Source organism: Streptomyces sp. NPDC050161, assembly GCF_044460025.1.
Classification (GTDB): domain Bacteria; phylum Actinomycetota; class Actinomycetes; order Streptomycetales; family Streptomycetaceae; genus Streptomyces.
Map to the genome: position 1 here is coordinate 1 of NZ_JBITJM010000032.1, position 54,021 is coordinate 54,021.

The window sequence follows — 54,021 nt, forward strand, 5'->3', positions numbered from 1 at the left end:
AGTGCTTTGTTGATGTCGTGGGGGGTGTTGATGATTCCGGCGGAGAAGCGTGTGTGGGGGGTGTGGTAGGGGGTGGTGCTGGCGATGACGTGGTGGTTGCGGAGGGTTTGGACGACGGTTTTGGGGGTGTGGCCGTGGACGTCGAAGCAGACGAAGCCGGCGGAGTGGTGGGGGTTGAGGGGGGTGTGGAGGGTGATGTGTTTCATGCGGGCGAGGCCTTCTTTGAGTTGGCCGTTGAGTTCGAGGATGCGGTTGTGGATGCGTGTGCGTCCGATTTGTTGGTGGAAGTGGAATGCTTCGATGGTGGCCCATTGGTGTTCGTAGGCGAAGAAGCCGCCGGGGCTGATCCATGAGGCTTGGGTGGGGCCGGTGGGGGGTCGTTCTTCTCGCCAGGCGTCTTCGGGTTCTTTGGCCATGATGCTGGGGATGGTGGGTTGGAGGAGTGCCCAGTTTTCGGGTTTTGCCCAGATGATTCCGGTGCCGTGGGGGCCGAGGATCCATTTGTGGGTGCCGGCGGAGAAGAAGTCGCAGCCCATGGTGGCGACGTCTTCGTCGATGACGCCGAAGCCGTGGACTCCGTCGACGACGAGGAGGATGCGGTTTTTTTCGGTGCGGTGGCGGTTGAGGTCGGCGATGGTGTCGGCGATGCGGGCTATGGGGAGGCGTACGCCGGTGTTGGAGTGGACCCAGGTGACGCCGACGACGCGGGTGTGGGGGCGTATGGCGGCGCGTATCCGGGCGATGGCTGTGTCGGGGGAGAAGTTCAGTGAGGATTCGTAGAGGGGTATTTTGCGTACGCTGGCGCCCCATTTGTCGGCGGCCAGGCGCATGGATTCGTGGTGCGGGTAGAATTCGTGGGTGGTGGTGAGGATTTCCTGGCCTGCTGTGAGGCGCAGGCCGTTGTAGATGAGGGCGAGTCCCATCGTGGTGCTGCTGGTGAGGGCGATTTCGTCGGGCTGTCCGCCGACGTATTCGGCGGCGGCGGCGCAGACGTCGCGCCACTTCATGTCCTCGTCGCGTTCGAACATGTTGTCGTCGAGGAAGTTGTACGGGTTTTCGTCGAAGCCCTTGCGGTATTTGGCGATGGCCTCGCGGACGGGGGCCGGGTTCGAGGCGAAGAAGAAGTTCGACAGGTGTGCGAGGTCGGGGTCGAGCAGGAACTGGGCGCGGACGGACTTCCAGTCGTGCGGTATGAAGGGCTGGGGTGCGGCCTTCTGTGCGGCGGTGGCGATGTTTCCTACGGACCCTAAGGCCAGTGAGGAAGCCGCGATGCCGGAGCCGGCCAGGATTTTGCGACGTGAAAGAGGCACGATTACTCCTCTATGAAGGGTTACGCAGTGACTGCGTATCGCCGGATGAAGACAGGTGTGGTGTGTCGAAGCCGCTTTTTCCGGGGTTCACTATCGAAGGATCCCATTCCGCCTGTCAAGGGCGTTATCCGAAACCCCGGACGTGAAATGTTGCGTGTTCGTGAAGATTCGGCGGCGTGTCCGCGGGCTGAACCGGCAGCGTCTTGTGCGGGAACTGTCCGGGAAGTCAGGAGTGTGTGCGGGGTGCGGATCGCCGTGGCGGGCGGCTGGATCCGGACGGTTGCCGGGATCGTGTGAACCGGGTCCGGATGCTCAATGGCGGGGCGGGCGGCGGGGAAACCGCCGGCTGGTGCTCCGGGGTGGTGGTGAAGGGGCCCGGGTGGGCTTGACGGATCACGATCATTGATCGTTAACTTCGATCGTTAACTATTTCCTATCTATCTGTCATATGACAAGAGGGGGAGTGGTGGGGGCGTTGGCATACTTATTAGAGACAACCGCTCTGGACATCGGGGCGTCGGTGGGGGGCGGGTGCGCCGAGGTCCATCTGGTGCCGGTCGCTTCCCTGGTGGCTGCGGATTCGCCGCGTCTGGGCGGGCTGAGCCGGGAGCATGTCGAGGTGCTCGCCCAGCGGGATATCGCGCCGATCCTGGTGCACCGGGACACCCAGCGTGTGGTCGACGGGATGCACCGCCTCCAGGCCGCCCGCCTGAGGGGGGAGCGGGTGATTCCGGTCCGGTATCTGGACGGGCCGGTCAGTGAGGTTTTCCTTCACTCGGTGGCGGCCAATGTCACCCATGGCCTGCCGCTGACGCTCAAGGACAGGAAGGCCGCGGCCGGGCGGATCCTGGCCTCGCACCCGGACCTGTCGGACCGCGCCGTCGCGCGGATCACGGAGCTGTCCCCCAAGACCGTCAGTGCGGTGCGCCGTTCTTCGACTGAGGAAGTTCCTCAGTCGAAGGTCCGGGTCGGGGCGGACGGCCGCTCCCGCCCGCTCGATGCGGCGCGGCGCCGGGAGGCGGCACGCGCTTTCCTGGCCGAGCATCCCGGCGCCACGCTCCACGAGATCGCCGCCAGCGCGGGGGTGTCGGTCAGCACCGCGTGCGAGATCCGGCAGCGGATGCGGCGCGACACGCAGGCCCCCGCGCCGCCGCGCCTGCGGGTCGCCCGCGAGGGCCGGGACTGGAGCCGGCCGGAGGGCACCGCGGCGCCCGCGGACAGCCAGGGCCGGGAGTGCAGCCGGGCGCAGCGCATCGAGACCCTGGCCAAGGACCCCTCGCTCCGGTTCACCGAGTCCGGGCGCGCACTGCTGCGCTGGCTCAACGAGCGCGCGCCGGATCTGGAGGCGGGCCGGCAGCTGATGGCCGCGGTGCCGCTGCACTGCGCGGTCGCCGTCGCGGATGTGGCCAACTCCTACGCCCGGGAGTGGCAGCGCTTCGCCAGCGCCCTGGACCAGGCCGTCGGCGACGCGGTCGAGGGATAGACGCGCCGGAGCGGGACGACGTCCAGCGCACCGCCGGGGCCGGGATACACCGCCGGCGACCGCCAGCCCCCGGTAACGGCAAGGACCCGCCGACGACGACAAGGGCGCTCCGGCGAGGCAAGGATCCTCCGGCGACGGGCGAGGACCCGTCAGCAATGGCAAGGCACCTCCGCCGGCGAGGACCCGTCGGCGACGGGCAAGGACCTTCCGGTAACGACAAGGATCTGTCAGCGACGGTGAGGACCCGTCGGCACCGGCAAGGGCGCTTCGGTAACGACAAGAACCCCTCAGCGGTGGCAAGGGACCTCCGGCGACGGCAAGGGCGCTCCGGCGAGGGAAGGATCCTCCGGCGATGACGAGGATCCGCCGGCAACGGCAAGGGCGCTCCGGCGACGGGCAAGGACCCGTCAGCAATGGCAAGGGACTTCCCCCGACGGCGAGGGCCTGTCGGCGATGGCAAGGGCGCTTCGGCAACGACAAGAACCCGTCAGCGACGAGGATCTGTCGGCGACGGCAAGGACCCACCTGCGCCGACGAGACCCGTCGGCGATGGCAAGACCCTTCCGGTAACGGCAAGGATCCGTCAGCGACGGTGAGGACCTGTCGGCGATGGCAAGGACCTTCTGGTAACGGCAAGGCCCCACCTGCGCTGACGAGACCCGTCGGCGAGGGAAGGATCCTCCGGCTATGACGAGAATCCGTCGGCGACGACGAGGACCCGTCGGCGACGACGAGGACCCGTCGGCGACGACGAGGACCCGTCGGCGACGACGAGGACCCGTCGGCGACGGCAAGGCCCCTCCGGTAACGACAAGGACCGGTCAGCGACGGCAAGGCACCTCCGCCGGCGAGGACCTGTCGGCGGTGGCAAGGATCTTCCGGTAACGGCAAGGATCTGTCAGCGACTGTGAGGACCCGTCGGCAACGGCAAGGGCGCTCCGGCGAGGGAAGGATCCTCCGGCTATGACGAGAATCCGTCAGCGACGGTGAGGACCCTCCGGCGACGGCGAGGACCTGTCGGCGGCGGCAAGGGCGCTCCGGCGACGGGCAAGGATCGTCAGCAATGGCAAGGGACTTCCGCCGACGGCGAGGGCCTGTCGGCGCGGCAAGGACCTTCCGGTAACGGCAAGGCCCCACCTGTGCTGACGAGACCCGTCGGCGATGGCAGGGCCCCTCCGGTAACGGTGAGGATCCGTCAGCGGCGGCGAGGACCTGTCGGCAACGGCAAGGACCTTCCGGCAACGGTAAGGATCCGTCAGCGCCGACGAGACCCGTCGGCGACGGCAAGGCCCCGTCGGCGACGGCAAGGCCCCGTCAGCGCCGGCAATGGCCCGCCTGTGCCGACAAGAATCCGCCTGTGCCGGCATTGGCCTGCCTGCGATGGCAAGGACCTGCCGGCGCCGGTAAGGCCCCGTCCTGGTCCGCCTCGTTCCGGAATGGGGCTCGTAATTCCGTCCATGTATATGGACGGGCGGAGTTCCGGATCCTTTTCTTGACGGCATGATCAGAACGCTGAATGATGAAATCGCACTCGGCGGTATATTTCCTCCGGCCGGGCATGGACCCCGAAAAGACTCCTCGTGATAACCGGCCGGACGGCTGCGGGAGCGAGGCAGTGAACTGTTCGACCGGACATGGAATTCGACCGAACGTCAAAGGGCCTGGAGTTCAGAATGAATCAAGGGGGGCTCAAGTGGAGACGACCGTAGTCGGCGCGGAGACGAGCGTGGACGTGGCCGTCGTCGGTGCGGGGCCGGCCGGCCTGTACGCCGCTTACTGTGCGGGATTCCGGGGGCTTTCCAGCGCAATAGTCGACGCACTTCCCCAGCCGGGCGGCCAGATAGCGGCCCTCTATCCGGAAAAGAAAATCTATGACGTCGCCGGCCATGCGGGCGTGCGGGGCCGGGAGCTGATCGACCAGCAGGTCGCCCAGGCCGCGCCGTTCCATCCGCGCTACCTGCTCGGCAGGACGGCGGCCTCCCTGACCCCCGACCAGGACCAGGGCCAGGGCCAGGGCCGGGGCCGGGGCCGGGGCCGGGGGGCGGGCTGGACGGTCGCCCTGGAGGACGGCGGGCGGGTGCGTGCCCGGGCCGTTGTGATCGCTGCCGGGCTGGGCCGCTCCGTCCCGCGTACCCTGCCCGGCCTGCGGCCCTACGAGGGGCGGGGCGTGGCCTACCACGTGCCGCGCCTGGAGGAGCACCAGGGCCGTGACGTGGTGATCGTCGGCGGCGGCGACAGCGCCGTCGACTGGGCCCTGGCCCTTGCCCCGCTGGCCCGGTCGGTGACCGTCGTCCACCGGCGCGCGGCCTTCCGCGCCCACGAGCACAGCGTCAAGCAGATGTACGCGGCCGGTATCCGCGTGCTGACCGAGGCGCAGGTGACGGCCTGCACGGGCGCCGGCCGCCTGGAGGCGGTCCGCGTGTCCAGCGGCGGGGAGGAGCTGGTGCTGCCCGCGCAGGCGCTGGTCGCGGCGCTGGGTTTCATCACCAGCCTCGGCCCGCTCGCCGACTGGGGCCTTGGGGTGGAAAACCGCCAGATCACGGTCGACCGGGCGATGCGCACGAACCTGCCGCGGGTCTACGCCGTCGGCGACATCTGTACCTACCCCGGCCGCGTCCCGCTCATCTCGGTGGGCTTCGGCGAGGCGGCGACCGCCGCCAACCACGCCGCCCTCGAACTGCGTCCCGGCTCCCGCCTCGCGCCGGCGCACTCCACCGACCCCGACACCGCCCCGCTGTCATGACCTTCAAGAAGCTGGTCATCCTCCCGGCGGGAGCCGAGATCCTGCTGCCCGCGGATTCCCCCCTCACCGAAGTCGAGTACGAGAGCACGCAGCGGCTCATCCCGTTCGGATGCCGTTCCGGCTCGTGCGGCGCGTGCGTCGTCGAGGTGCTGGAGGGCTTCGAGGCCCTCGGCGAGCCCGACGACGACGAACTCGACTTCCTCGAAGACCTCGGCCGGACCGGCGGAGGCCACCGCCTGGCCTGCCAGTGCCGGCTGCGGGGCGACGCGACCGTCCGCGTCGCCGACGACATCTGACCCGCTCGCCCGGACGTCCGAGCCACGCTCGCACCGAACGCCGAGCACCCATGAAAAACCCGCACAAATCACACCACACGAGAAACACGAGAAAGGTGACACCATGCCGAACCGCGTGACCAACGCCGGCTACGGGGACCGCACTCCGTTCCTCAACGCCTCTGCCTCGGCCAAGCTGCGCGCCGAGATCGACGAGGTCCTCGACCAGCAGGTCCTGGAGTGGTACGCCAACGTCCCCGAGGCCGCACACCTCGAGGGCAAGGACGTCGACTCCGAGTACTACAAGCGCAACCTGATCGAGACCGCCTGGCGCATCCGGCTGCTGCGGGTCTCCGAGGCCAAGGCGCTGGTGGAGATCGCCAAGCGCAGCCCGGAGGCGGCGCAGGTCTGGGCCAACTACGAGCAGGAGGAAATGCTCCACGACGAGCTGTTCATCACCGACCTGGCGAAGGTGGGGGTGACGCGTGAGCAGTTCCTGGCCACCGAGCCCTACCTGTCGACGAAGCTGCTGACCGGGTACTTCTCCTACCTCCTGGACCACGAGGGCCCGCTCGGCGTCGTCGCGTACTCCTACCTGGTGGAGTACGTGAACGTGAAGCTGGAGCCCAAGAAGCTGGAGGCGCTCAAGGGCTCGGTCGGCGAGAGCAACATCGGCGGCCAGATCAACCACTCGCACACCGACATCAACGACGACCACCCCGGCGAGGTCTGGGCGGCCGTGCGCCACCTGCTCCAGAGCGACGACGACGTCGCCGCGTTCAAGCGCTACCTCCGCGAGCACCAGTCGATCCTGGCGCAGTACTTCGAGGAGCTCTACCTGGACACCATCGCCAAGGCCGAGAAGCAGCCGGCCTGAGTCCTGTCCTGACAGCGGGGGCGCGGCGCGAACCGCCGCGCCCCCGCCCGCCGGTGAGGAGGCCGGATGAGCATGGAAAACGCCAGGGGAGTGCTGCTGCTCAGCCATGTCGGGTTCTCGTTCATGGAGGACCTCGCCGCCGTGGTCAGGGCGCGGGGGCTGAACGTCTACGTGCTCAGCTCGCTGCCCGAGCCGCAGCACCAGCAGTCCAGGCCCGGCGCGCTGGCGGACCTCGCCGACGACGTCCGGGTCAGTGCCGGGCACGTGCTGGGCCCGCACGACGTCGAGGACTACCTCGGCCATCTCAAGACCGCCGGCACGCAGGTGCTGGGCTGCCTGACCGTCTGGGAGGGCTACCGGCACCTGATGGCGCTGGCCAACGCCCGCCTGGGAGTGCCGGACCTGGAGGAGAAGCAGGTCCTTGAACTGCGCGACAAGCTGACCCTGCGCAACCGTCTGGCCGACGCCGGCCTCAGCCGGGGCCGGGCCTCAGCCCTCACCCCCGCAACGCTCGCCGCCTGCCGGCGCGAGGGCGGGCGGTACTTCATCAAGCCGGTCAGCGGCATCGCCTCGTTCGGCGCGTTCCCGCTCACCCCCCACACGACCTGGGCCGACCTGGAACGCATCGCCGCCGAGGCCCGCTCCGACACGGTCTACGCCAGCGCCTTCACCACCGACCCGGACCCCACCGGCCCCGCCGGCCCCGCGGGCCCGCACTCCGGCACGGCCGCGGACACGGCCGCAGCCGCGGGCAACGCCGCACGGCCGGACACGGGCGCAGCCCGGAACACAGCCCGGAACGCAGACCACGGCGCAGCCCGGAACACAGCCCAGCCCACAGCCCAGAACGCGGGTTTCGGGATGGAGTTCCTCATCGAGGACTACGTCCCCGGGCAGGAGTTCAGCTTCGAGGTCATCGTCGCCGACGGCACGCCGCACGTGGTCGCCGTGCACGAGAAGTGCGAGGTGACCGAGACGGCGGGCACCGTCCTGGAGAACGCCTGCGTCAGCCCGCCCACCAGCCTGTCCCGGCAAGAGACTGCCGCCGGCCTGCGCTGGGTGGCGAACGCACTGGAAACCCTCGGCCTGCACTGGGGCTGCTTCCACATCGAGGCACGCCACACCCCCGACGGCTGGGACCTGATCGAGATCAACCCGCGCGTCGGCGGCAGCCTGATCTCGCCCAGCGTGGCCGCCCTGACCGGCGGCACCGGCCTGCTCGACCTGTGGCTGGACTCCCAGCTCACCGCCGGCCGGCCCGGCGCATTCCGCCAGAGACTGAAGGACCTGTCGTTCGCGGCGGACGGCACCACCCCCAGCCCCGAGGCGACGTTCTTCCGCGTCTTCTTCGCCGACCCCGGCACCATCCGCCGGACGGCACTCAACGACGACCTCCCGCTCAAGCCGGCCCTCTCCCACGTCATCCTGGGGCCCGGCGACGTGGTGGAGTCCTCCTCACGCGAGGTGTTCTTGGGCCAGGTCCTGTGGCACATGGACCTCGCCGGCCGCGAGAGGGTCCTCGCCGGCCTGCTGCCCGCATCCGAGCACGCGATCGAGATCGAGTACGAGACGGAGCACGGATGACCAGGCCGATACTCCTCATCGTCGACTACAACCTCAGCCGGATCGACGAGGTCCGCCACCTGCGCGACCACGCCCGCGCACGCCACGGCGCGACGGTGATCCTCATCCGCGCCGACCCCACCGACGCCGACCACGCCATGGCCGACGAGGTCATCGACCTCGACCCGCTGCGCGACGACTTCGCCGAGATGGGCGAGAAACTGCTCGGCGACCGGCGCGGGCAGATCCGGGCGGGCATCGTCTTCTCCGACAACGCCGTACGCAGCGGCGCCGCCCTGCTGGAGCGCCTGGGCGTCCCGGTCGACTCACCGCAGCTGGCCGAGGGCGCGTTCTCCAAGTACCGCCACCGCCTGGGCGAGGCACGCGTCGCCGACCTGCTGGCCGCACAGCGGATCATGGTGCCGGCCTTCGCCGAGATCGCCTCGCTCGACCAGCTGCGGGACTTCGCCCGCGACCACCGCGAGGGCTTCGTCGTCAAACCCGCGGCGGAGGGCAACAACCGGGGCGTCGTCGTCGTCCGCCACGGCGACGACCTCACCGCGGCGTTCGCCGAGGTCCTGCCCTACCTGGAGGGCGGCGTCATCTGCGAGGAACTCATCCCCTACCGGCGCGAGTACTCCTTCGACGGGCTGGGCCCGCTGGCGTTCCTCACCGAGAAGATCAGCGCACGCGGCCGGTACCCCGTCGAGATCGCACAGGTGCTGCCCGCCGGCGTCGACGAGCACGAACGCGCCACGCTGGAGCGCGCGGGGCGGCAGGCGAACTGGCTGGTCGGCCAGTGCGACGGGCCGTTCCACAACGAGATCAAGCTCAGCGACGACGGACTGCGCGCCGGGGTCGTGGAGCCCAACCGGCGGCCGGGCGGGATGAAGATCTGGTCACTGGCCCGCTGGGTCTACGGCATCGACCTGCACCACCGCTGGGTGGACGCGGCCTTCGGCACGGCCGCCGACGCGGGACGGCTGGTGCCCGGCTGCTCGGCGGCGACGGTGATGCTCGGCGTCGGCAGCGACCGCTCCTTCTGCCCCCGCGACGTCGCACCCGGCACGGACCCGTTCGCCGACGCCGTGCACGCCACCGCCGAACGCTTCGGCCTGGCCGAGGGCGAGCTGACCGTCACGGAGTTCTCCTGGCTCTCGCCCGAGCGCCGCGACCTGCACGCCGTCGCCCGCGACAACGCGGACTTCGCCGCCCAGGGCTGCATCGTCCTGCGCGGCGACCGCGCCGACATCCGCACCGTCGTCCACGCGCTGCGCGACGCCTGGTCACACGCCCTGGACCGGGCCCTCGCCCTCCCCGCACCCCTCAGGAAGGCCCGATGAAGATCCTCGTCCTGCACCGTGTGCCCTACTTCAAGATCGAATACCATCGCGGGATGTCCCACGACCGGCACGAGGTCACGTACTTCGGAACCGACCGGGCGTTAGCCACCCTGCCGCCCGACCTGCGCTGCGAGAGGGTCAGCCGGCCCGGCACCCGCCCGGCCTTCGACGAGGCCCTGGACTGGCTGGCACAGCAGCCCCGCCACTTCGACCGGGTCATCTCGGTCTCGGAGTACGAACTGCTCGACGCCGCCCGGCTGCGCAAGCACCTGGGCGTGGCGGGCGCACCGGTGGACCAGGTCGCGCTCGCCCGCGACAAGGTCCTGATGAAGCAGGCGGTCCAGGACGCCGGCCTGCGGGTGCCGCGCTTCCTGCCGCTGCCCCGCTTCCTCGCACAGGGCGGCCAGGTCCCCTGGCACGGCCCGACCGTCCTCAAGCCGCACCGCGGCGCCTCCAGCGAGGACGTGCTCGTCTTCGGCACCCCGCAGCAGGCCGCCGCCGCGCTCACCACACGCCGCACCGGCGTCGCCGGCCTCGACGCCGGCCGCGGCCTGGACGACTTCGAGGCCGAGGAGTTCGTCTCCGGCCCGATCCGGCACTACGACGGCCTGGTGCAAAGGGGCGAGGTCCTTCTCCTGAGCGCGAGCGAGTACGTGGGCACCTGCCTGCAGTACGCGCAGGGCTCGCCGATGGGCTCCTTCCAGATCGCCCTGGACGACCGGACACGCGCCTGGGTCTCACGCGCCCTGGCCGCCGTCCGCATCGAGGACGGCAGCTTCCACCTCGAAGCGATCGTCCACGAAGGGGAGTTGGTCTTCCTGGAGGTCGGCAACCGGGTCGGGGGAGCCGACGTGGTGGCCACCGTGGAGCTGGCCACCGGCGTCCACCTGCCCTCCTACGAACTGCGCATCCTGCTGGGCGAGCCCGTCGCCGGGACACTGCCCGCCCCGCCCGCCGACCGGCGCCGCTACGGCTGGTTCGTCCACCCCGGCCACCACCTGGCCGGGCAGGAGTTCCAGGCCCTGGAGGGCGCCGCGGCATTCCGCGCCGGCCCCCGCGTGGTCACCTGGAACGAACTGCCCCCCGGCGCACCGCTGCCCGACCACATCACCTACCAGGCCGGGGAGACGGTCCTCGCCGGGATCGTCGCCTGCGACACCCCCGAGGACACCCGGGACTGGATCACCGGCCTGTTCGGCTCCCTCTCGGTCCGCACCCGCCCGGCCGCCTCCATATCTCCATCTCCGGAACAGGTCTCTGCATGAAGAAACAGCACATCCTGCTCGCGGTGCTCGTCACCGCGATCTGGGGCCTCAACTTCTCGGTCATCAAGATCGGGCTCGAAAGCGTCGACCCGCTCATCCTGGCCGGGATCAGGTTCGCGCTCAGCGCACTGCCCGCGGTGTTCTTCCTCAAGCGGCCCCAGGTGCCGTGGCGGTACACCATCGGCTACGGGCTGGTCTTCGGCGTCGGCCTGTGGGGCGTGGTGAACCTGGGCATCAAGGCCGGGGTGTCGTCGGGGATCGCGTCGCTGGTGCTGCAGTTCAGCGCGTTCTTGACGATCGTGCTCGGGGCCGTGGTCTTCCGCGAGTCGCTGTCGCGCTTCCAGTACCTGGGCATCGCGGTCGCCCTGGCCGGCCTGGTCTCGATCACCTTCGTCACCGACGGCACCGTCACGATCGCCGGCGTCGCCCTGGTGCTGTTCGGCGCCATCGCGTGGAGCGTCGCCAACGTCATCCTCAAGAAGGCCGCACCCAAGGAAATGCTGGCGTTCCTGGTGTGGTCGAGCCTGTTCTCCCCCCTCCCGCTGTTCCTGCTGGACCTCGCCGTCAACGGCACCAGGGGCTTCGTCGAACTGCCCCACCAGATCGGCTGGGCGGCCATCGCCTCCCTCCTCTTCCAGGCCTACCCGAACACCGTGCTGGGCTACGCCGTGTGGAACTGGCTGCTGCGCGAATACCCGGTCTCCACCGTCGCCCCGCTCTCCCTGCTCGTCCCCGTCTTCGGCGTACTGGGCTCGGTAGTGATCTTCAACGAGGCGCTGCCCCCGCTCAAACTGGTCGCCGGAGCACTGATGGTCATCGGCCTGGTCATCGGCCTGTACGGCAAACGCCTCACCGAGTCCCAGCTCGCCACCCGCCTCCCGTCCGTGAGCCGCTGATGAGCGCCCTGAACGCACTCGCCGACCGCTACATGGACGAGATGGCCGTCCTCGACCCCTGCCTGGCCTCGATGATCGGCATCGCCGGGCAGGAGCAGCGGCTGACCGACTTCGGCCCGCAGGCGGCGCAGGCACGCACCGAACTGGCACGCCGCACGCTCAAAGCACTCGAGGCCGCACCGGTCACCGGCGACGCGGAGCGGATCGCGGCGGCCGTGCTGCGCGAGCGCCTGGCCACCGAGGTGGCCCTGGCCGACGCCGGCGCCTACGCCACGCTGCTGGACACCCTCGACGGGCCCGTCCAGCGGATACGGCAGACGCTGGGACTGCTGGACCAGGGCGCCGACACCGCATGGGAGGCACTGCTGGCGCGGCTGCGGGCCGTGGCCGCAACGCTGGCAGGACTGCGCGAAAGCCTCCAGGCCGCCCGCCGCGCCGGCCGCATCGCGCCGCGCCGCCAGGTGATCCGCAACGCCCAGGACTGCCGGGACATGCGGCAGTACCTGGCGGGGCTGCCCGCCGGGCACGGCGACGGCGCCCTGCGGGCCGCCCTGGAGGAGGCCGCCGCGGCGGCCAACCAGGCCCTGACCGGGTTCGCGGCCTACCTGTCCCAGGAACTGGCCCCGCACGCACCCCAGTTGGACGCGCTGGGAGGGGACCGCTACCAGCTGGGCGTGCGGGAGTTCCTCGGCACCCACCTGGACCTGGCGCAGACCTACGCGTGGGGCTGGGACGAACTGGCCCGCGTGCAGCGGGACATGGCCGCCGCGGCGGCGCAGATCGCGCCCGGCGAGCCGGTGCCCGCGGTACTGGCCGCGCTCGACAGCGACCCGCGCCACCAGGCGAAGGGGGCGGCGGCGTTCCGCGACTGGATCCAGGAACTCGCCGACAGCGCCATCGCCGACCTCGACGGGACGCACTTCGCGATCCCCGCACCGCTGCGGCGCATCGACTGCCGCATCGCCCCCGCCGCCAACGGGCCCGCCTACTACCTGGCGCCCAGCGAGGACCTCTCCCGCCCCGGGACGGTCTGGTGGCCGCTGACCGACCCCGACGCGCCGATCTCCACGTGGACGGTGCCGAGCACGATGTTCCACGAAGGCGTCCCGGGCCATCACCTCCAGCTGGGCGTGACGACCCTCAACACCACCACCCTCAACCGGTTCCAGCGGCTGTCGTCCGAACTGCACCCCGGACACGTCGAAGGGTGGGGCCTGTACGCCGAGCGGCTGATGGACGAACTGGGCTACCTCGCCGACCCGGCACACCGGCTGGGGATGCTGGCCGGCGGGCAGCAGATGCGCGCCGCGCGCATCGTGCTGGACATCGGGCTGCACCTGCAGCTCCCGATCCCTGCGGGCACCGGGTTCCACGAGGGGGAGCGGTGGACGCCGCTGCTGGCCCGCGAATTCCTCACCGGGCACTGCGGGCTGGGCCCGCCGGGGTTCGTCGACTTCGAGATCGACCGGTACCTGGGACGCCCCGGGCAGGCCATCGCCTACAAACTGGGCGAGAAGGTCTGGCTCCAGGCACGGGACGAGGCCCGCCGCCGCGACGGCGCCGCATTCGACCTCAAGAAGTTCCACCACCACGCCCTGGACCTGGGACCGATGGGCCTGGACCTGCTGCGCGCCGAACTGGGCCGCACGCACTGACCCGCCGGGCGTGCCCGGGGAGGGCCGGTCCGGGGAGGGCCGGTCCGGCGGGCTGCCGCGACGCCACGGCAGCCCGCCGGGCACGCCCCGCGTCGCCCTGAGCCGTCAGCACACCGGGAGCCGGGCGCCGGGAGCCCGGCCGGCCCGGCGGCGTCCGCGCGCCCGGCGGCGTCCGCCGCCCGCCCTGTGCACACACCGGGGCCGGCGGCGAGAGCCCCCCGCTCCTCCCTCGGACGGCCCGCACCGTCCCGCTGCGCAGACCCGCCGCCACGGCGCCGGGTCCTGCTGAGGTCTACCGGGTCCTGTGCACGTGGGTGGTGTCGGCGCCGAGGGGGGTGCCGTCGGCGCCGGTCGGGGCGATGTCCGGTACGGGGGTGCCGTGCTCGTCGACCAGGGTGGAGTGCATCTCGCCGGGGGCGAAGGCATGGCGTTCTCCCCACTGCCGCAGGGTGAGGACGACGGGGAAGAGGTCGCGGCCGGCGTCGGTGAGCACGTATTCCTGGCGGCGGCCCGAGGGTGCGGTGCGCTGGGCGAGGAGCCCGTGGGCGGTGAGCTTGCGCAGCCGGTCGGTGAGGATGTTGCGGGCGATGCCGGTGCGGCGCTGGAACTCGGTGAACGAGCGCGTCCCGTCCATCGCGTCGCGGATGACGAGCAGGCTCCACCTGTCGCCGACGAGGTCGAGGGTGCGGGCGACGGGGCAGTCGGGGTCGGTCCAGTCGGGGTTCGGGGCGCGCATGGTGGTGCGCGGCATGACACCTCCCAGTTGAGTTGCGGATTGAAACCATCATGCCGTAACGTCAAAGCGGTTGCAATCTGCTACTGATTGGGGAGTTCGATGAACGTGTGGCGGCGGTTGCTGCTCGCGGTGGTGTGCGGTGTCGCGGTGGCGAGTATCTATGCCGCTCAGCCGGTTCTGGAGGTGATGGGGCGCGACCTCGGCTTACCGGCACAACTCAGCGGATGGATCGTCTCGACCGGCCAGTTCGGCTATCTCGCAGGACTGCTGCTGCTGGTCCCGCTCGGCGACGTGGTCGCCGACAGGCGCCGGCTCATCGCCGTGCACCTGGCGGTCACCGCGGTGGGCATGATCCTGACGGCCGCGGCGTCCGCCGCATGGATGGCGTTCGTGGGCCTCGCGGCGGCCGGGGTGTTCGCGGTCGTGGTGCAGACCACCGTGGCCTACGCCGCGTCGGTCTCGCCACCGGCCGAACGCGGACGGAACATCGGCGTCGTGACCTCGGGCGTCGTGGTCGGCATCCTCGGCGCACGCGTCGTGACCGGCTCGCTCGCCGAGGTGTGGGGCTGGCGGAGCATCTACATCGTGCTCGCGGTCCTGTCCATCGGCCTCGCGGCCCTCGTCCTGGTCGGACTGCCATCGGAGGAGCGCACCAGCCAGCCTTCGGGATACCGGCAGGCCGTCGCCTCCATCGGCTACCTCTTCGGGCAGCGCACCTTCCTGACGCGCGGGCTCATCGCGTTCTTCCTGTTCGCCTCGTTCGGAACCCTGTGGAGCGGCTTGTCCCTGCCGCTGGCGGGCTCGCCCTGGCACCTGAACGAGAGCCAGATCGGACTGTTCGGCATCGTCGGGCTCGCCGGCGCACTCGGCGCGGCACGCGCCGGACGCTGGGCGGACGCGGGACGGGCGAGGCTGGTCAGCGGCATCGCACTCGTCCTGCTCATCCTCTCGTGGGCGGGGATCGCGCAGCTGCCGTGGACCCTGTGGTTCCTCATCGTCGGAATCGTGGTGCTCGACTTCGCGGTCCAGGCCGTGCACGTGAGCAACCAGCACGTGCTCACCTCCGCCTTCCCCGAACGCCTCAGCAGCGTCATCGGCAGCTACATGGTCTTCTACTCACTCGGCTCCGCCCTCGGCGCCGCCGCAACCACCGCCCTCTTCACCAGCCACGGCTGGGTGGGCTCCAGCATCCTCGGCGCCGGATTCGCGGCCTGCGCACTGATCGTCTGGTCGACCGACAGGCGCCGCCCCCTCGCCGGCGCGAGCCCCCGGCCCGAGAAGGCGGACACGCGCCAGGCACAGGAGGAAACCCAGGGCACCGGAGCCGGACAGGCCCTTTGAGCACCCCCTGGCCCCCGTAGCCCCAGGCCCGGGTCTTCTTCCCGCACCGCACGGAACGCGCGGCGGGAAGAAGACCCGGGCTGAGCTGTGCGGACGCACCGGCTCACCGGACGGTCCGGCCCGGCCCGGCTCGGCCAGGTCAGGTCGGCTCCGGCCACCACGGACGGGCCGGCGGACGCCACCGGCACCGGCATGGGCCCCGGCGGCACGGCACCCGGCGCACCCGGTGCGCCCGGTGCGGCGGTCCTAGTCGGTGACGGTTTCGCAGTCGCCGAAGTCGGCGCCGCTGCTTGCCCTGCCGCAGGTGTCGTCGCCGTCGCCGCCGTCGACGCCGACCATGACTGCCCTGCCGTGGAGGGTGAGGGTGTCGTCGCCGGCGTCGCCCGCGAAACGGGCGTTCAGGGACGTGCCGCGGTCGGGTTGGCCTGCGGTCCCGACGGTGACGGTGTCGTCGCCGTCGAGCATCTGCCCACCGCCCCGGATGCCGGCCCCCTGCACCGCGTAGACGTTGTCGGTCGTGCCCTCTCCCAGGCTGAGGGCGATCCTGTCGGCGCCCGCACCGCCTTCCACCGTGTCCGGGATGTCGGACGGGATGTCGGAGAAGCCGACAGCCGCTGGTCCGGCCTCACTTGAGGAGGAGCCGTTGCCGCCGGTGACAAAGAGGCGGTCGTCGCCCCCGTCCCCGCGCACCGTTCCCGCCAGTGCGATGCCGCCGGGCCGGTCGGGGAAGATGCTGCTGGCGTTGGTGCCGCCGTTGCCGCCGGTGAGGGTGAGGGTGTCGCCCGCCTCGAAGTCCAGCAGTCCCGGCACCGGATCCCCGCCCGCCACGACACCCGCAGGCGCGACCGCGGATCCTGCGAATCCCGCGTTGCCGATGCCGGAGTTGGCGGCGCCGTTGCCGCCGGTGGCGGTGATGGTGTCCCCGCGTGCGCCGCCGGACACCATCCCGGCCACGGCGCTGCCGCTGCTGCCGCTGCTGCCGGTTTCGCCACCGCTGGCCCCGACGCCGCCGTCGCCGCCGAAGACCTCGATGGTGTCCGCCCCGTCCCCGGCGTCCAGCGGGGTGTCCAGACCTGGATCCCCGCCGTGCACCGCGCCGGTGAAGACACCGTCCGCGCCGACCACGCCGTCCCCGCCGTCCGCGCCGGGGCCGCCGTTGCCGCCGCGGACGGTGACGCCGTCCGCCCCTGCCCCGCCCCGGACCTCTCCCCAGACGCCGTCCCCGGCCGCAGTCGCGGCTCCGACGTCCGGGCTGCCGCTCCCGCCGGCCAGCGTGAGGGTGTCGTCGCCGTCGCCGCCGTGGACCAGGCCGCCCTCGGCCACAGCCTGGCCTCCTGAGATGTTGACGGTGCCCGTGCCGGCGCCGCCGGTGACGGTGAGGGTGTCATCACCCGCACCACCGCGCACGGCTCCCGACACCCCGTCCCTCTCCACCACCACGTCCGCGGACCTGCCGGTGACCGTGACGGTGTCGTCGCCGCCGCCGGCGTCGATCTGGCCGGCCACCTTCCCGTGCACGGTGATCCGGTCGTCGCCGCCCAGACTGTCGATCACCTGCCCCGCCGCAACCCCGTCACTGCAGGTGATCACGTCAGGCCCGGCCGTCGCCGCCCCCGTGCAGCCCGGCGGCAGCGCCGCGTGCGCCACCCCCGCCCACAGCAGCGGCGACAGCCCCACCAGACCCACCGCCAGCACCCGTCCCACGACCCGCGCCGCCCTCGCCCGCCTGTTCATCCGCACCCTCACCCGCCCTCTCGCCACACACGCCCCGCCGGACCGGGAAGCGGCCCGTCCCGCCGCTCCGCGCCTGTGATGCGGCTGATCTCGCAGAGCCGGGCCTGCGGAGCCCGGACAGCATGCCCCGCAGACGGCTTCGGACAGCGCGCTCCTCCGGCAGACAGAGCTGGACCGCTCATGCTGCGCGGGCACGGCCGTCAGGTCACGCCCTCCCGCACAAAACCACCGGATCGACGGAAACGGCACAAGTACGGGTGACACCGCACCCGCCGGCCCGCACGACGACACCCTCACCCTCACCCTCACCGGCGGCAACGGCGGCACCAACTCCAGCAGCATCTTCCCCGACCGTGAACCCGTGGGCGCCGCGGCCCTCACGGGGAAGGCTCGGCAGCAGGCACCGAGAGCCGGTGCTTCGCAGCGAGGAGCAGCCCGTGGCGCCGGGAGCGGCATACGACGAGAGCGCAGACTGGTACGAGCAGGAGTTCCTCGGCGGGCAGCGGTCAAAGGCCGCGGAGCCGGAGGCGGAGGCGGAGGCGGCGGAAGCGGACGGCAACCCCCTCAGCCTCGGCCGCGTCCTGCGCGACCTCCTCGGTGAAGGCAGCGGCACCTGTCTGGAGATCGGCTGCGGCACCGGCGTTCACGCCGCCGGTGTCAGGGAACTGGGGTGGACCCCCGTCGGCGTGGACCTGTCCGCAGGGATGCTGCGGCACGCCCGGGGCCGCCTGCCCCTCGCCCTGGACGATGCCGGGCAACTGCCCTTCCGGGACGCTGCGTTCCCGCTGTCATCGCCATGATGGTCCACACCGACGTGCCCGCATACCCGGCGGTGCTGCGGGAGGCGGCCCGGGTGCTGCGTCCTGGCGGGGTGTTCGTGCACGTCGGTGTCCACCCCTGCTTCTGCGGCGGCTTCGCCGACCGCCGCGATCCCCGCGCGGTGGTGATCCGTCCCGGCTACCTCGACGGTCACTGGACGAAGGCGTCCTGGACGGATAAGGGGGTGCGTGACAAGGTCGGCGCCACCCACCGTCCGCTGCCGGAGCTGCTGCACGCGTTCCTCGACGCGGGCCTGGCATGCGAGAGGTTCGCAGAGGCCGGCGAGCCGGCTCCGGTCGTGCTGGCGCTCCGGGCACGGAAAAGAGCACCGGGCCCCAGACCCTCCGTCACACACCGGACTGAGCCGCACAGTCCGGGCACGGCTGCCGCACCCGGCGCCCCACGGCGCCACCGCGGCAGCCGCCCCGTGCGTCAGAGGCAGGCAGTGGCTTTCTCCCGCTGTGCGGCGGCGTCCCGCACCGGTCCGGCGGCTCCGGCGGCTCCGGCCGTCCGGCGGCGGCCGGTGACGGCGGCGAGCAGCAGGGCGAGGAGGGCGCCGAGCGCGAGGAGGGCGCCGGTCCACAGGGGAGCGCGGTAGCCGCCGGCGTCGACGCCCCAGCCGGCGAGGGAGGTGCCCACGGTGACGCCGGTGCAGATCGTCGCGGTGTTCATGGTGTTGACCAGCGAGCCGCTGTTGGCATGCCGCATCACGCGGGCGGCCATGGCCGGGTTCAGCGGCAGCCCGACCAGGCCGAGCAGGAAGAGCAGGACGAGCGAGGCCGCCTGGTTTCCGGCCGTGAGGCCGTAGACCGCGAGCAGCACGGTCAAAAGGGCGCCGCCGCCCCACAGGACCCCCATGGTGTGGGAGTCGGCGAGCCGTCCGCTGATGATGTTGCCGATGACGGTGCCCACGCCGTACAGGACGAAGAGCAGGGGGACGGTGCCCGGGGAGAAGCCGCCCAGCTCGGTGAGGATGGGGGAGAGGTAGGCGAAGGCGGCGAACACCGCGCCGATGAGCAGGGCGTTGGTCCCGTACGCCGTCCAGAGCCTGCCGCTGCGGAACACGGCGAGTTCGGAGCGCAGGCTGACGCCCTGGGGGGCGGGCATGTGCCGCACCAGGGCGATGACGAGCACCAGGCACAGGGCGACGAGGGCGTCCACGGCCCAGAAGCTGGCCCGCCAGCCCAGGTGCTGGTCGACGAGGGTGGCGAGCGGCAGCCCGGCCACGTTGGCGATCATGAACCCGCCGAAGATCACGGACAGGGCGCGCCCGGCGCGGTCGGGGCCGACGAGACCGGCTCCGGCGGACGCGGCGATGCCGAAGAAGGCCGCCGTGGCGAGCGCCGTGACGATCCGGGCGAGGACCATCACCCCGTAGGTGGTGGCGAGCGCGCCGAGGGTCTGCCCGGCGAGGAAGAGCACCATCAGGCCGGTCAGGGCACTCTTGGGCGGGGTGCGCATCAGGGCCACGGTGAGCAGCGGCCCGCCGATGACCATGCCGAGCGCGAAGACGGTGACCAGGTTGCCCGCGGCCGTGATGGAGACATCGAGGTCCTGGGAGAGCGCCGGGAGCAGCCCGGCGACCATGACTTCGGTGGTGTTCAGGCAGAACACCCCGAGCCCGAGGACGAAGACGGCGAAAGGCATGGGAGATCAGCCTCCCCTTCTGTGGTGTCAGGAACGGAACGTGCGGAAGAACGAAGAACGCAAGTAATGGAATGGTCGTTAAAAAACTGGGCCCGAAAAAGCGCGACGCCATGTCGCCGCCGCGCCGGCATCCGGCCCGGACGCCTCAGAGAGCGGACAGCGCCCCTTCCGCGATGTCCACCAGCACCTGCCGGTCCTCATACGCCCTGCTCAGGACACGCAGACCGTAGTACGCACTCATCAGATGGCGCGCCGCGCTGCGCGGCGACCGCGCCGTGCCGAGTTCACCGGAGCGCTGCCCTTCGGCGATCACGGCCTCCAGCATGTCCTCGACGCGGGCGAAGTGCCGCCGCACGACCGCCTTCACCTCGCTGTCCGAAGCCGCCATCTCCATGGCGGAGTTGATGGCGAAGCAGCCACGGCGCCGGTGCCCGGTCAGGTCCTCGTCGACCGCCCACATCATGAGCGCACGCAACCGGCCCTTCACGGGCCCCGGCCCCTCCAGGAACTCCTGCTGCACGGCGGTGCCCGTCTCGTAGTACGCCCGCAGGGCACGCAGGAACAGCTCGTGCTTGCTGCCGAAGGTGTTGTAGAGACTGCCCCGGCCCAGACCGGTACCCGCGCAGAGGTCTTCGGCCGAGGTCTCCCGGTAACCCCGGTCCCAGAACACCTCCATCGCGGCAGCCACCACGCGGTCCTCTTCGAACTTCCTCGGCCTCGCCATGACAGGGAACGTACCCGTTATGGAACAGGCAGTCAAAAAGTGTGCGGAGCCGGCACCGCCGCGCCCGGCGCGAGCGAGGAGCCCGGCCCGGCGGCACCCGTCCCACCCGGCCCCGACGCGATGAACACAGCACACCCCTTCAGCGTCAAAACCCCTGATACCAGGACGAGTTGGAACGCCAGACGGCGTTCACACGGGGCCACGACCGCCGGACGGCAGCGCCGGGGACGCCAGGCGGAGCAGGGCGTCCGAGGTCGCGTCGTCCGCTGGATGGAAGGCCCAGATCCTGTGGCCTTCGCTTCCCGGCAGTTCCAGGACGTGCTGGTCGAGTGCGAGCGATCCGGCCCTTGGATGCCGGAACAGTTTGCGGTCGATCGTCTTCTCGTAGAGGTGGTGCCCGCCCCAGGCGGCTCTGAAGACATCGCTGTGCGCGGCCAGTTCCTTCACCAGCTGCGCCAGACGGGCCGGCCTCGCTCCGGAGGAGCCGGCCTGCGCGCGCAGGGCCGCCACCACGCAGCGGGCGAGTTCGGGCCACTCGGTGAAGAACGCCTGCGCTCCGGGAGCGAGGAAGACCAGGCGGGCGTAATTGTCCCGGGGGACCAGCCCTTCGTGCAGAAGAGCGCCGGGTGTGTTGCTGTCCACGATGTCGAGCCACCGGTTCACCAGCAGGGCAGGCACCGCCATGGAGCCGAGCAGCCGGCGCACGGCATCCAGACGATCCGTGTCCATGCAGCGCACCTCCCCGCCGACGGCAGCCCCGGCACCGGACAGTTCGCGCAGGTAACGCGCTGCCACGTCGTCCAGCAGCAACGCCTGGCACAGGCCCTTCACCACCGCGCGGGACGGCCGGCGCTCCCTCCCCTGTTCCAGGCGCACGTAGTAGTCGGTGCTGATCCCGGCCAGGAACGCCACTTCGTCCCGCCGCAGTCCGGGCACCTGGCGCTGTGCCCCCGGAGCCAGCCGGTGATGTTCAGGCTGCACCCGATTCCGTCGGGCACGCAGGAAAGCCGCCAGTGGTCCGCCGCTGCTGTGCCCCCTCGAAACCGTCATGCCACCAGTGTAAGGACGAGGCGTTCACCGGAGGCGGGCTGAGCGGCCGTGCGTCACCACCGCCGCTCAGCCCTCCGCACAACGCCGCGGAGACCAGGACGCGCAGCGCACCGATGCCGCCCCAAACCGCCGGCCCGCCGGTGACCGCACCACCCCGCCGGAACGAAACGGGCCGCCCCCTCCGCAGCCAAGAGGCCCGGCCGGCGCCGACGGGCACGGCCGGTTCCCGGGGTGGGTGCACCGCTCCTACCCGCCCGGTCCGCCGCGTGGCTAGCGTGCCGAACACCTGCCCAAAGGCCCGGGCCCAGCCGAGCCACGGCCCCGATTCCCCTGCCCGCCCCGGGAGCGACGTCAGGCACCACGTGCGGGCGGCTGGCTTCCGGCACCAGTACAGAACACCAAGGAAAGAGAGATACGCCGATGTTCGTCATCACCGGTGCCGGCGGCCGCACCGGACGTGCCGCCGCCATGCACCTGCTCGCAGCCGGACACCGCGTCCGCGCCGTCGGCCGGTCGGCCCAGCGGCTCACCGGCCTTGCCGCACAAGGCGCCGACGTGCGGGAAGCCGACCCGGCCGACCCGGCCGCACTGACGGAAGCCTTCCGTGGCGCGGAGGGCATCTACGCGGTGATCCAGCCCAACTACATCCCCGACCACCCCGACTTCGGCGCCTTCCAGGACCAGGTGGCAGCCTCCCTGACGACGGCAGTCACCGCCTCCGGCGTGACCCGCGTCGTCGGGCTCAGCAGCTGGGGAGCCCGGCACCCCCAAGGCACCGGACCGGTCACCGGACTCCACCGCTTCGAACAGCGCCTCTCGACCGTCCCCGGAGTCGACACGCTGTGGCTGCGGGCCGGCTACTTCATGGAAAACCTGCTGGACCACATCGGCACCGCCAGAGCCCATCACCGCATCAGCGCCCCCTTCGACCCCGACATCCCCCTGCCCTTCGTCACCACCGCCGACGTCGGGGCCCGCGCCGGGGAGGAACTCGCCACCGGGACCTGGCACGGCACGCAGGTCCTGGAACTCCAGGGGCAACGCGACGTGAGCATGCGGGAAGCCGCAGGCGTGATCGCGAACGCCGTGCGTGCAGACGACTTCACCTACCAGCAGACCAGCCTCGCCGGCTTCCACGCGGAACTCCGCAGCAAAGGAGTGTCCGCCAACGTCGCGGACATGATGGCCGAGGTCGCCGAAGCCGTTAACTCCCGCTGCGCACGCACGGAACAGCCGCGCACCGCCCGCACATCCACCCCCACCTCCATCGAACGGTTCATCGAGGAAGAATTCGCCCCCCGGTACCGCGCAGCCCGACCGGACGGAAACCCCCGGCAGGGCCCACCGCGCGGCGGAGAACGATGAGCGCTGCGGGTCTCACCGGGGCCTCGCCCACGCGGGGCCCCACGACGGGTCAGACGGTGAGGACGAGCTTGCCCTGGAGGTGACCGCCGTCGAGCAGCCGGTGCGCGTCGGCGACGCGCTCGAACGGGAACGTCTCCTGCACGTGGACACGGAGCTTGCCCTGTTCGACGAGTGCGACGAGACCCCGCAGCGCGACCGGATCGGGGTCGACCGCGATGCCGCTGAAACGCATACCGGCCGCCTCGTACATGGCGACGAGCCCCGCATCCCCCTCGGCCACCACCTGGAGCGGGCAGTACGCCGGCGGCACCCACGAGCAGATCACCACGCAGTGGCTGCTCACCTCCGGCACCACCACGGCCGACGCGTGGAAATCGACGCTGGTCGGGCACGACGAGTTCACGAAGGACAAGCCCTCGGCCGCCGCCGTCGCGAAGGCCCGTCAGATGGGCGCCACGTCCGCCGACCCCTTCGAGGCCGCGCAGAACTGACCGCGCGCCCGCCGCACCGCACCGGACAGCCGTCCGGCCGGTGCACCGCACCCGGGCCGGACGGCCGCCCACGGCCAGTGCCCGGCTACAGCGGCGGATGCATGGCGAGATAGGCGGCGATGCTGTCCTCGGGCCTGCCGTCGGCCACGACCCGGCCCTCGTCGAAGACGAGTACCCGGTCGAAGGACTCCAGCAGTTCCAGGTCGTGCGACACCACCACGACCTTCTGGTCGAGTTCACCGATGAGCTTGGACACCCGGCGCTTGTTGCGCAGGTCCAGCATCGTGGTCGGCTCGTCGAACACGACGTAGCGCGGGCCGATGACCATGACAGCCGCGATCGCCAGCATCTGCTTCTGGCCACCGCTGAGCAGGTGCGCCGGGTGGTCACGCAAGCCGCTCAGACCGTACGCATCCAGGGCGTCAGCCACCCTTTTGTCCGTCTCCTCCTTGCCCAGGCCGTGCCGCTTGAGCCCGAAGGCGAGGTCCTCGGCGACGGTCGGCATGACGATCTGGATGTCCGGGTCCTGGAAGACGAAACCGACCAGGCGGCGTACGGCCCGCCCCTTCTTCCGGGTGTCGAGACCCTCCACCCTGACCTGCCCGGCCGTGGGCACCTGCAGACCGTTCAGCAGCCGCGCGAAGGTGCTCTTGCCCGAGCCGTTCGAACCGATGACGGCGACACGGTCCTCACCGAGCGTCAGATTGATGTCCCGCAGCACCTGACGGTCCCCGAACCGCTGGCTCACCGCCTCGATCTCGATCACGCCTGCACGTCCTGGACCCGGTCCTGACGCTCGATCATCGGATAGGCCCGGCGCACGGCGACGGCGGCCAGCGAACCGATCACGACCTTGGCGATGTCACCGGGAAGGAAGACCACCGAACCGGTGACCGCCTTGCCGAACGCCAGGTGCCCGGCAACGGCCATCCACGGGATGCCGATCACATACAGCACCAGCGCACCACCGAGGAAGTTGCAGGCCAGCGCGGTCCACAAGGTGTAGCGGTCCCACAGGCGCTCGGTCAGCCAGCCGATGACGAACGCCCCCAGGGGATAGGCGAGGACGAAACCGCCCGTCGGCCCGAGGATCACACCGAGGCCCCCGCGACCGCCCGGCAGCACCGGCAGCCCGACCACGACCAGGACCACGAACAACAAGATCGCCAGGCCGCCCCGGCGGGCCCCGATGACCGACCCGGCCAGGACGACGCCCAGCGTCTGCGACGTGATCGGAGCGGGCACGAGGGGCAGTTCGATGAGAGGGAACAGCCCCAGCACGACCATGATCGCGGCGAATAACGCGATCTGAGCGATGTCTTTGTTGCGCACATGAACCCCCTGGGTCGAACAGTGTGTGTTCCGGCGGGCCATCGTAAGGCGCAGCCCGCCCCGGGCCTCCTTGGGCCGCGACGAGGCGTGCCCCACGACCCCGCGACCGCAAGGCCCCAAGACCTCACCCGGCGGGAAGAGGCACCCGGGGAAACCCGCCGTACGTCAGGTGCCGGAACCGGCAGCGGCCTTGCGCCGGCGCTTCCCGCGCCGGGAGGAAGACCGCTCGTCCGGGTCAAGCCCCCGGGCATCCAGCGCCTCGCCCAGCCCGTCCGCCAGCCGCAGCGTCTTGACCAGCAACGGGGTCAAGAAGGCCGCGCTGCGCTCCACGCCCCGCGCACGCTGCGCGGCACGCACCTGGTCGGCCTGCTCCTTGATCACGGGAATGAACCGGATCGTCATCGCCACCACGAGACCGATCCGCTCCGGCCTGACCCCCCAGGGCGCCAGCGGACGCACCAGGCCCTCGACCGCCGCGATCATCGCCGACGTACGGGTCGTCAGCGTCACCAGATGGGCCAGCATCACCAGGAGCACGATGCGCTCGCCGACCAGGACAGCGGTCCGCCCGCCGGCGAGGACCAGCTGGGCGGCCACCAGCAGCGCGGCGAACGGCAGCACCGTGAGCAGCTGCCGGACGGCGGTCCGCCACGGGATCCTGGCCAGCGCGAAACACAGGCAGACCACGGCCAGCGCCCACCCGAGAACGCCCGGCGAGCGGACGAAGAAGACCACCGTGCCCACGGCGAAGAGGAGCAGCAGCTTCACACCGGCAGGCAGGGCATGGACCGGCGTACGCGCCTCGTGATGGAGGCTCAGCACGGTGCCGCCCTCATGCCGTGACCCGCTCGAAGAGGGCGGCGATACCCTGGCCGCCCGCCGCGCCCAGGGTGGCCAGGCCGTACCGGGCGGTCGCCGCCGCCGGGTCCACGGTCCCGAACATGTCGGCGAACAGGCGGGTCACCAGCACGGCACCCGACGCACCCCACGGGTGCCCCAGGGCGATCGCGCCGCCGCCGCGGTTGACCCGCTCCTCGGGGATGCCGAGCTCGTCCAGACACGCCAGCACCTGCCCGGCGAACGCCTCGGTGAACTCCACCACGGGGATGTCACCGAGGCCGATACCCGGATTGCGCCCGAGCAGCGCACGGACGGCCGGTACCGGTCCCCAGCCGAGGATTTCGGGATCCACCCCGGTCGTCGTGGAGTCGACGACCCGCAGCCCCCGGGACAACCCGAGCTCCCGGAACTTCCGGTCGGAGACCACCGCGACCATCGCCGCCCCGTCATTGACCGGACAGCAGTTGCCGGCCGTCACCGTGCCGCCCTCGACGAACGCCGGGCGCAGCCGGGCGAGCCTGTCCAGGCCGGTGTCCGGCCGCGGGCACTCGTCGGCCGTCACCGTGAGCGCACCCGCCCTGCCCACCCGCACCTCGACGGGCACCAGTTCACCGTCGAACCGGCCGGCGCCGGCAGCGGCCAGCGCCTTGCGGTGACTGTCCAGCGCGTACCGGTCCTGCCGCTCCCGGCTGATCCCGCCCTTGCGGGCGACGTTCTCCCCGGCGACCCCCATGTCCAGATCCCCGAACTCGGCGGGAACGAAGTGCGGACGGTACTGGAAGGCGGGGATGCCGTGCAGGGCGGCGGGGCGCTCCACCCGCCACGGCGCGGTGCTGGCGCTCTCCGCGCCTCCGGCGAGGACGAGGTCCGCGGCACCGGCCGCCACCATGCGGGAGGCGAGGCTGACCGCCTCCAGGCCACTGCCGCACTGCCGGTCGATGGTCAGGCCCGGTACGCCGGTGCCGAGGCCCGCGGCGAGCGCGGCGTACCGGGCCGGATTGCCGCCCGACCCGCCCGCGTTCCCCACGATCACGTCGTCGACATCGTCGCCGGTGATGCCCAATTCGGCCACGAGGGCGGCCAGTACGGGCACGAGCAGGCCATCGATCGTCGTCGTGGCGAAGGCACCGCCGACCCGGCCGATGGGCGTGCGCCGGGCCGCCACGACGAGGGGACGCACGGCGTTCACCGGACCCCTCCGGGAGTGCCCCGGCCTCCAGGCAGAGCCGGAACCGGACCCCTGCGGAGCAGGGCACAGAACGGGGCTTCACCCCCGGGGCGCAAGACCGCCCCCACGGCCGCGCAGGCCGCCTGGCGTGCGGAGCGAGAACCCAGCGCGCACACCGTGCCGATCGACAACCAGGACAGCACCTGCACCTCCACGTGTTGCTGTACCGAACCGGGCCGGTCCACCCCGGCCGGGCGTTGACCGCGGAAGACCCGCCGGGCCGCCGGCCCGCAGGCGGCGCGAACCGGGAACCTCCCTGTAGCTGACCGGGGGAGGATTCACACAACCTCCTGAAGGCCGTGCCGCCGGCCGTCCAGCAGGATGCCGCGCAGCTCCCTGCGGTCGATCTTCCCGCTGGACGTGTACGGCATCCGGTCCGTCGCGAACACCCGCCGCGGGCACTTCTGCCGCGACAGGTGCGCCGCGGCGCCATCGCGCACCTCCGCCCGGCTCAGCCCGGCGCCCTCGCGCCACCGCACCACCGCACACACCAGGTCTCCCCACCGCTCGTCGGGCAGTGCGATCACCGCGGCCTCGGCGATCTCGTCCAGGCGCTGCAACGCCGCTTCGACCTCTTCGGGGTAGATGTTGAGGCCGCCGCTGATGAGCATGCCCTTGTCCCGCCCGACGAGGTAGAGGTAGCCGTCCTCGTCCACGCGGCCGACGTCGCCGACGCTGAACCACCCGTCCCCGTCGGGCGCCCCGCTGTCCTGGTCGGAGAGGTACCCGCTGAACAGCATGTCGCTGCGCACGTACACCCGCCCCGTCCCGCCGGGCGCGACCTCCTCGCCCGAGGGCGACCGCAGCGACAGTTCGACACCGGCCACCGGCCGCCCCACCGAGTCCCGGGGCCCGTCACCGTCGCCGTGCAGAAGGGAAACCAGGCTCAGCTCCGTCGCACCGTAGAACTCGGCCGCGTCCGCGTTCGGAAAGAGCACGCCCGCCTGCGCGCGGCGGGCGGGCGACCACTTCGCTCCCACCGAGAGCAGTGAGCGCACAGCGGGGAAGGAGCGCCCCGGGTTCTGCTGCGCGTGGTCGAGCAGCGCTTCGAACATGGTGGGTACGAGATAGAGCCGGGTGATCATATGGCGGTCCAGGGCGTCGAAGACCGCGCCGGCCCCGAACCCCGGCAGGAGGTGGATCTGCGCACCGCAGTGCAGGCCGTGCACCGCCCCGTACAGGAAGTGCGAGTGTCCGAGCGAACCGGGCAGCAGGACGCGGTCGGTGGCGTCGATGGCGAACTCGGCCGTGGTCCGCTCGAAGCTGCGCAGCCATGAACGGTGGGAGCGCACCGCTCCCTTGGGCCGGCCGGTGCTCCCCGAGGTGAACGCCACATAGAACGGGGCGCCGCCGGAGACCTCGGGCAGCCCCTCCACGCCGTCCGCACCCCTGCCGCCGGCGCGGCGCAGCCAGTCCTCGTAGCCGGGCCCGCCGACCTCGATGACCGTGCTGGAGCGCGCACCGCAGGACCCGGCCGCCGGGCCCGCCCTGAACAGCAGCGCAGGCGGCGTGTCCTGCTCGATCGCGGCCAGTTCGGCGGCGCTCCACGCCGGGTCGAAGACCATGACCGGCACACCCGCGAGCGCGCCCCCGTAAAAGATCTCCAGCAACTCCCGGCAACTGCCCAGCAGGACGGCTACCCGTACGCCGGGCCCCGGACAGGCGCCCAGCGTGGCACGCAGCGCGCGGGCCACGGCGAGCGCACCGCCGAGCAACTGCGCATAGCCGCACCGCTGGTCCGGGGCGCCGCCGAGAACGAGCGCGGTGCGCTCGGGGTGCGCGGCGGCACGGGCGAGGAACCCGCCGGCGACGGTCATGCCGCCGCGCCCTTGACCAGGGGACAGGCGCCGCGGACCGTGACCGCGGCCATCGCCGCGACGACGGCCTTCACCAGGTCACCCGGCACGAAGGCCGGCGACCCGACGAACGCGGAACGCAGGGGGAGACGGCCGACGAGAGCCATGTACGGAATGCCGATGAGACAGACGACCAACACGCCGCCCACCAGGTTGCACGCGACGCCGACAAGGACCTGGTAGCGGCGCCAGGCACGCTCGGTCAGCAGGCCGGTGACGAACGCGCCGACGGGCCAGGACAGGACGAACCCGCCGCTCGGGCCGAGCAACGCACCGAGCCCGCCACGCCCGCCCGCCAGCACCGGCAGACCCACCGCCACCAGCACCACGAACACCAGCAGCGCGAGCCCCGCCCTGCGGGCACCCAGGACGGCGCCGGCGAGCATCACGCCCAGCGTCTGGGCGGTGACGGGTGTGGGGACGAACCCCACGTCGAGGGGCGGCACCAGAGCGAGTGCCGCCGTCAGCGCGGCGAACAGCGCGACCTGCGCCAGGTCCTTGGTCCGCATCGTGTCCCCCCAGCCGAGCCGGCTCGTCCCGAAACGACTCTCTCACCACGGCACGCATCTGACCATGGCGGCGACCGCCCCGCCCCGCCCCGTCGCCGCGTCCGCCCGCGCGGGCGAACTCCCGGCGCCGCCCACCGCGTTCCACCCGCGGCGGCGGGCCGGCCCCGCCGTGGCGAGGGGAGAGGTGAGCGAACCGCTCACCTGGGACCACGTCTCCCGCGACTCCCGCCAGCCCGGCGCAACCGCACGGCCGGTCCCCCCGGACACCCCCGGAGCCAGAGCCCTGGCCGTGTGCGCGCACCCCGTCCCCGGGGTGCACGCGGAAGTCACGGACCCATCGGGACGACCGCTGGCCGAACGGACGGTGGGGAAGATCTGCGTCCGTAGCCCCGCCCGGATGACGGGCTACTGGCAGGACCCCGAGGCGACCGCGCAGGTGCTGCGCGACGGATGGCTGCGCACCGGTGACCTCGGATACCGCACACCCGGCGGACTGGCCGTCTGCGGCCGGAACCTCTACCCGGAGGACTACGAGCATGTCGCGGCACGGGCCGACGGCGCCCGGCAGGCCTGCGCGGCCTTCGTGGTGCCGGACACCGAGCGGATGGTCACCGCAGTGGAGCCGGAGCGCGGCACACAGGACCACGCGGAACTGGCCGCGAGGGTGATGGCACTGCTGCGGGAACACCTCGGCCACGCCCCGGACAAGGTCGTGGTGCTGGAAGCGGGCTCGATCCCGCGCACCTCATCCGGCAAGGTCCAGCGGCGCCGGTGCGCGGAGCGCTACTTCGCCGGCCGGCTGACGGTACTGGCCGAACAGACCCGCTAGAACACCCGGCCGGCACACCCGGAGAACGGGGAAGAACCCCAACAGCCCTGAAACAGCGCGGAGTTGGGAGCGGAGGTGCCTCCGCAGGCCCTATCCCTGCGCGCTGGCGCCGGGCCCGCCCCGCGTCCGCCGCCCGAGATCCCCGGCCCGCCGCCGATCGGCGATCTCCGCGTGGAGAAGAGCATCCAGACGCCGCTGGAGACAGGCACGCCCGCGCCACGGCCCGACCCGGCGCAGCACCGGGTACGGCAGCCCCAGCAGCGTGACGGGCCCGATGTCCGCAACACCGCGCACCAGGGGCCGCATCTCGGTGAGGCGGTCCTCGCCGGTGACACCGAACACCACTTGGAGGATCACCTCCAGCGTCAGCGCCTGCATCCGCCGGTGGGCACCGATCACCTGCCCTTGAGGCCAGCGCTCCACCTCGGCCCTGGTCAGCGTCGTGACCATCTCCTGGTATCCGCGGAGCGCGGCGCCGGTGAAGGCGGGCATCAACAGCCGCCGCGCCCTGCGGTGTTCGTCCTCATCGCTGAGCAGGACCGAGTGGTCACCCAGGGCCGGCCCCGGTCGACCCGTCAAACCTGCGCGGTGCACGGCCCGTTGCCGAGAAGCAGCGAAGAGGAGCGAAGGCGGCGCGCAGGCTGTCCACGCTGCCCCGGCCCGAGTGCCGCACGGAACTCCCGGCGCGCCGTCGTACCGCCGCCACGAGGTCCTGAAGCCGGGGCAACCCCCCTTGTCCATCGGCCGGGTGGCGCGGAAAACGCCTGCCGGAACAGGCCGGTGGTCGCAGGCGCAGGGACGACCGGCTGATGACGGGGACGCCGCCGCTCACCAGAGTGGAACAGGCCGCCGGCCATGCCATGAACCGGCGAAAGACGGAGGGGAAGACGCATGCGCAACGGAGCGATCAGCAGGGCGCAGTTTCTGGCCGGGGCGGGGGCCGTCGGAGCCGCGGCGGCGACAGGCCCGCTCCTGGCGGCGGGCCGGGCCGCAGCCGCAGCCGCAGCCGCCGGTACGGCCGCACAGGTCACCGAGGGGCCCCCACCCGGGCGCGGGCTCAAGCACCGCGGCGTGTGCTACACGCTCGGCGCAGGGGAGACGCCGGGGACGGCATGGAGCGCCGCGAGGATGCGCAAGGACATCCAGGCGATCAAGAACGACCTGCACGCCGACTCGGTCCAGGTCACGGGGGACGGCGTCGACCGGCTCACGGCCACCGCATCGGAGGCAGCCGAGCAGGGCCTGCACATCTGGCTCCAGCCCACCCTGGGGGACCGCCCGGAGCGGGAGATCCTGGAGCACCTGGCAGAGACCGGCATGCACGCCGAGCGGCTGCGGCGGCACGGCACCCGGGTCGTCCTCAGCATCGGCTGCGAGGTCTGGCTGTTCGTGCCGGGCATCGTGCCCGGCGACGACGCCTTGGAGCGGATCGAGAACATGCAGAAGGGCCACGTCGACTGGCAGCAGATGCAGCGCAGGCTGCACCGCTTCACCACACGGGCCGCGGCCCTGAGCAGATCGGTCTTCCGCGGCCAGGTGAGCTATGCCGCGGCCCAGGACGAGACCGTCGACTGGAACCTGTTCGACATCGTCGGCATCGACTACTACTCCCAATTCCCCCGCCCGGACGACTACATCCGGGAGCTGACGAAGTTCCTGCGCTGGGGCAAACCGCTGGCGATCTGCGAATTCGGCAGCTGCACGTATCTGGGCGCCCCCCAGCAGGCCGACATGGGCTGGAACGTCGTCGACCACACCAAAGTGCCGGAAGAGATCATCGGAGATCTGGTCCGCAGCGAGCCGACCCAGGCCGCATACCTCATCGAACTCCTCGATGTCTTCGAGTCGATGGGCCTCTACTCGGCCATGGCATTCGAATTCCTCACCCCCGACGCCCCGCACCGCCCCGAACCGCGCTACGACCTCGACATGGCCAGCTACAGCATCGTCAAGACCATCAAGGACCGGCCCGACGACCCGGCATCCGACTGGCACTGGGAACCCAAGCAGGCATTCCACGCCCTGGCGCGGGCCTACGGCCGCGCACCACGCCGACCGTGACGGGCACACCGCCGCCCAGGCGGCCCGCAGAAGGCCGAGTGGCCATGCACCACGGCCAGTTGGCCGACGCGCGCACCCGGACGGACTCCTATCCTCAGGCCATGACCCGTACCCGCCACGCCGCCGCCCGCATACAGCGGCTGCTGCTGCCCGCCCCACCGGCACCGGAGACCGCACCGGGCTCACGGCGCACAGGGCGGGACCGGGCGGTCGGCGCATCGGTCTTCGCCGGCGCGCTGATGGTGGGGCTGGCGGTGTACGGCCCGGCCCACCTCCAGGAGCATCCGCCCGCCTGGGCGGAGGCGGCCGACCTGCCGCTGGGGATGCTGGCGTGCTGCTCACTGTGGTGGCGGCGGACGCACCCGCTGGGGGTGGCCCTGCTCGCGGTGCCGTCCATGCTGCTCTCCGCCAGCGCCTTCGGCGCCGGCACCGTGATCACGCTGAACCTGGCGCTGCGGGCCCCCGGAGCGCAGGCAGCCGCCGTCCTGGGGGTGTTCGTGACGGCGTCGCAGACCAACGTATGGCTCGTGGTGCCGGGCGACGAGCGAGGGTGGCAGATGGCCTTCGTTCTCGCGTACCACCTGGTGTTCTTCGCCTGGGGACGGGCCCTGCGCGCAAGGCGGCTGCTGCTGGCCAGGCTGCGCCAGGACGTGGCACGGGAGCGGGCCGGACACGCCCGGCGGCTGGCGGAAGTGCGCCGCGGCGAACGGCAGGCCATCGCAAGGGAGATGCACGATGTGCTCGCCCACCGCATCTCGCTGCTGTCGGTGCACGCCGGCGCGCTGGACTTCCGCAGCCGGCAGTCCGCCACCGCGGGCGGGACCGCACTCACCGCCCACGAAGTCGCCACAAGCACCCGGATCATCCGCGACAACGCACACCAGGCCCTGGAAGAACTGCAGGAGGTACTGCAACTGCTGCGCACCACCGACACGACACCGACAGCGCCGGGCACGATGCCGACAGGGCCGGGCACGACGCCGGCAGCGCCGGACACGGCACCGCCGCAGCCCCACCTGGACGACATCCCCGCCCTGGTGACGGAGGCACGGACAGCGGGCCAGACCGTCGAACTGCACCGCGAACCGGACGACCGCGCCGGGCAGGACCTCAACCCCAGAGTGCAGCGCACCGCCTACCGGGTGGTCCAGGAAGGACTGACCAACGCCCGCAAACACGCCCCCGGCGCCACGGTGTCCGTCCGCCTGGCCGGCAGCCCCGGCCGCGGGCTGACCCTCGAAGTGACCAACGCGCTGCCCGCCGGCCGCTTCCCCGCGCAGATCCCCGGCGCCCAGGTCGGCCTGACCGGACTCGGCGAACGCGTCGCCCTGGACGGCGGCACACTCACCCACCACCGGACCGGCGGCCGGTTCGTGCTGCGCGCCCAACTACCCTGGCCGCCACACGACACCGAGGGGACAGCGTGATCCGGGTCTTGCTGGTGGACGACGACGCCCTGGTACGGGCCGGCCTGAAGATGATGCTGCGCGGCGCCGACGGCATCGAGATCGTCGGCGAAGCCGCCGACGGCACCGACGTACCCGCTGCGGTCCGCGAGCACCACCCCGACGTGGTGCTGATGGACATCCGGATGCCCGTCCTGGACGGGATCACCGCCACCCGCGCCCTGACCTGCCGCGCCCAGGCCCCCACGGTGATCGTGCTGACCACATTCGGCGCGGACGACACGGTGCTGGCCGCCATCCGCGCCGGCGCCGCCGGCTACCTGCTCAAGCACACCGAACCGGAAGAGATCATCGAAGCGGTACGGCGGGCCGGCCGCGGCGAACCCTCCCTGTCCCCGGCCGCCATGCGCACCCTGATCGACCACGCCGCCGACACCGGCGACAGCACCCGCCGCCAGCAGGCGGCCGACCGCCTGGCCCATCTCACCGACCGGGAACAGGACATCGCCCGCACGGTGGCAGAAGGGCTGAACAACTCCGAGATCGCGGCCCGGATGCACCTGTCGGTCGGCACCGTCAAAGCACACCTGTCCAGCGCGCTGGCCAAGCTGAACCTGGACAACCGCGTCCAACTGGCCCTCCTCGCCCACGACGCCCCTCCCCGCTGACCCGGCACCATCACCCGGCCAGGGCAGCTGCGACCCGTCGGCGCTGAGAACGACCAAGCCCTGACCGGCGCGACGGTACCGACGCGGTCGCACACTCGCGGCCCCGGCCTGCGGCCGGCCCGCGCAGCGCACGCCGACCTGATCGGCGTCGACTTCACACCCGTCGCGGCGGCCAAGCCCGGCAACAGGCCACCCCATACGCGACGAAAGGCAAGGCGTCCCTCGTGGTGAACGACCTGACCACCACCGGGCTTCCCCGCGCGAGCACCCCGGCGGCCGTCCCCACCGACGCACTTCAAAACGCCCACAACCGCGCCGAGGCAGCTGAGGAAGCCGCCGGATCCACCACCGTGGAATGCCACACCCGTCCGGCCCGGACCGAAACGTACCTGCGCATCCACCGACCACTACCACCGCCACCTCCCCGGAGCGACGCCCGCGCCAACTCCGCACCGTCGTCAACACCGCGCCGATGGGAGAATCGGGTCATGACGACCGGAGCCGGTGATTTCGAACTGACCATGGAAGAGCTGCGCGTTGTAGCGCGCTACGTGGTGGAGAGTGCTCAGGAAGTCCTCCCGGTGTTCGAGGAGGCTGTTCCCGGTGATCCCCGGCCTTGCGCAGCCGTTGATGCTGCCTGGGAGTTCGTGAACGGCGCGAGGAGGACCACGTTGCAGCGCGTCACCGCGCTGGACGCGCACCGGGCAGCGAAGGAAGCACCCGCCGAGACCACACGCCTTGCTGCGCGCGCTGCTGGCGACGCCGCGGCTGCCGCGTACCTGCACCCCATCGCGAAGGCCACCCAGGTAGGTCACATCCTGCGCGGGGCCGCATGTGCAGCGCGCGTGGCCGAGTTGAGCGCAGGCGACGATCCCGACGTCGGAGACAAGCTCATCGAGCAGGCCCGGCGACGCGCCACGCCGGTCCTGATCGATGTTCTTGGCCGGTATCCGCTCGCGCCAACAGGCAGGGGCCGCGTTGCCCACCTCATGAGCACCTTGGACGCTTCCTTGCGGGCATCGCGCTGAGAATCACCTCTGGGACGTCACAGCTGCTCATGATCACCCCACATCGCTCGGACAGTGCTCGTGACCGGCTGACGGCGCTCACGAATCCGCGGACCTGCACCGGCACCGAAGTGATGTGAGAGCGTCAGGCCAGGCTGGCCACAACGGCGGCCACGGCGTCGTAGGTGTTCTTCACCCCGGCGCTGCCCAGCCGGTGACGCTCCAGACGGACGGCGCCGAGATGGCGGGTCTCGCGTTCGTCGTCCGCGTGGTTGTGATTACGGTGCACCGGGTGCCCAAGTCCGCCGTTCGACTTCCTCGGCGGTCATCGGGGCCTGGATGCTGTAGACGTCGCCGACCCGCAGCTTGTCCGGCGTGGTGTATTCGCCGTAGGTGCCTACGACGGAGACAGCCGCTTGGGAGCCGGGCTGCCAGAACGTCCGGTAGTACGGGGCGTTCGCCGGGAGTTCCGGGATCTCCAGCAGGGGGATGCCGCGCCGCTGCAGGAGGTGTTGCAGCTTGCCGAACCGCAGCCTGGGTGCGAACCGCCCGTACCGGGCGCGGAGCGTCTCGCCCGCGAGGGCGCGGTTCCCTTCCGCGAGTCTGTGTACCTGCAGGGTGAAGTGGTGGCCGGACCAGGGCTGGTCGGCGCAGGCACGGTCCCAGAAGAACTCGGCCAGGCCGTAGTCACGGCACATGGTGAGGTCGTCGAAGCTGTTCTCGGCGAAGCCGGGCCCGAGGGCTTCGGTGACATGGTCGGGAGAGCTCGTGGGGCGCACGCCGAGCACGGTGCCTGTGGCGATGACGTCCACGTAGAACGCCAGCGAGTACGGGGTCAACTGCTGCTCCTTGCTGCGGGAGGAACCGGCCAGAGCACCGGGCTGCTGCGGGATTCCCCGAAGACGCTAAAGGTCGCGCAGACAGGCACGACGGCGCCGAAGCAGCGGGGCGAGCGCAGGGTTTTGGCGGTCGTGCGCGAGGAGCCGTTCGGCTTCCAGGACGATCCGGTCGACGATGTACGCCTTCGCGGTGCGGCCGGTGGCCTGCTGCACCGCTCGTGAGAGGGTGCGGGGCGCGTATCCCAGAGCACGGGCGTAGTAGCCGGCGTCGTGGTGTTCTCGGAAGTGCGCTTCGACGCTGGAGCGGAACAACAGGAACAGCGGGTGGCAAAACCGTGCTTCGGAGCGGGGTGGCCGCACCCGGGCAATGAGCGCGGAGAGCAGGATCCGGGGCAGCTCCGCCGAGCAGTTCTCGGGTGGAGCGGACGCCTCCAGGAGGAGACGGCCGCGCGCCGCGTCGACGAAGGGCCTCACCGGCCGGCCGGCGGCGGGAAGCCGGCGGGCCGGACTCCCGGCCAGTGCCGCGCCGTGGCCGGGTTAGCGTCTTGGGGTGATCGCCATGAGCACTTCTGTGCTGACAGACCTCCGCAAGTACGACGGCAGCTCGGGCACGCAGCGGACTGCCACCCGGCCCGGCGAGGACGAGCGCGGCGTGTGGTGGGGCACGGCGTCGGGTGTCCCCGCCAGTGCGGCCACGGGCGGCTGGACGAGCCGGTTCGCCTACGCGATGCCGGCCCGGCGCGGTGGGTCGCGGACGGCCGCGTTCGGTGCGAACCCGGTCCCCGGACAGGCACAGGCCCTCCCCGAGGCGGCCGTGGCGGTGGGAGCGTGACCGCAAGCACCACCGTCGCGCGCACCGTTACCGACGTTCTCCAGCCCCGCAACGTGCTGCTCGCCGGGATGCTCGGCATCGGCTTCGCGGCTGCCGGGAACTGGACCGGCATCCTCTGGGGCCTGCTCGGCGCACTGTGCGCCGGGATCGTCCCGGCCGCCTACATCGAGTGGGAGCGCAAACGGGGCACGTGGGGCGACCGGCACGTCGTCGACCGCAAGAAACGCGCGCCGATCTTCTTTGTCATCCTGGGATCCATAGGCGCCGGATCGGTCGTGATGATCCTGGGCCAGGCCCCCCGCGGCATCCTGGTCGCGATGCTCGCGCTGTGGGCAATGACGGTCGTCCTCCTGGCGGTCAACACCGCCTGGAAGATCAGCGTCGACTCCGCGGTCGCGAGCGCCGTCGTCGCGCTGCTCGCCGTCGTCCACTCGCCGTGGTGGCTGATCTCCTACGCCGTCACCGCCGCAGTGTGCTGGTCCCGTGTCGCGCTGAAGTACCACACAGTCGCACAGACCGCGGCGGGCGCGACGCTCGGCGCCGCGACCGCCGCGGCCCTCCTCATCCTGTAGGACGGGCCCGGCGTATCGGGGCCGTGACGCGGCGGCCCGGCCGCCGGGCCATGCCGGCGTCGTAAGCGGCGGGGCCGGACCGGACAGGCAGCCCATGACGGAACATACGGAACGTACGGCCGGGCCGCACCCTTCCTGTGGAGACGACCAGACCCCGGCATGCCGTATAGTTGATCTTGAGCGCGGGCCGGAACTCCGGTCACTGCGCCCGGCGTTGGTGGTCCAAGGAAAGACGCCCCGCTTCCTGCGGGGAGATGCAGGTGCAAGGCCTGCCCAGCGCTCGATGAAGCCCCGTCCTCAGTGTGAGGGCGGGGCTTTCGCCGTCCTCGCCCGCCGCCGGACCGTGGGTCAGGCGGGCACGGCGAGGCGTGCCGGCTCAGGGCAGGATGGAGTCGACGTAGCCGCCGTCGGCGCGCAGGGCGCCGCCGGTGGTGGCGGAGGCGAAGGGCGAGGCGAGGTAGACGACCAGGTGGGCGATCTCCTCGGGCTCGATGAGCCGCTGGATCAGGGACTGCGGACGGTACTTGACCATGAACTCGTGCTGCGCCTGGTCCCAGGGCAGTTCGTCGCCGACGAGCTCGCGGACGAAGTCCTCGACGCCGCCGGTGCGGGTCGGGCCGGCGATGACGGAGTTGACGGTGACACCGGTGCCGGCGGCGTCCTTGGCGAAGCCGCGGCTGACGGCGAGCAGCGAGGTCTTCGTCATGCCGTAGTGGATCATTTCGGCGGGGATGACCACGGCCGAGTCGCTGGCGAGGTTGAGGACGCGTCCCCAGCCGCGTTCCTTCATGCCGGGCAGGTAGGCGCGGATGAGCCGGACGGCGGACAGGACGTTGACCTCGAAGTAGCGGCGCCACTCGGCGTCGTCGATCTCCAGCGGATCGGCGGAGCCGAAGATGCCGAGGTTGTTGACGAGAATGTCGACGCCGGGCGCGGTCTTCAGGACGGCGGCGGTGCCCTCATCCGTGGCCAGGTCGCCCACGGCGCCGGTGACGTCGTCGCTGCCGGCGGCGGCGCGTACGGTGCGGACGGCTTCCGCGACGCGCTTCTCGTCGCGGCCGTTGACGATGACGCGGGCTCCCGCGCGGGCGAGGCCGGTGGCGATGGCATGGCCGATGCCCTGGGTGGAGCCGGTGACCAGCGCGGTGCGGCCGGACAGATCGATCTGCATGGGGCGTTCCCCTCGTCGAGGCGGTGAGCTGCTGGGACCGGAGGGCCGCCCCGCGGTGCCGGTCCGCGGGGACGGGCACCGCGGGGCGGCGCGGGTCAGTTGAGGGTGTCGGGGTCCGGGCCGGTGCGCAGGCCCCGGTCGAGCCCGGCGAGGGCGGTCATGTCGGCGTCGGTGAGCGTGAAGCCGAAGACGTCGAGGTTCTGGCGGATCCGGCCCGGGGTGACGGACTTGGGGATGACGATGTTGCCGAGCTGGAGGTGCCAGCGCAGTACGGCCTGCGCCGGGGTCACGCCGTGTGCCGCGGCGATGCGCACGACCGCCTCGTCCCCGAGGACCGCGCCCTGGGCGAGCGGGCTCCACGCCTCCGTGGCGATGTTGTGCTCGGCGTGGAAGGCGCGCAGTTCGGCCTGCTGGAGGCCGGGGTGCAGCTCCACCTGGTTGACCGCCGGGGTGATGCCGGTGTGCTCCAGGAGCCGCTGCAGGTGGGGGACCTGGAAGTTCGAGACGCCGATGGCGCGGGCGCGGCCGTCGGCGAGGATCTTCTCCAGCGCCTTGTAGGTCTCCACGTACAGGTCACGGGCCGGGGTGGGCCAGTGGATGAGGTAGAGGTCGACGTGGTCGAGGCCGAGCTTGTCCAGGGAGGCGTCGAATGCGGCCAGGGTCTTGTCGTGGCCCTGGTCCTCGTTCCACAGCTTGGTGGTCACGAACAGCTCGTCGCGGGGGATGCCACAGGCGGCGATGGCCTTGCCGGTGCCGCGCTCGTTGCCGTAGATCGCGGCGGTGTCGATGCTGCGGTAGCCGGCCTCCAGGGCGCTGGAGACGGCGGCGCAGGTCTCTTCGTCGGGGACCTGGAAGACGCCGAAGCCCAGCTGCGGCATGGTCACGCCGTTGTTGAGCGTCAGGTTCGGTACGGAGGTCATCGGGGGCCTTTCGTTGCGGCGCCGGGGTGGGCGCGGGGGGAGCGGGGCGGGAGCGGTCCTCGGGTGCGGGCCGCTGCCGCTTCGCGGGCGGGTGGTCAGAGGGCCTGGAGGGCGGTGGAGGCGAAGCCGTGGTCCTGCTCGGGGGCGCCGCCGCCGAGGCCGAGGGCGCCGATGAGCCGGCCGTCGCGGTGGACCGGCACGCCGCCGGCGATGAACAGCAGGGGCTTGTTCAGCGCGGTGGGCAGGGAGTGGAAGGGGCCGTCCGGTGTGACCAGGCCGGCCAGGTCGGCGGTCGGTGCGTTCAGCTGGAGGGCGGTGTAGGCCTTGGCGGTGCTGGTCTCGCCGGAGATCAGGACGGCGCGCTCATCGCGGCGGAAGGCCAGCAGGTGTCCGCCGGCGTCGAGGACGGTGATGCTGACGGGGACGCCCGCCTCGTCGGCGGCGCGGCGTGCCGCGGCGATGAGGGTCTCGGCGTCGGCTGTGGTCAGCGGGGTCACTGTGGTGCTCATGGGCTGCTTCCTACGGTGGGGGACGGGTGTCCGCGTGTCGCGGCGGTCAGGAGCGGACGGCGCTCGCCGCGGCCGGAACGGCGCCGGAGCCGGTGGCCGGGGCGGCGGTGAGGTCCGCGGGTGCGGGGTCGCGGCCGAGGCCGGTGGGTTCGCGGCCGGTGGGCGTTGCCGCGGCGGGGGACGGGCGCAGCTCCAGCTGGCGGGAGAGGACGGCCAGCACCAGCGCGGCGGCGGCCAGGACGGCCCCGACGGCGTTGGGCGCGGCGTAGCCGAGGCGGGCGGAGATCACCAGGCCGCCGAGCCAGGCGGCCAGGCATGTTCTTGCGGGAGATCCGGGTGCCGAGGACGGTCATGACCGGTGCGCCGGCCATGACGCCGAGGGCGTAGCCGGTGACCAGGAAGCCGGCTGTCGGTACGGATACGCCGAGGTCCGTGCCGACCTGGGGCAGCAGCCCCATGATGACGAATTCCGTGGTGCCGATTCCGAAGGCCCCTATGGCCAGGGCCAGGAGTGCGAGCGGCATGACGAGGGTCCTTCGACGTACGGGAGGGAAGATGCGGGAGCGCCTTACGGGCTTCGACAATAATTGCACACGATGGCTAACGGTAAACGCGGGTATAGTGAAGCCAGTGATACGGCGGCGGACCCTGCCGGCGCCCGTGCTCGTACGACCCGACCGAGGGAGCTGCACATGACCGCCACCGACCCGGCGATGACCGCACTGGCGCACAGCTGGTCGGCGCTCTCGCTGCTGCACGGACGCATCGAGACCCGCGTCGAACGCGCGCTGCAGGCCGGACACCGGCTGAGCGCGCGCGAATACTCACTGCTGGACGTGCTCAGCCGTCAGCACGACGGCGAGGGCGGCCACTTGCAGATGCGGCAGGTCGCCGACTCCGTCGTCCTCAGCCAGAGCGCCACCACGCGCCTGGTGACCCGGCTGGAGGACCGCGGGCTGCTCTCGCGCTACCTGTGCCCCACCGATCGGCGCGGCATCTACACCGACGTCAGCGAGGACGGCCTGCGCCTGCTGGAGGAGGCCCGCCCCACGCACAACACCGCTCTGCGGGAGGCCCTGGACGAGGCGGCCACCGAGCCCGTGCTCGCACCCCTGGTCCAGGCCGTCGAGCAATTGCAGGGCGCCGCCCGGCCGGCATGACCTGTTGCCGCGTGCCGCGACGGTTGGCCACGACACAAGAACCGCCCCTGACCTGGAAACAGGGCAGGGGCGGTTCTCGTGGGCGGTGGTGGCGGGATGCGGACCCCGCCAACGCGGCGCCTCCCGCCTCCCGCCGACCGGCCGGGCTGAAGCAGCAACCTCTTGCATTTACCCGCGTCTGCAACTATTCTCTTCACATGTAAGGCGCTCCTGCATCTACCTGCGCCGTACACCCGGCTCCGACGAGATGCCGCCGTGTGTCCACCGCCACGGCCCCGTCGACGGAGCCGCCACCCGCAGAGGCATCCGTCTGCTCATGCCTCATCCCCGTGCCGGGGATGCCGTCACGCCCCGGCACCGCTGACGAAAAGGCACTGTCATGTCACTCAAGAAAATCCTTCCCGGCAAGCTCGGCTTCGGCACCGCCCCGCTCGGCAACATGTTCCGCGCGATCCCCGACGAGGAGGCCGCCGCCACCGTCGAGGCCGCCTGGGCCCAGGGCGTCCGCTACTACGACACCGCACCGTTCTACGGCGCCGGCCTCTCCGAGTCCCGCCTGGGCGAGGTCCTGTCCACCAAGCCCCGCGACGCCTACGTCCTGTCCACCAAGGTCGGCCGCGTCATCCTCGACGAGGTCGAGGAAGGCGCCCGCGACCTCGGCGAGAAGGGCGGCATCTTCGAGCACGGCAACCCGAACAAGATCGTCCACGAGTGGACCGCTGAGGCCACCGAGCGCTCCATCGAGGACAGCCTCAAGCGCCTGGGCACCGACCGGCTCGATATCGTCTGGGTCCACGACATCGCCCAGGACTTCCACGGCGACCTGTGGCTGCAGAAGTTCGAGGAAGCCCGCACCGGCGCCTTCCGCGTCCTGTCCCGCCTGCGCGACGAGGGCGTCATCACGGCATGGGGCCTGGGCGTCAACAAGACCGAACCCATCGAACTGACCCTCACCCTCGACGAGCCCCGGCCCGACGGCTTCCTCCTCGCCGGCCGCTACACCCTCCTCGACCACGAACACGCCCTTCAGCGCCTGCTGCCCATGGCCCAGGAACAGAACGTCGACATGGTCGTCGGCGGCCCCTACAGCTCCGGCATCCTCGCCGGCGGCGCCCACTTCGAGTACCAGCAGGCCCCGCCCGAGATCGTCGAGAAGGTCTCCCGCCTGAAGGCCCTGACCGCCGAGCACGGCGTCTCCATCAAGGCCGCCGCCCTCCAGTTCTCCCTCGCCCACCCGACCGCCGCCGCCGCCGTCCCCGGCGCCACCCGCCCCAGCCGCATCGCCGAGGACACCGCCGCCCTCAACGAGAACATCCCGGCCGCATTCTGGACCGACCTGCGCGCCGCCGGCCTGGTCAGCCCCGCCGCCCCCCTCCCCGACAACGCCTGACCCACCCCCCCACACCAGCACCGGAATCAGGAGAACGACCATGGCCTCGACATCCGTCAGCCGCATCGTCCCCGCCTCACCCGACAAGGTATGGAGCCTCATCGGAGGCTTCGACGCCCTGCCCGACTGGCTCCCCTACATCCCCGAGAGCACCCCGCTCGAAGGCGGACGCGTCCGCCGGCTGAAGAACCCCGACGGCGACGTCATCACCGAACGCCTCGTGGACTTCAACGAGACCGAGCGCCACTACAGCTACGCCATCCTCCAGGCCCCGTTCCCCGTCAACGGCTACGTCTCCACCCTCCAAGTCCACACGGTCCCCGGCCGCGACGACGTCACCGAGGTCCAATGGTCCGGCCGCTTCCACCCCGACAACACCACCGACGACGAGGTCATCGACCTCTTCACCGGGATATACCGCGACGGCCTCGACGCCCTCCACAAGACCCTCTCCACCTGACACCACGATCATCACGGCACCCCACCCCAGCCCGGATACGCACCCTGCGCACCCGGGCTGCGGCCTGTCCGGGCCTGGCATCCCCCTTCACGGGCGACACCGACCACGCACACACGAGCCCGGCCAACGCCGCAGGCCCCGCGCCGGCTGAACAACCACGGCCGGTCCTCCGGGCCGCGGCTCGGTTTATTGGTGTGAGGCGTCTGTGGTGCAGGGCGGCCGGCGGTCGGGGAGTGGTGTCCGCTTCATGCCGCCGAATCGATGGTCTTCTGGACGCCGGCTGCCGCGGCGTGCAGGTGGTCCAGGGCGAATTTCGCCGTGAGGGACAGGGTGCGTTGTGTGGGTACGGTCACGCCGACGCGCTGGCCGACCATTTCCAGAGCAGTCGGCAGGATCGTCAACTGGCCGTCCTGCTGGGCGACCAGCTGCGGAAGCGCTGCCACCATGTCGGTTTCCAGCAGCAGCGCGCGCAGGGTCAGGATCGAGGTGCACTCGACTCGGTTCTCCGGCAGGGAGAGCCCCTTGCGCCAGAGCGCGTCCTCAAGTTCGTGCCGCAGGGCGGTCTGCTCCACGGGCACGACCCAGGGGTGGGCCAGAAGGTCCTCCAGCGTCGGGTCCGCCAGCCCGCAGGCGGGGTGGCCTGCGCGGGTCACCAGCCGGATCGGTTCCTGGTAGAGCGCGTGCTGCCGCAGGCGTGTGCCCTCGGCCGGCACCATCCGGCCGAGGACGAAATCGAGGTCACCGGCCAGGAGCGAGGCGGCCAGCAGATCAGGTGTGGCCTCGCGGACGACGACGGTCACGCGGGGGCGCTCCGCTTTGAGGGCGGCGATGGCCTGGGGGAGCAGGACGTTGGCTCCCGCCAGGTGAGTGCCAATCGTGACCGTGCCTGCCGTGCCCGCGGACAGTTCCGTCATGTGCCGGCCGGCCTGGCGGAGTTCGGCCACCACGGTCCGGGCGTGCTCAAGGAACGCCTGGCCGTGCCGGGTCGCTGACATGCCGCGGGGACCACGTTCAAAGAGCTCCACTCCCAGCAGCGACTCAAGCTCGCGCAGACTGCGGGTCAATACCGGCTGGCTGACGTGCAGATGCTCCGCGGCCCTCAGCAGGCTGCCCTGCTCATCGATCGCGATGACCAGGACGAGGTGCCGCGTCTTGAGACGGCCCTTGAGGAGATGGTCCGCGTGCACGAGAGCCCCCGATCCGCACCTGAGCTGTAGCTATGCCGCACGAGAATACCGCTGAGCCGATTAGGCATTATCCAGGCATGTCTCCGATAGGAAAGATTCCGTTCACCCGGCAGGCGCTGCCAACAGCGAAAGCTTGGAGGCATGGCGACATGAACGACGTACAGCCCACGACGACCAGCGCTCGGCACCCCTCGCACGACAACGGCGGACAGCCCGACACTTCAGGCGACACCTCCCCCTCGCCAATCCCCCCGACAGCAGGGTGACCGGCCCCGCCCCGCAGGCCGACGCCACGACCAGGCGTGGACCATCGCCGTCGCCCACAGCGCCGAGGGAGCGAAACCCACGATGTTCCTGCTCCCCGGCATCGGCACCGCCCGAGACCTCAAGCAGGCCCACGCACTGGGCATCCGCCCGGTGCACGGGACGGCCCGCTGCACGGCGGCGGACGTCTGTACGCAGCACATCGCACCCGCCCGCGCACCCGGCAAGGACGCCGCCGGGTTCCTGACGATGCCGCACCTGGCCACGCCCACCGAACTGGCCGCCTCCGCCCGGCTCATGGAGCCGTACGGCGCGAACTGCGTCCACGCCACGGCCTTGGGCGGCCGGCTCACCACGGACGGTGTCCGCGAACGGCTCCGCGCCTACCGAGACGTGCCCGACGCCACCACCGAGACAGGCGCCCACACGCACCACAACCACGACCTCGGCGTCGCCGGCTGCGTCCTCGCCGAGGCGGACACCGCGGCAGGCCAACGGCCAGGAAGCCATGACCGCCGGCATCGCTCCCGGCCTCACACCGGAAAGCCTGCCGCACCGGCCGGAGTCCTCTCCCACCCCGCGACCGCTCACCCCGAGCAGTCCGTCCCCCGAGGTGCACGCGCATGACCCCAACCACCGACCGCACCACAGGAACCGACCAGGCACGACGTGTCGCCTGGGCCGCCTTCATCGGCAGCACCATCGAGTGGTACGACTTCTTCCTCTACGCCACCGCCGCCGCCCTGGTGTTCAACGCCCAGTTCTTCCCCTCCGCCGACCCCGCCGTCGGTTCCATCGCCGCCTTCGGCACCCTCGCCGCCGGCTTCGTCTCCCGGCCGCTCGGCGGACTGGTCATGGGCCACTTCGGCGACAAGTACGGCCGTAAGAACACCCTGGTCGCCTCACTGCTCATCATGGGCCTGTGCACCGTCGCCATCGGCCTGGTGCCGAACTACGGCAGCATCGGCGTGGCCGCCCCGCTCCTGCTGACGCTCCTGCGCGTGATCCAGGGCATCGGCCTCGGCGGCGAGTGGGGCGGCGCGGTCGTCATGACTCTGGAAGCCGCACCGGACAACCGCCGCGGCCTCTACGGCGCCGCACCGCAGATGGGCGTGCCCGCCGGCCTCATCGCCGCCAACCTCGCCGTCCTCGGCTTCACCGCAGCACTCGGCGAGGACGCCTTCCACTCCTGGGGCTGGCGCATCCCCTTCCTCCTCAGCCTCCTGCTCGTCGGCGTCGGCCTCTACCTCCGGCTCGCCATCGAGGAAAGCCAGGTCTACAGCGAACTCGCCGAGCCCCCCAAGAAAAAGCAGAAGCCCCCGGTGGCGGAAGTGCTCACGCACCACCGGCGCACGGTACTGACCGCCTGCCTCGTCATCGTCGGCAACTCCAGCGTCGCCTACGTATTCATGGTCTACGTCCTGTCCTACGGCAAGGAAACCGGCCGGATGGACTCCGGCTTCCTGCTGCTGTCAGTGATAGCCGGCGCCGTGACCTGGCTGGTGACGACCCCGTACTGGGGCGGCCTCGGCGACCGGTGGGGACTGCGCAAACTGTTCCTCGTCGGCGGCGTGACCCGGGTGGTGTGGGCACTGTTCTTCCTGCCGGTCATCGACCTCGGCAACAAGCCGCTGCTGCTCGTCTACATGCTGTCGATGGGCGTCGTGCTGTCGATGACGAACGCATCGGTCGGCGTCATGACGTCGAGCATGTTCCCGCTGCGCGTCCGGTACACAGGTTCCTCGGCCGCCTACCAACTCGGCTCGCTCCTCGGCGGCGGCATCACCCCGCTCATCGCAGCCGCCCTGCTCAAAGCCACCGGAACCTCGACCAGCATCACCCTCTACATCCTCGCTGTCGGCCTGCTGAGCCTGGCCGCCACCCGCTCCCTCGCGCGCGGGACCGTCGGCGAGGGCATCGACCGGGCCGAGCAGGAACTCGCCCCCACGGAACACTGACCACACCCCCGGGCGCCCGCACCCCCGGGCGGTCAGAGGCTTGAAAGGAGCCCTCATGGAACTCGTCATTCTCGGCAGCGCCGGCGGCCCGCAACCGCACCCCGGCAAGGCAGCCCCCGCCACCGCCGTCGTCGTCGACGGCGACATCCACGTCATCGACTGCGGCAACGGCGTCGGCCGCCAGATAGTCGCAGCGGGCCTCGCACTGAAAGACCTGCGCTCGGTGTCGCTCACCCACCACCACGTCGACCACAACGCCGACCTCGGCACCTTGGTACACCTGGCATGGACCGCCGCCCGCTGCGAACCGGTCGACCTCTACGGACCGGCCCCACTGACGTCGATGGTGAAGCAGTACCTGGAGCTGAACACCCCGGACATCGACCACCGCGAAGCGCTCGGCCGCCCCGCACTCTCCGGCCTCTTCCGGCCCCATGAAGTCTCCGGCCCCGGCACCGTGCACGACACCGACGGTGTACGGATCTCCGCGGGCACCGCCACGCACCCGCCGATGCCTTCGTACTCCTACCGCGTGGACGCACACGGACGCTCCGTCGTCGTCTCCGGCGACACCGCCCGGTGCGACGAGGTCGCCGAACTCTCACGCGGCGCGGACATCCTCGTCCACGAGGCGTACTCCCCGGACCACCTGGCGGAGTTCATGTCCGGCTCGAACACCAGGATCGAGCGGCTGCAGCAGCACTTCGCCCAGGCCCACACCAGCGCCGAGGACGCCGGACGCGTCGCCACCGCAGCCGGGGTGAGAACCCTCGTCCTGTGGCACCTCATCCCCTGGCAACTCCCCGACCAGGAATACGCCGCCCAAGCAGCCCGCACCTTCGACGGGCAGATCATCGTCGGCCACGACCTGCAGCACATCCCGGTATGACAACGCCGGCACCCCTGTCCGGGGCGTCGGCCTGGGGATTCGTTGTTGACCCGGCGGAGCGGTCAGCGCAGTGAATAGCCACCGTCCGGGTAGACCGTGGAGCCCGTCATACAGGCGTTGGTGAACAGAAAGAGGACAGCATCAGCGAAATCGGACTCGGATCCCGCGCGGTGCAGCCAGCTCGCCTCGCGCCACTGCTCGGCGGCCGGTTCACGCACCTCGGCCGGCCGCTCGTTCCAGAGATTGCCGTCGACCATGCCGGGGGAGACCACGTTGACCCTGACCGGCGCCAGCTCGACCGCCAGTCCGCGGCCAAGCCCCTCAACGGCGGCGTTACAGGCGAGAGATCCTGCATGGTGGGAGTGACGGGGCTGCTGCCGCTGGTGCCGCGGGTGTTGACGGTGTGCCCCGCGGGCCCGTGGGCTTGTGCCGGTGGGTCCGCGGGGTCAGCGGTCTGTGTGGTGGTGTTGGTCGGGGTGTGGGTTATGCGCGGGCTTCGTCGACCTGGTTGACGAGGGTGAGGAGGGCGTCGGCGGCGGGGCCGGAGGAGGCGGGGCTCTGGCCGGTGATGAGGAGGCCGTCGATGACGACGTAGGGCTGCCAGTTGTCGGTCTTGGTGTAGTCGGCGCCGAGCTTGTTGAGTTCGTCCTCGACGAGGAAGGGGACGATGTCGGTGAGGCCGGCGTCGGCTTCCTCGCCGTTGGTGAAGCCGGTGACCTTGCGGCCGCGGACGAGGGGGGTGCCGTCGGGGTTGGTGGCGTGGCGCAGGGTGCCGGGGGCGTGGCAGACCAGGGCGAGGGGCTTGCCGGCGCGCAGGGTGGTTTCGATGAGGCGGACGGAGGTGGGGTCTTCGGCCAGGTCCCACAGGGGGCCGTGGCCGCCGGGGTAGAAGACGGTGTCGAAGTCGTCGGCGGAGACGGTGTCGAGCCGGACGGTGTGGGCGAGGTCGGCCATGGCGTCGGGGTCGGCCTCGAAGCGGCGGGTCTCGTCGGTCTGGAACGCGGGTTCGTTGCTCTTGGGGTCCAGGGGCGGCCGGCCGCCCCTGGGGGAGGCGAGTACGACTTCGGCGCCGGCATCCTTGAAGCGGTAGTAGGGGGCGGCGAGTTCCTCCAGCCAGAAGCCGGTCTTGCGGCCCGTGGTGCCGAGCTCGTCGTGCGAGGTGAGAACAATGAGGATCTTCATGGAGTGCACTTCCTTTGAGTAGACCGGTCGACTCCGGCGAGGTACGGAAGAGCACCGGTGTGACCGGGTTCTGTGCTCTTGGTTCTACAGGTGCAGCAGCTGACGGGTGACCGTCATCGTGGTGTCCAGGGGGCCGAGGTGGCGGTGGATCTTGACCATGACGCTTGCTCCGAGCCACATGTCGTAGAGGGACTGGGCGATGTCGCGGGCGGAGACGTCGGTCGTGAGTGATCCGTCCTTGAGGCCGGCCGTGATCGTCCGTTCCAGGCGGTCGATGACGGCGGTGGTGCCTTCCTTCAGGGCGATCCGCATCGCCTCCGACAGGTCGGAGACCTCCGCGCCGAGTTTAACGGCCAGGCACTTGCCCTGGCATTCGTCGACGCTCTGCGTCTCGCGCCAGTTCTGCCAGTAGTTCATCAGCCGCTGCGCCGAGGTCAGGCCGGGCTCGGCGAGGATGCGGTCCATGTCGGCGAGGTAGTCGGTGAAGTAGGCCCTTATCATGGCCTCGCCGAAGGCGTCCTTGGAGCCGAAGAAGTGGTAGAACGAGCCCTTCGGCACTCCGGCCGCGGTGAGGACTTCGTTGATGCCCACTGCGGAGAATCCCTTGCGGGCCATGATCCGCTGGGCGGTGTCGAGGATGCTGCGGCGGGTGTCGCCCTGGATGGTAGGCATGTTTCCCACTGTATCACCCATTAGACCGGTCGTCTGGTTGGTGGCAAGTGCCGCATGGCGTGGCGCGTCAGCGGGCGAGGAAGTCCAGGAGGATCTCGTTGACCTCGGTGGTGTGGGTGGTGAGCAGGCCGTGGGGTGCGCCGTCGATCTCGACGTACTTGGCGGCGGGCAGGGCTTTGGCGAAGCGGCGTCCGGTGGCGTCGACGGGCAGGGTGCGGTCGCCCGTGCCGTGCACGATCAGGGCGGGGACGTCGATCCGGGGGATGTCTGCCCGGAAGTCGGTGGGCCAGGTCAGCGGGGCGGCGGCCGAGGCGATCGGGCCCGCGCCGGCCGCCACGTTCCAGGCGTTGCGCACGGCTTCCTCGCTCACCCGGGTGCCCAGGTTCTCGTCGAGGTTGAAGAAGTCGGTGTAGAAGCCGGTGAAGAAGGCGTAGCGGTCCTTCTTTACCGCCTCGGAGACGCCTTCGAAGAAGGAGAGCGGGGCGGCGCCATCGGGATTGTCGTCGGTGATCGCCAGGTACGGTTCCAGTGATGCGAGGAACACGGCCTTGGCGACCCGGCCGGAGCCGTAGGCGGACAGGTAGCGGGCGACCTCACCGGTGCCCATCGAGAAGCCGACCAGGACCGCGTCACGCAGGTCGAGGGTCTCCATCACGGTGTTCAGGTCGGCGGCGAACGTGTCGTAGTCGTAACCGGTGGCCGGCTGACTGGACTTGCCGAAGCCCCGCCGGTCGTAGGTGATCACCCGGTGACCCGCGGCCAGCAACGCCGGAACCTGCCCCTCCCAGGAGTTGCCGTCCAGCGGGTAGCCGTGGATGAGGACGACCGGCTGCCCGGCCCCCTTGTCCTCGTAATGCAGCTCGATGTCGGTGCTGTTCTCCGTGCCGACCTTGATACGCCCCATGATGCCTTCCCCTTTCCGGGAATCCGGTGCCTGCCGCGTTCCGACACTCAGAACTATACGACCGGTCTACTCGACCTGCAACCCCCACCACGATGCCGATCGAGGGGGCGCCGCATGACTGCTGGCGTTGTCGGTGTCTCCGGACACGGTGCGAAGCGATGGGCCGGCCGGTGATCGTGAGGGACTCGCGGTCATGGTGCAGGAGGCGGTCAGCGGCTGCCTGGGGTGGCCTCGACGCCCGGGGCCGGGCCTGCCCAGTGCATGCCGAGTTCCCGTAGGGCATCCAGCTGTTCCTGAGTGAGTTTGTCGCGTCTGGTTTTGGTGTTGGAGATCCATACGCCCAGCTTTACGGCTACTGGTTCGGTCTCGTGGTCGACGGTGACCGTTTCGCTGTGGCCGCGTGGCACCGGCCGGTTGATGCCTTCCCGTTCTACCCATTGCGTGAGGGCGGCCAGGCCGCGTTGGAAGGCCTGCTGCGCCTTGCCCGGACCCTTCCCCTTCGTCGTACGAGCGGCTGCCGGGGCGGGTGCCGGTGCCCCACCGGGTTGTACTCCCAGCGCGGTCAGTCGTTCCTGTTGTTCGGCGGAGAGCTGCGCCCAGGTGCCCGGATTCTTCTGCCGCTCCAGCCACTTGCCCAAGTCGTCTCCCTCGAACAGCACCCCAGGGCCGATGGCTGGCAGGTGGCCGTCGGCGTCGACGAGGTCGGCGAGCACCCGGTAGTGGCGTTGCCAGTCCAGCGGCCAGGGGCAGTTCCAGTCCGGGTCGATCTCCGTCAGCTGCTGCGCGCGGGCGGCGGCCCGCTGCGGGTCCTTGCCGAGGCCGTCCTTGCGTCGGAGGTTGGCCATGTCCTGCCCTACGCGCGCCATCGCCTCTCCTTCGCCCCATACCGCGTCCTGACGCGGCGCGAGGTGCCCGGTGGCCCTTCGGTAGGACCGGAACGTGGCGAGCTTGTTCTCCCACGCTTCCTCGCCCGGCTCCCAGACCATCCCGGCTTCCGGCGCGTCCAGCAGGGTCTTGCGCCGCGGCTCCAGCTCGCCGACCCGCAGGGCTTTGCGCTGCTGGTGGACCCACCGCCCGAGGGGGAAGTCCTTCGTCACGCCGACGGTGACCTCAACGTCATAGGGGACGGCGTGCAGGCCGGTGATCTCGTTCTCCGCCCGCCACCGCAGCAGGGCCTGGTAGCCCTCCAGCCACACCAGGGACTCCGGCCGGTACACCCGGGTGCGCAGGAACGCCGCGATCGTCGCCGTGTCTCTCGGAGAGGAGAAGTGCAGCAGCGCCGCCTTGGCACCGGCCTGCGTGCCGTCCTCCTCCTGCCCCTCGCCGTCACCCTCGTCGCCGGCCCCGACGATTCGCCCGTCCTCGTCCCGCCGGACGTGGACCTTACGCTTCCCGCTGGTGAGCGCGCGGGAGGCGAGCTGCTCGACCAGGCGCTCATCATGCGAGCGCAGGCCCTGGAGCACGGCCGCGAGAGGCTTGAAGCTCGCGGAGGCAACCATGCCGGCCGGGTCCTCCCCAGCCTCCAGGAACACCGGCACGATGATGCGCGCGACCTTCGTGCTGCCGTCGCGATGGGGCCGCAGCGCCCGGCCGATGTTCTGCACGACCTCCACCTGGGAGCCGCGGGTATCGGCGAAGCACACGGCCTCCACTCCCCGCTCGCCGGTGATGTCGACGCCCTCACCCAGTACGCGGCAGCTCGCGAGGAACGCCCGGTGCACCCGGCGCCCGGCCGCGTCGATGCCATGGGCGAACTGCCGCAGGACCTCCCGCCGTTCGGCCACGAGGTGGTCGCCGCACAGCCACGCCGACCAGACCCGGTCCGGGGGTACGTGGCGGCCGGCCTCCAACTCGTAGAACTCCGCGCCGATCGACGACTCCGGCAGCCGGTCCGCGGACGCCAGGCTGCCGTCGCAGGCGTCGTTGGCGTACAGCTCGGCTGCGGTCTGAGGCATCTTCTCCGCGAACGCCGCGGCTTCCTCCACCTTCTGATGGAACGTCATCACGGTGCGCAGGTTGTATGCGGCGGCGTGCTCCAGGAGCGCCGTCTGCAGAAGCGCCAGGCGCCGGCCGCGCCGCGCTTCCTCCGACTCCCCGAGTTCAGGGGAGGGGTCGCGGATCTCCAGGACGTCGATCTCGAAGCCGGCGAGGATCCCGCGCTCGATCGCCTCCGAGAGCCCCAGTTCGGCGAGCCACGAGCCGTACGTGCCGTCCGGGTCGTCGGTCATGGTCGCGATTTCCAGCTCCTGGCCGTCCGTGCCGTTCCGCGGCCGGGCCGCCGCGAGGATGCGCGGGGTCGCGGTGAGGTAGAGCCGGAAGTCCGCCGGGATCCGCTGGTTGTCGTGGACCGCTGCCCACGGCCGGCCGAGATCACCGGCGGTGCCGTGTGCCTCATCCACAATCGCGAGGTCGAAGCCGGCCATGCGCTGCCCGTACAGCCGCTCCCCGCCCGCCAGAGCAGCTTCCAGCGGCCCGCGGACCTTCCGCCGACCCGTCAGGTCCTCCGGGTCCTCACGGTCCACAAGCGAGGCGTACGTGGCGAACACGACGACCGGCCCGGCCCCTGCCCACAGCGCGAGCCGGACCGGGTTGGTGGTGGTGCGCACCCCCAGCGAGTTGAGCACCGCATCGTTCTCCAGCGAGCACACCGCGACCATCGGCGCCCGATGGCCCACCAGACGCCACGCCTGGGCGGTCTGCGCCAGCAGGTCCAGGGTCGGGACCGTGACGAGGATCCGGCCGTCCGCGAACGACTCCAGCGCGCACGCAGCGGCCGTGATCGTCTTGCCCGATCCGGTCGCGGACACGATCGTGCCCCGGGCACCCTGCGCGGGCACAGATGACCTTGCAGGGAATCCCACCCACCTACGAAACGCCGACCGCTGATCTACCTGGTGTTCCCTGAGCTGAATCGCTGACATTTCCATGCCTCTCCTAAGCCTGAATTCCCGTGGCCTTTCAGATAGCCGCGTGCGGAATACAGGCCGCACCAAGGCCGTTCCAGACCGACGCATCTGCCCTGTGCCAGCCGCCAGGCTTTCCGTCCTTGAAGGGCAGCTTGCCGTCCGGGGCGCAGTGCCCGGCACCGAGCATGCAGACGATGACGTCCCCGTCGCTGTTCACCGTTCGCACGATGCACAGACCGCCGGCCTCGCCCAGCGCCGCTGCGTGGTGTGCGGGTACGTGCGCGGCAGCACGGCCGCCCGGACGAACCTCTCCAGCCGCACCAGGTCCGTCCGCTCACGCTCCCTCAAGTTCGCCAAATTTACGGCCAGTTCGGTGGCACCGGCCGACCCGCCACCGCGCCGCGTCCAGTCCCGGTCCGCGATGTCCACCAGGGCCTCGCTCACGGCCGTCACTCCGCCATCCCACCCGTCCGCGAACACCGCGCCCCGAGAGGCCGGCGCCATGCCGTCCAGCTCGACCACCTCGCTCTGCGCCCCAGCGATGGCTCCGGCCCCAGCGCGGCCACCGGGTCGTCCGTCTCGCTTGCGGGCACACCCTGGTGGCCAGGAGGCGAACAGCCTCAACCGAGCATTGACGCCCACCGTCTGACACTGGCCCACCCGCTGCACAGAATCGCTGCTCAGCGCGAGACCGGGTCCGGTAGATTCATGACGACCGGTCATCTGCGGCCGTTCCTCTCGGAATTCTAGGGAGGTTTCCGGGTAGTTGTGGGGTGTCCTGTGTTTCCGCCAACAGTACATGCTGCATCAATCTGATGCAGCATGTACACCCGAGCCCACAGGAACGAGCGCCCCCCACCCTCCCAGCCAGCTTGGCCCGCGTCAGCGGGCCCCAACGGTTCTGGAGGCGCAGCCGGAGGGACCGTCAGGCGGGGGAAGCGCAGCGGACCCCGCCTCAAGGTACGGAGCGAAGCGGAGGGCCGCCCGCTTCGGGAGCGCAGCGGACGAAGCGTCACCCCCTCGACGCAGTCGAGGGGGTGAGCGGGATGCGCAGCATCCCGCTCCGCTCACGCGGAGCGTGAGCGCAACCCCCGCGCGCAGCGCGGGGGTTCGCTTGCCCATCGCGAAGCGATGGGGTACCCGCTCCGCGGGG

The 54,021-nt window shown here is 71.2% G+C and carries 51 protein-coding genes and 5 pseudogenes; 26 read left to right on the forward strand and 30 right to left on the reverse strand.

The features are described from left to right. A partial coding sequence (locus ACIBK8_RS33120) for an aminotransferase class V-fold PLP-dependent enzyme (RefSeq protein WP_399046094.1) occupies positions 1-1,310 on the reverse strand: 1,310 nt, incomplete at its 3' end. Positions 1,311-1,860: 550 nt separating this feature from the next. Between ACIBK8_RS33120 and ACIBK8_RS33125 the strand changes: the two genes are divergently transcribed. From ACIBK8_RS33125 to ACIBK8_RS33165, 9 genes are all read left to right on the forward strand, one after another. Beyond that, entirely contained in the window at positions 1,861-2,793 is a 933-nt protein-coding gene (locus ACIBK8_RS33125) for a ParB/RepB/Spo0J family partition protein (protein ID WP_399046095.1), read from the forward strand. A 1,693-nt stretch (positions 2,794-4,486) separates the two neighbouring features. Then, positions 4,487-5,536 (forward strand): NAD(P)/FAD-dependent oxidoreductase, encoded by a 1,050-nt coding sequence (locus ACIBK8_RS33130; RefSeq protein WP_399046097.1) that lies wholly within the window; start codon positions 4,487-4,489, stop codon positions 5,534-5,536. Continuing rightward, the gene (locus ACIBK8_RS33135) at positions 5,533-5,832 is read left to right on the forward strand and encodes a 2Fe-2S iron-sulfur cluster-binding protein (protein WP_399046098.1); all 300 of its coding nucleotides are present in this window, start codon (positions 5,533-5,535) and stop codon (positions 5,830-5,832) included. The genes ACIBK8_RS33130 and ACIBK8_RS33135 overlap by 4 nt, the downstream gene beginning before the upstream one ends. A gap of 103 nt (positions 5,833-5,935) precedes the next feature. Beyond that, a complete protein-coding gene (locus tag ACIBK8_RS33140; protein ID WP_399046099.1) occupies positions 5,936-6,688 on the forward strand; it encodes a hypothetical protein in 753 nt (250 codons plus the stop codon). A 66-nt stretch (positions 6,689-6,754) separates the two neighbouring features. Beyond that, complete coding sequence (locus tag ACIBK8_RS33145; protein ID WP_399046100.1) at positions 6,755-8,272, forward strand: acetyl-CoA carboxylase biotin carboxylase subunit family protein; 1,518 nt, start codon at positions 6,755-6,757, stop codon at positions 8,270-8,272. Next, positions 8,269-9,594, forward strand: coding sequence for an acetyl-CoA carboxylase biotin carboxylase subunit family protein (locus ACIBK8_RS33150; protein WP_399046101.1), 1,326 nt, complete (start codon positions 8,269-8,271; stop codon positions 9,592-9,594). The genes ACIBK8_RS33145 and ACIBK8_RS33150 overlap by 4 nt, the downstream gene beginning before the upstream one ends. Then, complete coding sequence (locus ACIBK8_RS33155) at positions 9,591-10,859, forward strand: acetyl-CoA carboxylase biotin carboxylase subunit family protein (RefSeq protein WP_399046102.1); 1,269 nt, start codon at positions 9,591-9,593, stop codon at positions 10,857-10,859. The genes ACIBK8_RS33150 and ACIBK8_RS33155 overlap by 4 nt, the downstream gene beginning before the upstream one ends. Then, positions 10,856-11,755 (forward strand): EamA family transporter, encoded by a 900-nt coding sequence (locus tag ACIBK8_RS33160; protein ID WP_399046104.1) that lies wholly within the window; start codon positions 10,856-10,858, stop codon positions 11,753-11,755. The genes ACIBK8_RS33155 and ACIBK8_RS33160 overlap by 4 nt, the downstream gene beginning before the upstream one ends. After that, positions 11,755-13,410, forward strand: coding sequence for a DUF885 domain-containing protein (locus tag ACIBK8_RS33165; protein ID WP_399046106.1), 1,656 nt, complete (start codon positions 11,755-11,757; stop codon positions 13,408-13,410). Before ACIBK8_RS33160 ends, ACIBK8_RS33165 begins: the two co-directional genes overlap by 1 nt. 292 nt (positions 13,411-13,702) lie before the next feature. Here the strand turns inward: ACIBK8_RS33165 and ACIBK8_RS33170 are convergent, their stop codons facing one another. After that, positions 13,703-14,161 carry a winged helix-turn-helix transcriptional regulator gene (locus ACIBK8_RS33170; RefSeq protein ID WP_399046107.1) on the reverse strand — a complete coding sequence of 153 codons (459 nt, stop codon included), beginning with the start codon at positions 14,159-14,161 and terminating at the stop codon, positions 13,703-13,705. Between the two features lie 84 nt (positions 14,162-14,245). Between ACIBK8_RS33170 and ACIBK8_RS33175 the strand changes: the two genes are divergently transcribed. Further along, complete coding sequence (locus ACIBK8_RS33175) at positions 14,246-15,487, forward strand: MFS transporter (RefSeq protein ID WP_399046109.1); 1,242 nt, start codon at positions 14,246-14,248, stop codon at positions 15,485-15,487. A 246-nt stretch (positions 15,488-15,733) separates the two neighbouring features. Here ACIBK8_RS33175 and ACIBK8_RS33180 read toward each other — a convergent pair whose 3' ends face one another. Beyond that, positions 15,734-17,221 (reverse strand): hypothetical protein, encoded by a 1,488-nt coding sequence (locus tag ACIBK8_RS33180; RefSeq protein WP_399046111.1) that lies wholly within the window; start codon positions 17,219-17,221, stop codon positions 15,734-15,736. Between the two features lie 437 nt (positions 17,222-17,658). Between ACIBK8_RS33180 and ACIBK8_RS33185 the strand changes: the two genes are divergently transcribed. Further along, a complete protein-coding gene (locus ACIBK8_RS33185; RefSeq protein WP_399046112.1) occupies positions 17,659-18,021 on the forward strand; it encodes a class I SAM-dependent methyltransferase in 363 nt (120 codons plus the stop codon). Between the two features lie 451 nt (positions 18,022-18,472). On the opposite strand, the gene ACIBK8_RS33190 is transcribed toward ACIBK8_RS33185, so the two are convergent. From ACIBK8_RS33190 to ACIBK8_RS33200, 3 genes are all read right to left on the reverse strand, one after another. Continuing rightward, on the reverse strand, positions 18,473-19,687 hold the full coding sequence (locus tag ACIBK8_RS33190; RefSeq protein ID WP_399046114.1) for an MFS transporter: 1,215 nt from the start codon (positions 19,685-19,687) through the stop codon (positions 18,473-18,475). A 145-nt stretch (positions 19,688-19,832) separates the two neighbouring features. Then, entirely contained in the window at positions 19,833-20,411 is a 579-nt protein-coding gene (locus tag ACIBK8_RS33195) for a TetR/AcrR family transcriptional regulator (RefSeq protein ID WP_399046116.1), read from the reverse strand. A gap of 189 nt (positions 20,412-20,600) precedes the next feature. After that, entirely contained in the window at positions 20,601-21,461 is an 861-nt protein-coding gene (locus ACIBK8_RS33200) for a helix-turn-helix domain-containing protein (RefSeq protein ID WP_399046118.1), read from the reverse strand. Positions 21,462-21,881: 420 nt separating this feature from the next. On the opposite strand from ACIBK8_RS33200, the gene ACIBK8_RS33205 reads away from it, so the two are divergent. Continuing rightward, a complete protein-coding gene (locus tag ACIBK8_RS33205) occupies positions 21,882-22,826 on the forward strand; it encodes an NAD(P)H-binding protein (protein WP_399046120.1) in 945 nt (314 codons plus the stop codon). Between the two features lie 49 nt (positions 22,827-22,875). Here ACIBK8_RS33205 and ACIBK8_RS33210 read toward each other — a convergent pair. Then, positions 22,876-23,106: pseudogene (locus ACIBK8_RS33210) on the reverse strand (zinc-binding dehydrogenase); the annotation flags it as partial. Here ACIBK8_RS33210 and ACIBK8_RS33215 point away from each other — a divergent pair. Further along, positions 23,003-23,317, forward strand: a pseudogene (locus ACIBK8_RS33215) (avidin/streptavidin family protein); the annotation flags it as partial. The pseudogenes ACIBK8_RS33210 and ACIBK8_RS33215 overlap by 104 nt on opposite strands. 85 nt (positions 23,318-23,402) lie before the next feature. Here ACIBK8_RS33215 and ACIBK8_RS33220 read toward each other — a convergent pair. From ACIBK8_RS33220 to ACIBK8_RS33245, 6 genes are all read right to left on the reverse strand, one after another. Beyond that, positions 23,403-24,083, reverse strand: a complete 681-nt coding sequence (locus ACIBK8_RS33220) for an energy-coupling factor ABC transporter ATP-binding protein (protein ID WP_399046122.1) — start codon at positions 24,081-24,083, stop codon at positions 23,403-23,405. After that, positions 24,080-24,649 (reverse strand): biotin transporter BioY, encoded by a 570-nt coding sequence (locus ACIBK8_RS33225; protein WP_399046124.1) that lies wholly within the window; start codon positions 24,647-24,649, stop codon positions 24,080-24,082. The genes ACIBK8_RS33220 and ACIBK8_RS33225 overlap by 4 nt, the downstream gene beginning before the upstream one ends. A 165-nt stretch (positions 24,650-24,814) precedes the next feature. Then, the gene (locus tag ACIBK8_RS33230) at positions 24,815-25,471 is read right to left on the reverse strand and encodes an energy-coupling factor transporter transmembrane component T family protein (RefSeq protein WP_399046126.1); all 657 of its coding nucleotides are present in this window, start codon (positions 25,469-25,471) and stop codon (positions 24,815-24,817) included. A 10-nt stretch (positions 25,472-25,481) separates the two neighbouring features. Next, positions 25,482-26,678, reverse strand: coding sequence for a thiolase family protein (locus ACIBK8_RS33235; protein ID WP_399046128.1), 1,197 nt, complete (start codon positions 26,676-26,678; stop codon positions 25,482-25,484). 317 nt (positions 26,679-26,995) lie between these two features. Beyond that, positions 26,996-28,534 carry an AMP-binding protein gene (locus ACIBK8_RS33240; RefSeq protein WP_399046130.1) on the reverse strand — a complete coding sequence of 513 codons (1,539 nt, stop codon included), beginning with the start codon at positions 28,532-28,534 and terminating at the stop codon, positions 26,996-26,998. After that, entirely contained in the window at positions 28,531-29,082 is a 552-nt protein-coding gene (locus ACIBK8_RS33245) for a biotin transporter BioY (RefSeq protein WP_399046131.1), read from the reverse strand. Before ACIBK8_RS33245 ends, ACIBK8_RS33240 begins: the two co-directional genes overlap by 4 nt. Before the next feature lie 64 nt (positions 29,083-29,146). Between ACIBK8_RS33245 and ACIBK8_RS33250 the strand changes: the two genes are divergently transcribed. Then, positions 29,147-29,911: a hypothetical protein gene (locus tag ACIBK8_RS33250; protein ID WP_399046133.1), complete on the forward strand. Its 765-nt coding sequence runs from the start codon at positions 29,147-29,149 to the stop codon at positions 29,909-29,911. 90 nt (positions 29,912-30,001) lie between these two features. Here the strand turns inward: ACIBK8_RS33250 and ACIBK8_RS33255 are convergent, their stop codons facing one another. Further along, a complete protein-coding gene (locus ACIBK8_RS33255; protein WP_399046135.1) occupies positions 30,002-30,490 on the reverse strand; it encodes a cytochrome P450 in 489 nt (162 codons plus the stop codon). A gap of 312 nt (positions 30,491-30,802) precedes the next feature. Between ACIBK8_RS33255 and ACIBK8_RS33260 the strand changes: the two genes are divergently transcribed. From ACIBK8_RS33260 to ACIBK8_RS33275, 4 genes are all read left to right on the forward strand, one after another. After that, complete coding sequence (locus ACIBK8_RS33260) at positions 30,803-31,972, forward strand: abortive phage infection protein (protein ID WP_399046137.1); 1,170 nt, start codon at positions 30,803-30,805, stop codon at positions 31,970-31,972. 101 nt (positions 31,973-32,073) lie between these two features. Further along, positions 32,074-33,399, forward strand: coding sequence for a sensor histidine kinase (locus tag ACIBK8_RS33265; RefSeq protein ID WP_399046138.1), 1,326 nt, complete (start codon positions 32,074-32,076; stop codon positions 33,397-33,399). Continuing rightward, the gene (locus ACIBK8_RS33270; protein ID WP_399046140.1) at positions 33,396-34,046 is read left to right on the forward strand and encodes a response regulator; all 651 of its coding nucleotides are present in this window, start codon (positions 33,396-33,398) and stop codon (positions 34,044-34,046) included. Before ACIBK8_RS33265 ends, ACIBK8_RS33270 begins: the two co-directional genes overlap by 4 nt. Before the next feature lie 488 nt (positions 34,047-34,534). Next, on the forward strand, positions 34,535-35,074 hold the full coding sequence (locus tag ACIBK8_RS33275) for a putative immunity protein (RefSeq protein WP_399046141.1): 540 nt from the start codon (positions 34,535-34,537) through the stop codon (positions 35,072-35,074). A gap of 124 nt (positions 35,075-35,198) precedes the next feature. Here the strand turns inward: ACIBK8_RS33275 and ACIBK8_RS33280 are convergent, their stop codons facing one another. The 3 genes and pseudogenes from ACIBK8_RS33280 to ACIBK8_RS33290 form a co-directional block, all read right to left on the reverse strand. After that, positions 35,199-35,342, reverse strand: coding sequence for a hypothetical protein (locus ACIBK8_RS33280; RefSeq protein WP_399046142.1), 144 nt, complete (start codon positions 35,340-35,342; stop codon positions 35,199-35,201). Beyond that, a complete protein-coding gene (locus ACIBK8_RS33285) occupies positions 35,332-35,892 on the reverse strand; it encodes a hypothetical protein (RefSeq protein WP_399046144.1) in 561 nt (186 codons plus the stop codon). The genes ACIBK8_RS33280 and ACIBK8_RS33285 overlap by 11 nt, the downstream gene beginning before the upstream one ends. Before the next feature lie 114 nt (positions 35,893-36,006). Further along, positions 36,007-36,360, reverse strand: a pseudogene (locus tag ACIBK8_RS33290) (helix-turn-helix domain-containing protein); the annotation flags it as partial. Positions 36,361-36,451: 91 nt separating this feature from the next. On the opposite strand from ACIBK8_RS33290, the gene ACIBK8_RS33295 reads away from it, so the two are divergent. Together ACIBK8_RS33295 and ACIBK8_RS33300 are read left to right on the forward strand one after the other, a co-directional pair. After that, positions 36,452-36,724, forward strand: a complete 273-nt coding sequence (locus ACIBK8_RS33295; RefSeq protein WP_399046146.1) for a hypothetical protein — start codon at positions 36,452-36,454, stop codon at positions 36,722-36,724. Continuing rightward, a complete protein-coding gene (locus ACIBK8_RS33300; protein WP_399046148.1) occupies positions 36,721-37,296 on the forward strand; it encodes a hypothetical protein in 576 nt (191 codons plus the stop codon). Before ACIBK8_RS33295 ends, ACIBK8_RS33300 begins: the two co-directional genes overlap by 4 nt. Before the next feature lie 376 nt (positions 37,297-37,672). Here the strand turns inward: ACIBK8_RS33300 and ACIBK8_RS33305 are convergent, their stop codons facing one another. The 5 genes and pseudogenes from ACIBK8_RS33305 to ACIBK8_RS33325 all read right to left on the reverse strand — a co-directional run. Next, positions 37,673-38,467, reverse strand: a complete 795-nt coding sequence (locus ACIBK8_RS33305) for an SDR family NAD(P)-dependent oxidoreductase (protein ID WP_399046150.1) — start codon at positions 38,465-38,467, stop codon at positions 37,673-37,675. 95 nt (positions 38,468-38,562) lie between these two features. Beyond that, positions 38,563-39,387 (reverse strand): aldo/keto reductase, encoded by an 825-nt coding sequence (locus tag ACIBK8_RS33310; RefSeq protein WP_399046152.1) that lies wholly within the window; start codon positions 39,385-39,387, stop codon positions 38,563-38,565. Positions 39,388-39,482: 95 nt separating this feature from the next. Continuing rightward, positions 39,483-39,896 carry a heme-binding protein gene (locus tag ACIBK8_RS33315; protein ID WP_399046154.1) on the reverse strand — a complete coding sequence of 138 codons (414 nt, stop codon included), beginning with the start codon at positions 39,894-39,896 and terminating at the stop codon, positions 39,483-39,485. A 46-nt stretch (positions 39,897-39,942) separates the two neighbouring features. Further along, entirely contained in the window at positions 39,943-40,185 is a 243-nt protein-coding gene (locus ACIBK8_RS33320) for a hypothetical protein (protein ID WP_399046176.1), read from the reverse strand. 25 nt (positions 40,186-40,210) lie between these two features. After that, a pseudogene (locus tag ACIBK8_RS33325) lies at positions 40,211-40,420 on the reverse strand (MFS transporter); the annotation flags it as partial. A gap of 168 nt (positions 40,421-40,588) precedes the next feature. Between ACIBK8_RS33325 and ACIBK8_RS33330 the strand changes: the two are divergent. From ACIBK8_RS33330 to ACIBK8_RS33340, 3 genes are all read left to right on the forward strand, one after another. Then, a complete protein-coding gene (locus ACIBK8_RS33330; RefSeq protein WP_399046156.1) occupies positions 40,589-41,056 on the forward strand; it encodes a MarR family winged helix-turn-helix transcriptional regulator in 468 nt (155 codons plus the stop codon). 379 nt (positions 41,057-41,435) lie between these two features. Beyond that, positions 41,436-42,446: an aldo/keto reductase gene (locus ACIBK8_RS33335; protein ID WP_399046157.1), complete on the forward strand. Its 1,011-nt coding sequence runs from the start codon at positions 41,436-41,438 to the stop codon at positions 42,444-42,446. 40 nt (positions 42,447-42,486) lie between these two features. Then, a complete protein-coding gene (locus tag ACIBK8_RS33340) occupies positions 42,487-42,906 on the forward strand; it encodes an SRPBCC family protein (RefSeq protein ID WP_399046158.1) in 420 nt (139 codons plus the stop codon). 245 nt (positions 42,907-43,151) lie between these two features. Here the strand turns inward: ACIBK8_RS33340 and ACIBK8_RS33345 are convergent, their stop codons facing one another. Next, a complete protein-coding gene (locus ACIBK8_RS33345) occupies positions 43,152-44,093 on the reverse strand; it encodes a LysR substrate-binding domain-containing protein (RefSeq protein ID WP_399046159.1) in 942 nt (313 codons plus the stop codon). Between the two features lie 348 nt (positions 44,094-44,441). On the opposite strand from ACIBK8_RS33345, the gene ACIBK8_RS33350 reads away from it, so the two are divergent. The 3 genes from ACIBK8_RS33350 to ACIBK8_RS33360 are packed head-to-tail and all read left to right on the forward strand — an operon-like array spanning position 44,442 to position 47,204. After that, the gene (locus ACIBK8_RS33350; RefSeq protein WP_399046161.1) at positions 44,442-44,984 is read left to right on the forward strand and encodes a hypothetical protein; all 543 of its coding nucleotides are present in this window, start codon (positions 44,442-44,444) and stop codon (positions 44,982-44,984) included. Next, positions 44,981-46,315, forward strand: coding sequence for an MFS transporter (locus ACIBK8_RS33355; protein WP_399046163.1), 1,335 nt, complete (start codon positions 44,981-44,983; stop codon positions 46,313-46,315). The genes ACIBK8_RS33350 and ACIBK8_RS33355 overlap by 4 nt, the downstream gene beginning before the upstream one ends. A gap of 55 nt (positions 46,316-46,370) precedes the next feature. Continuing rightward, positions 46,371-47,204, forward strand: a complete 834-nt coding sequence (locus tag ACIBK8_RS33360; protein WP_399046164.1) for an MBL fold metallo-hydrolase — start codon at positions 46,371-46,373, stop codon at positions 47,202-47,204. A 62-nt stretch (positions 47,205-47,266) separates the two neighbouring features. On the opposite strand, the pseudogene ACIBK8_RS33365 reads toward ACIBK8_RS33360, so the two are convergent. The 7 genes and pseudogenes from ACIBK8_RS33365 to ACIBK8_RS33395 all read right to left on the reverse strand — a co-directional run. Then, positions 47,267-47,533: pseudogene (locus ACIBK8_RS33365) on the reverse strand (SDR family oxidoreductase); the annotation flags it as partial. 154 nt (positions 47,534-47,687) lie between these two features. After that, positions 47,688-48,386, reverse strand: coding sequence for a type 1 glutamine amidotransferase domain-containing protein (locus tag ACIBK8_RS33370; RefSeq protein WP_399046165.1), 699 nt, complete (start codon positions 48,384-48,386; stop codon positions 47,688-47,690). An 84-nt stretch (positions 48,387-48,470) separates the two neighbouring features. Next, complete coding sequence (locus ACIBK8_RS33375) at positions 48,471-49,058, reverse strand: TetR/AcrR family transcriptional regulator (protein ID WP_399046167.1); 588 nt, start codon at positions 49,056-49,058, stop codon at positions 48,471-48,473. Positions 49,059-49,125: 67 nt separating this feature from the next. Next, complete coding sequence (locus ACIBK8_RS33380; RefSeq protein ID WP_399046169.1) at positions 49,126-49,962, reverse strand: alpha/beta fold hydrolase; 837 nt, start codon at positions 49,960-49,962, stop codon at positions 49,126-49,128. Positions 49,963-50,171: 209 nt separating this feature from the next. Further along, a complete protein-coding gene (locus ACIBK8_RS33385) occupies positions 50,172-52,883 on the reverse strand; it encodes a Helicase associated domain protein (RefSeq protein ID WP_399046171.1) in 2,712 nt (903 codons plus the stop codon). Positions 52,884-52,920: 37 nt separating this feature from the next. Beyond that, positions 52,921-53,085 (reverse strand): hypothetical protein, encoded by a 165-nt coding sequence (locus tag ACIBK8_RS33390; RefSeq protein ID WP_399046173.1) that lies wholly within the window; start codon positions 53,083-53,085, stop codon positions 52,921-52,923. After that, positions 53,082-53,312 (reverse strand): hypothetical protein, encoded by a 231-nt coding sequence (locus tag ACIBK8_RS33395; RefSeq protein WP_399046175.1) that lies wholly within the window; start codon positions 53,310-53,312, stop codon positions 53,082-53,084. Before ACIBK8_RS33395 ends, ACIBK8_RS33390 begins: the two co-directional genes overlap by 4 nt. Between the last annotated feature and the right edge of the window lie 709 nt (positions 53,313-54,021).

Coding starts and splice junctions, on each gene's coding strand:
- ACIBK8_RS33150 (WP_399046101.1), top strand. CDS start 8,269: ATGACCAGGCCGATACTCCTCATCGTCGACTACAACCTCAGCCGGATC.
- ACIBK8_RS33275 (WP_399046141.1), top strand. CDS start 34,535: ATGACGACCGGAGCCGGTGATTTCGAACTGACCATGGAAGAGCTGCGC.
- ACIBK8_RS33370 (WP_399046165.1), bottom strand. CDS start 48,386: ATGAAGATCCTCATTGTTCTCACCTCGCACGACGAGCTCGGCACCACG.
- ACIBK8_RS33265 (WP_399046138.1), top strand. CDS start 32,074: ATGACCCGTACCCGCCACGCCGCCGCCCGCATACAGCGGCTGCTGCTG.
- ACIBK8_RS33175 (WP_399046109.1), top strand. CDS start 14,246: ATGAACGTGTGGCGGCGGTTGCTGCTCGCGGTGGTGTGCGGTGTCGCG.
- ACIBK8_RS33140 (WP_399046099.1), top strand. CDS start 5,936: ATGCCGAACCGCGTGACCAACGCCGGCTACGGGGACCGCACTCCGTTC.
- ACIBK8_RS33355 (WP_399046163.1), top strand. CDS start 44,981: ATGACCCCAACCACCGACCGCACCACAGGAACCGACCAGGCACGACGT.
- ACIBK8_RS33350 (WP_399046161.1), top strand. CDS start 44,442: ATGTTCCTGCTCCCCGGCATCGGCACCGCCCGAGACCTCAAGCAGGCC.
- ACIBK8_RS33330 (WP_399046156.1), top strand. CDS start 40,589: ATGACCGCCACCGACCCGGCGATGACCGCACTGGCGCACAGCTGGTCG.
- ACIBK8_RS33315 (WP_399046154.1), bottom strand. CDS start 39,896: ATGAGCACCACAGTGACCCCGCTGACCACAGCCGACGCCGAGACCCTC.
- ACIBK8_RS33295 (WP_399046146.1), top strand. CDS start 36,452: ATGAGCACTTCTGTGCTGACAGACCTCCGCAAGTACGACGGCAGCTCG.
- ACIBK8_RS33180 (WP_399046111.1), bottom strand. CDS start 17,221: ATGAACAGGCGGGCGAGGGCGGCGCGGGTCGTGGGACGGGTGCTGGCG.
- ACIBK8_RS33360 (WP_399046164.1), top strand. CDS start 46,371: ATGGAACTCGTCATTCTCGGCAGCGCCGGCGGCCCGCAACCGCACCCC.
- ACIBK8_RS33200 (WP_399046118.1), bottom strand. CDS start 21,461: ATGACGGTTTCGAGGGGGCACAGCAGCGGCGGACCACTGGCGGCTTTC.
- ACIBK8_RS33245 (WP_399046131.1), bottom strand. CDS start 29,082: ATGCGGACCAAGGACCTGGCGCAGGTCGCGCTGTTCGCCGCGCTGACG.
- ACIBK8_RS33145 (WP_399046100.1), top strand. CDS start 6,755: ATGAGCATGGAAAACGCCAGGGGAGTGCTGCTGCTCAGCCATGTCGGG.
- ACIBK8_RS33305 (WP_399046150.1), bottom strand. CDS start 38,467: ATGCAGATCGATCTGTCCGGCCGCACCGCGCTGGTCACCGGCTCCACC.
- ACIBK8_RS33165 (WP_399046106.1), top strand. CDS start 11,755: ATGAGCGCCCTGAACGCACTCGCCGACCGCTACATGGACGAGATGGCC.
- ACIBK8_RS33195 (WP_399046116.1), bottom strand. CDS start 20,411: ATGGCGAGGCCGAGGAAGTTCGAAGAGGACCGCGTGGTGGCTGCCGCG.
- ACIBK8_RS33240 (WP_399046130.1), bottom strand. CDS start 28,534: ATGACCGTCGCCGGCGGGTTCCTCGCCCGTGCCGCCGCGCACCCCGAG.
- ACIBK8_RS33385 (WP_399046171.1), bottom strand. CDS start 52,883: ATGTCAGCGATTCAGCTCAGGGAACACCAGGTAGATCAGCGGTCGGCG.
- ACIBK8_RS33250 (WP_399046133.1), top strand. CDS start 29,147: ATGGCGGCGACCGCCCCGCCCCGCCCCGTCGCCGCGTCCGCCCGCGCG.
- ACIBK8_RS33170 (WP_399046107.1), bottom strand. CDS start 14,161: ATGCCGCGCACCACCATGCGCGCCCCGAACCCCGACTGGACCGACCCC.
- ACIBK8_RS33160 (WP_399046104.1), top strand. CDS start 10,856: ATGAAGAAACAGCACATCCTGCTCGCGGTGCTCGTCACCGCGATCTGG.
- ACIBK8_RS33335 (WP_399046157.1), top strand. CDS start 41,436: ATGTCACTCAAGAAAATCCTTCCCGGCAAGCTCGGCTTCGGCACCGCC.
- ACIBK8_RS33310 (WP_399046152.1), bottom strand. CDS start 39,387: ATGACCTCCGTACCGAACCTGACGCTCAACAACGGCGTGACCATGCCG.
- ACIBK8_RS33380 (WP_399046169.1), bottom strand. CDS start 49,962: ATGGGGCGTATCAAGGTCGGCACGGAGAACAGCACCGACATCGAGCTG.
- ACIBK8_RS33375 (WP_399046167.1), bottom strand. CDS start 49,058: ATGCCTACCATCCAGGGCGACACCCGCCGCAGCATCCTCGACACCGCC.
- ACIBK8_RS33155 (WP_399046102.1), top strand. CDS start 9,591: ATGAAGATCCTCGTCCTGCACCGTGTGCCCTACTTCAAGATCGAATAC.
- ACIBK8_RS33190 (WP_399046114.1), bottom strand. CDS start 19,687: ATGCCTTTCGCCGTCTTCGTCCTCGGGCTCGGGGTGTTCTGCCTGAAC.
- ACIBK8_RS33260 (WP_399046137.1), top strand. CDS start 30,803: ATGCGCAACGGAGCGATCAGCAGGGCGCAGTTTCTGGCCGGGGCGGGG.
- ACIBK8_RS33205 (WP_399046120.1), top strand. CDS start 21,882: ATGTTCGTCATCACCGGTGCCGGCGGCCGCACCGGACGTGCCGCCGCC.
- ACIBK8_RS33340 (WP_399046158.1), top strand. CDS start 42,487: ATGGCCTCGACATCCGTCAGCCGCATCGTCCCCGCCTCACCCGACAAG.
- ACIBK8_RS33135 (WP_399046098.1), top strand. CDS start 5,533: ATGACCTTCAAGAAGCTGGTCATCCTCCCGGCGGGAGCCGAGATCCTG.